At 70.1% G+C, this 55,186-nt stretch carries 54 protein-coding genes, 2 tRNA genes and 2 pseudogenes (1 of these 58 running past the window's edge); 30 read left to right on the top strand and 28 right to left on the bottom strand.

The window, feature by feature from the left end:
• Positions 1-224 carry the beginning of a PP2C family protein-serine/threonine phosphatase gene (locus ACLQ3B_RS05420; RefSeq protein ID WP_425777863.1) on the bottom strand. The gene continues 868 nt to the left of window position 1, outside the view, so 224 of the gene's 1,092 nt are visible here — the first part of the coding sequence; the start codon lies at positions 222-224; the stop codon falls past the left edge of the window.
• Positions 225-240: 16 nt separating this feature from the next.
• Positions 241-1,032: a potassium channel family protein gene (locus tag ACLQ3B_RS05415; protein WP_425777861.1), complete on the bottom strand. Its 792-nt coding sequence runs from the start codon at positions 1,030-1,032 to the stop codon at positions 241-243.
• A gap of 48 nt (positions 1,033-1,080) precedes the next feature.
• On the opposite strand from ACLQ3B_RS05415, the gene ACLQ3B_RS05410 reads away from it, so the two are divergent.
• The 3 genes from ACLQ3B_RS05410 (at position 1,081) to ACLQ3B_RS05400 (ending at position 2,872) form a co-directional block, all read left to right on the top strand.
• Positions 1,081-1,623: a MarR family winged helix-turn-helix transcriptional regulator gene (locus tag ACLQ3B_RS05410; RefSeq protein ID WP_425777859.1), complete on the top strand. Its 543-nt coding sequence runs from the start codon at positions 1,081-1,083 to the stop codon at positions 1,621-1,623.
• A gap of 75 nt (positions 1,624-1,698) precedes the next feature.
• On the top strand, positions 1,699-2,055 hold the full coding sequence (locus tag ACLQ3B_RS05405; RefSeq protein WP_425777858.1) for an STAS domain-containing protein: 357 nt from the start codon (positions 1,699-1,701) through the stop codon (positions 2,053-2,055).
• A gap of 16 nt (positions 2,056-2,071) precedes the next feature.
• Complete coding sequence (locus tag ACLQ3B_RS05400; protein WP_425777857.1) at positions 2,072-2,872, top strand: ATP-binding protein; 801 nt, start codon at positions 2,072-2,074, stop codon at positions 2,870-2,872.
• Here ACLQ3B_RS05400 and ACLQ3B_RS05395 read toward each other — a convergent pair.
• Positions 2,804-4,051 (bottom strand): cation:proton antiporter, encoded by a 1,248-nt coding sequence (locus ACLQ3B_RS05395; protein WP_425777856.1) that lies wholly within the window; start codon positions 4,049-4,051, stop codon positions 2,804-2,806. The two genes, ACLQ3B_RS05400 and ACLQ3B_RS05395, sit on opposite strands and share 69 nt — an antisense overlap.
• Before the next feature lie 137 nt (positions 4,052-4,188).
• Positions 4,189-4,539: a YetF domain-containing protein gene (locus tag ACLQ3B_RS05390; protein WP_425777855.1), complete on the bottom strand. Its 351-nt coding sequence runs from the start codon at positions 4,537-4,539 to the stop codon at positions 4,189-4,191.
• A gap of 414 nt (positions 4,540-4,953) precedes the next feature.
• On the opposite strand from ACLQ3B_RS05390, the gene ACLQ3B_RS05385 reads away from it, so the two are divergent.
• The gene (locus ACLQ3B_RS05385) at positions 4,954-5,382 is read left to right on the top strand and encodes a hypothetical protein (protein WP_425777853.1); all 429 of its coding nucleotides are present in this window, start codon (positions 4,954-4,956) and stop codon (positions 5,380-5,382) included.
• A gap of 172 nt (positions 5,383-5,554) precedes the next feature.
• On the top strand, positions 5,555-6,484 hold the full coding sequence (locus ACLQ3B_RS05380; protein ID WP_425777851.1) for a mechanosensitive ion channel family protein: 930 nt from the start codon (positions 5,555-5,557) through the stop codon (positions 6,482-6,484).
• 100 nt (positions 6,485-6,584) lie between these two features.
• On the opposite strand, the gene ACLQ3B_RS05375 is transcribed toward ACLQ3B_RS05380, so the two are convergent.
• A complete protein-coding gene (locus ACLQ3B_RS05375; RefSeq protein WP_425777849.1) occupies positions 6,585-6,710 on the bottom strand; it encodes a hypothetical protein in 126 nt (41 codons plus the stop codon).
• A 131-nt stretch (positions 6,711-6,841) separates the two neighbouring features.
• On the opposite strand from ACLQ3B_RS05375, the gene ACLQ3B_RS05370 reads away from it, so the two are divergent.
• On the top strand, positions 6,842-8,050 hold the full coding sequence (locus tag ACLQ3B_RS05370; RefSeq protein ID WP_425777847.1) for a DUF2254 domain-containing protein: 1,209 nt from the start codon (positions 6,842-6,844) through the stop codon (positions 8,048-8,050).
• Between the two features lie 56 nt (positions 8,051-8,106).
• Here the strand turns inward: ACLQ3B_RS05370 and ACLQ3B_RS05365 are convergent, their stop codons facing one another.
• The 4 genes from ACLQ3B_RS05365 to ACLQ3B_RS05350 all read right to left on the bottom strand — a co-directional run bounded on the left by ACLQ3B_RS05365 (position 8,107) and on the right by ACLQ3B_RS05350 (position 10,845).
• Complete coding sequence (locus ACLQ3B_RS05365; protein ID WP_425777845.1) at positions 8,107-8,538, bottom strand: hypothetical protein; 432 nt, start codon at positions 8,536-8,538, stop codon at positions 8,107-8,109.
• Positions 8,539-8,684: 146 nt separating this feature from the next.
• Positions 8,685-9,377 carry a class I SAM-dependent methyltransferase gene (locus ACLQ3B_RS05360; RefSeq protein WP_425777843.1) on the bottom strand — a complete coding sequence of 231 codons (693 nt, stop codon included), beginning with the start codon at positions 9,375-9,377 and terminating at the stop codon, positions 8,685-8,687.
• Positions 9,374-10,174, bottom strand: coding sequence for a TIGR04282 family arsenosugar biosynthesis glycosyltransferase (locus ACLQ3B_RS05355; RefSeq protein WP_425777842.1), 801 nt, complete (start codon positions 10,172-10,174; stop codon positions 9,374-9,376). Before ACLQ3B_RS05355 ends, ACLQ3B_RS05360 begins: the two co-directional genes overlap by 4 nt.
• A complete protein-coding gene (locus ACLQ3B_RS05350) occupies positions 10,171-10,845 on the bottom strand; it encodes a glycosyltransferase family 2 protein (protein WP_425777840.1) in 675 nt (224 codons plus the stop codon). The genes ACLQ3B_RS05355 and ACLQ3B_RS05350 overlap by 4 nt, the downstream gene beginning before the upstream one ends.
• 145 nt (positions 10,846-10,990) lie before the next feature.
• Here ACLQ3B_RS05350 and ACLQ3B_RS05345 point away from each other — a divergent pair, with 145 nt between their 5' ends.
• Positions 10,991-12,391, top strand: a complete 1,401-nt coding sequence (locus ACLQ3B_RS05345; RefSeq protein ID WP_425777838.1) for a hypothetical protein — start codon at positions 10,991-10,993, stop codon at positions 12,389-12,391.
• Between the two features lie 17 nt (positions 12,392-12,408).
• Here ACLQ3B_RS05345 and ACLQ3B_RS05340 read toward each other — a convergent pair whose 3' ends face one another.
• The gene (locus tag ACLQ3B_RS05340; protein ID WP_425777836.1) at positions 12,409-13,470 is read right to left on the bottom strand and encodes an NAD-dependent epimerase/dehydratase family protein; all 1,062 of its coding nucleotides are present in this window, start codon (positions 13,468-13,470) and stop codon (positions 12,409-12,411) included.
• A 117-nt stretch (positions 13,471-13,587) separates the two neighbouring features.
• Between ACLQ3B_RS05340 and ACLQ3B_RS05335 the strand changes: the two genes are divergently transcribed.
• From ACLQ3B_RS05335 to ACLQ3B_RS05320, 4 genes are all read left to right on the top strand, one after another.
• Positions 13,588-14,955, top strand: coding sequence for a molybdopterin-dependent oxidoreductase (locus ACLQ3B_RS05335; protein ID WP_425777834.1), 1,368 nt, complete (start codon positions 13,588-13,590; stop codon positions 14,953-14,955).
• Entirely contained in the window at positions 14,948-15,484 is a 537-nt protein-coding gene (locus tag ACLQ3B_RS05330) for a hypothetical protein (protein ID WP_425777832.1), read from the top strand. Before ACLQ3B_RS05335 ends, ACLQ3B_RS05330 begins: the two co-directional genes overlap by 8 nt.
• Before the next feature lie 40 nt (positions 15,485-15,524).
• Positions 15,525-16,346, top strand: coding sequence for an S-methyl-5'-thioadenosine phosphorylase (locus tag ACLQ3B_RS05325; RefSeq protein ID WP_425777830.1), 822 nt, complete (start codon positions 15,525-15,527; stop codon positions 16,344-16,346).
• A gap of 577 nt (positions 16,347-16,923) precedes the next feature.
• A complete protein-coding gene (locus ACLQ3B_RS05320; protein ID WP_425777828.1) occupies positions 16,924-17,223 on the top strand; it encodes a hypothetical protein in 300 nt (99 codons plus the stop codon).
• Between the two features lie 219 nt (positions 17,224-17,442).
• On the opposite strand, the gene ACLQ3B_RS05315 is transcribed toward ACLQ3B_RS05320, so the two are convergent.
• From ACLQ3B_RS05315 to ACLQ3B_RS05300, 4 genes are all read right to left on the bottom strand, one after another.
• The gene (locus tag ACLQ3B_RS05315; protein ID WP_425777827.1) at positions 17,443-18,738 is read right to left on the bottom strand and encodes an MFS transporter; all 1,296 of its coding nucleotides are present in this window, start codon (positions 18,736-18,738) and stop codon (positions 17,443-17,445) included.
• Between the two features lie 458 nt (positions 18,739-19,196).
• Positions 19,197-19,268, bottom strand: a tRNA-Pro gene (locus tag ACLQ3B_RS05310).
• A gap of 10 nt (positions 19,269-19,278) precedes the next feature.
• A tRNA-Asn gene (locus tag ACLQ3B_RS05305) sits at positions 19,279-19,349 on the bottom strand.
• Between the two features lie 20 nt (positions 19,350-19,369).
• Positions 19,370-20,848 (bottom strand): hypothetical protein, encoded by a 1,479-nt coding sequence (locus ACLQ3B_RS05300; protein WP_425777825.1) that lies wholly within the window; start codon positions 20,846-20,848, stop codon positions 19,370-19,372.
• A gap of 37 nt (positions 20,849-20,885) precedes the next feature.
• Between ACLQ3B_RS05300 and ACLQ3B_RS05295 the strand changes: the two genes are divergently transcribed.
• Positions 20,886-21,356 (top strand): CbrC family protein, encoded by a 471-nt coding sequence (locus tag ACLQ3B_RS05295; RefSeq protein ID WP_425777823.1) that lies wholly within the window; start codon positions 20,886-20,888, stop codon positions 21,354-21,356.
• Positions 21,357-21,381: 25 nt separating this feature from the next.
• On the opposite strand, the gene ACLQ3B_RS05290 is transcribed toward ACLQ3B_RS05295, so the two are convergent.
• Positions 21,382-21,741, bottom strand: a complete 360-nt coding sequence (locus ACLQ3B_RS05290) for a VOC family protein (RefSeq protein WP_357816434.1) — start codon at positions 21,739-21,741, stop codon at positions 21,382-21,384.
• A 65-nt stretch (positions 21,742-21,806) separates the two neighbouring features.
• On the opposite strand from ACLQ3B_RS05290, the pseudogene ACLQ3B_RS05285 reads away from it, so the two are divergent.
• The 3 genes and pseudogenes from ACLQ3B_RS05285 to ACLQ3B_RS05275 form a co-directional block, all read left to right on the top strand.
• Positions 21,807-22,076, top strand: a pseudogene (locus ACLQ3B_RS05285) (transposase); the annotation flags it as partial.
• A 34-nt stretch (positions 22,077-22,110) separates the two neighbouring features.
• Positions 22,111-22,263 (top strand): hypothetical protein, encoded by a 153-nt coding sequence (locus tag ACLQ3B_RS05280; RefSeq protein ID WP_425777821.1) that lies wholly within the window; start codon positions 22,111-22,113, stop codon positions 22,261-22,263.
• 23 nt (positions 22,264-22,286) lie between these two features.
• Positions 22,287-22,664 (top strand): Imm32 family immunity protein, encoded by a 378-nt coding sequence (locus ACLQ3B_RS05275; protein ID WP_425777819.1) that lies wholly within the window; start codon positions 22,287-22,289, stop codon positions 22,662-22,664.
• Positions 22,665-23,383: 719 nt separating this feature from the next.
• Here the strand turns inward: ACLQ3B_RS05275 and ACLQ3B_RS05270 are convergent.
• On the bottom strand, positions 23,384-24,541 hold the full coding sequence (locus ACLQ3B_RS05270) for a cellulose binding domain-containing protein (protein WP_425777817.1): 1,158 nt from the start codon (positions 24,539-24,541) through the stop codon (positions 23,384-23,386).
• Between the two features lie 211 nt (positions 24,542-24,752).
• Between ACLQ3B_RS05270 and ACLQ3B_RS05265 the strand changes: the two genes are divergently transcribed.
• From ACLQ3B_RS05265 to ACLQ3B_RS05250, 4 genes are all read left to right on the top strand, one after another.
• A complete protein-coding gene (locus ACLQ3B_RS05265) occupies positions 24,753-25,634 on the top strand; it encodes a GNAT family N-acetyltransferase (RefSeq protein WP_425777815.1) in 882 nt (293 codons plus the stop codon).
• An 844-nt stretch (positions 25,635-26,478) separates the two neighbouring features.
• Positions 26,479-27,285, top strand: a complete 807-nt coding sequence (locus ACLQ3B_RS05260) for a helix-turn-helix domain-containing protein (RefSeq protein ID WP_425777813.1) — start codon at positions 26,479-26,481, stop codon at positions 27,283-27,285.
• Positions 27,286-27,332: 47 nt separating this feature from the next.
• Complete coding sequence (locus tag ACLQ3B_RS05255; RefSeq protein WP_425777811.1) at positions 27,333-28,241, top strand: SDR family NAD(P)-dependent oxidoreductase; 909 nt, start codon at positions 27,333-27,335, stop codon at positions 28,239-28,241.
• Positions 28,175-29,059 carry an NAD(P)-dependent oxidoreductase gene (locus tag ACLQ3B_RS05250; RefSeq protein WP_425777809.1) on the top strand — a complete coding sequence of 295 codons (885 nt, stop codon included), beginning with the start codon at positions 28,175-28,177 and terminating at the stop codon, positions 29,057-29,059. The genes ACLQ3B_RS05255 and ACLQ3B_RS05250 overlap by 67 nt, the downstream gene beginning before the upstream one ends.
• Positions 29,060-29,395: 336 nt before the next feature.
• On the opposite strand, the gene ACLQ3B_RS05245 is transcribed toward ACLQ3B_RS05250, so the two are convergent.
• Positions 29,396-30,496, bottom strand: coding sequence for a PucR family transcriptional regulator (locus ACLQ3B_RS05245; RefSeq protein ID WP_425777807.1), 1,101 nt, complete (start codon positions 30,494-30,496; stop codon positions 29,396-29,398).
• A 38-nt stretch (positions 30,497-30,534) separates the two neighbouring features.
• Here ACLQ3B_RS05245 and ACLQ3B_RS05240 point away from each other — a divergent pair, with 38 nt between their 5' ends.
• On the top strand, positions 30,535-31,551 hold the full coding sequence (locus ACLQ3B_RS05240; protein WP_425777805.1) for a helix-turn-helix domain-containing protein: 1,017 nt from the start codon (positions 30,535-30,537) through the stop codon (positions 31,549-31,551).
• Between the two features lie 68 nt (positions 31,552-31,619).
• Here the strand turns inward: ACLQ3B_RS05240 and ACLQ3B_RS05235 are convergent, their stop codons facing one another.
• Complete coding sequence (locus ACLQ3B_RS05235) at positions 31,620-33,002, bottom strand: FAD-binding oxidoreductase (protein ID WP_425777803.1); 1,383 nt, start codon at positions 33,000-33,002, stop codon at positions 31,620-31,622.
• Positions 33,003-33,245: 243 nt separating this feature from the next.
• Here ACLQ3B_RS05235 and ACLQ3B_RS05230 point away from each other — a divergent pair, with 243 nt between their 5' ends.
• Positions 33,246-33,542 (top strand): putative quinol monooxygenase, encoded by a 297-nt coding sequence (locus ACLQ3B_RS05230; protein ID WP_425777801.1) that lies wholly within the window; start codon positions 33,246-33,248, stop codon positions 33,540-33,542.
• Positions 33,543-33,679: 137 nt separating this feature from the next.
• Here ACLQ3B_RS05230 and ACLQ3B_RS05225 read toward each other — a convergent pair whose 3' ends face one another.
• Complete coding sequence (locus ACLQ3B_RS05225) at positions 33,680-35,584, bottom strand: BTAD domain-containing putative transcriptional regulator (protein ID WP_425777799.1); 1,905 nt, start codon at positions 35,582-35,584, stop codon at positions 33,680-33,682.
• Between the two features lie 326 nt (positions 35,585-35,910).
• Here ACLQ3B_RS05225 and ACLQ3B_RS05220 point away from each other — a divergent pair, with 326 nt between their 5' ends.
• From ACLQ3B_RS05220 to ACLQ3B_RS05210, 3 genes are all read left to right on the top strand, one after another.
• The gene (locus tag ACLQ3B_RS05220) at positions 35,911-38,751 is read left to right on the top strand and encodes a BTAD domain-containing putative transcriptional regulator (protein ID WP_425777797.1); all 2,841 of its coding nucleotides are present in this window, start codon (positions 35,911-35,913) and stop codon (positions 38,749-38,751) included.
• Between the two features lie 405 nt (positions 38,752-39,156).
• Positions 39,157-39,507 carry a multicopper oxidase domain-containing protein gene (locus tag ACLQ3B_RS05215; protein ID WP_425777795.1) on the top strand — a complete coding sequence of 117 codons (351 nt, stop codon included), beginning with the start codon at positions 39,157-39,159 and terminating at the stop codon, positions 39,505-39,507.
• Positions 39,508-39,623: 116 nt separating this feature from the next.
• The gene (locus tag ACLQ3B_RS05210) at positions 39,624-40,721 is read left to right on the top strand and encodes a glycosyltransferase (protein ID WP_425777794.1); all 1,098 of its coding nucleotides are present in this window, start codon (positions 39,624-39,626) and stop codon (positions 40,719-40,721) included.
• A gap of 109 nt (positions 40,722-40,830) precedes the next feature.
• Here ACLQ3B_RS05210 and ACLQ3B_RS05205 read toward each other — a convergent pair.
• Together ACLQ3B_RS05205 and ACLQ3B_RS05200 are read right to left on the bottom strand one after the other, a co-directional pair.
• A pseudogene (locus tag ACLQ3B_RS05205) lies at positions 40,831-41,310 on the bottom strand (AMP-binding protein); the annotation flags it as partial.
• On the bottom strand, positions 41,250-41,471 hold the full coding sequence (locus ACLQ3B_RS05200) for a hypothetical protein (RefSeq protein ID WP_425777792.1): 222 nt from the start codon (positions 41,469-41,471) through the stop codon (positions 41,250-41,252). The gene ACLQ3B_RS05200 and the pseudogene ACLQ3B_RS05205, both read right to left, overlap by 61 nt.
• Before the next feature lie 366 nt (positions 41,472-41,837).
• On the opposite strand from ACLQ3B_RS05200, the gene ACLQ3B_RS05195 reads away from it, so the two are divergent.
• Positions 41,838-42,353, top strand: a complete 516-nt coding sequence (locus ACLQ3B_RS05195; RefSeq protein ID WP_425777790.1) for a sigma-70 family RNA polymerase sigma factor — start codon at positions 41,838-41,840, stop codon at positions 42,351-42,353.
• 662 nt (positions 42,354-43,015) lie between these two features.
• Here the strand turns inward: ACLQ3B_RS05195 and ACLQ3B_RS05190 are convergent.
• Positions 43,016-44,398 (bottom strand): FAD-binding oxidoreductase, encoded by a 1,383-nt coding sequence (locus tag ACLQ3B_RS05190; RefSeq protein WP_425777788.1) that lies wholly within the window; start codon positions 44,396-44,398, stop codon positions 43,016-43,018.
• A gap of 121 nt (positions 44,399-44,519) precedes the next feature.
• Between ACLQ3B_RS05190 and ACLQ3B_RS05185 the strand changes: the two genes are divergently transcribed.
• Entirely contained in the window at positions 44,520-45,263 is a 744-nt protein-coding gene (locus ACLQ3B_RS05185; protein ID WP_425777786.1) for a hypothetical protein, read from the top strand.
• A 96-nt stretch (positions 45,264-45,359) separates the two neighbouring features.
• Here the strand turns inward: ACLQ3B_RS05185 and ACLQ3B_RS05180 are convergent, their stop codons facing one another.
• From ACLQ3B_RS05180 to ACLQ3B_RS05165, 4 genes are all read right to left on the bottom strand, one after another.
• Entirely contained in the window at positions 45,360-46,178 is an 819-nt protein-coding gene (locus ACLQ3B_RS05180) for a helix-turn-helix domain-containing protein (protein ID WP_425777784.1), read from the bottom strand.
• Positions 46,179-46,302: 124 nt separating this feature from the next.
• On the bottom strand, positions 46,303-47,328 hold the full coding sequence (locus ACLQ3B_RS05175) for an SDR family oxidoreductase (protein ID WP_425777782.1): 1,026 nt from the start codon (positions 47,326-47,328) through the stop codon (positions 46,303-46,305).
• A 420-nt stretch (positions 47,329-47,748) separates the two neighbouring features.
• The gene (locus tag ACLQ3B_RS05170) at positions 47,749-48,261 is read right to left on the bottom strand and encodes a hypothetical protein (RefSeq protein ID WP_425777780.1); all 513 of its coding nucleotides are present in this window, start codon (positions 48,259-48,261) and stop codon (positions 47,749-47,751) included.
• A 215-nt stretch (positions 48,262-48,476) separates the two neighbouring features.
• Entirely contained in the window at positions 48,477-48,803 is a 327-nt protein-coding gene (locus ACLQ3B_RS05165) for a GNAT family N-acetyltransferase (protein ID WP_425777778.1), read from the bottom strand.
• Between the two features lie 69 nt (positions 48,804-48,872).
• Here ACLQ3B_RS05165 and ACLQ3B_RS05160 point away from each other — a divergent pair, with 69 nt between their 5' ends.
• Positions 48,873-49,430: an NADPH-dependent FMN reductase gene (locus ACLQ3B_RS05160; RefSeq protein ID WP_425777776.1), complete on the top strand. Its 558-nt coding sequence runs from the start codon at positions 48,873-48,875 to the stop codon at positions 49,428-49,430.
• A 323-nt stretch (positions 49,431-49,753) separates the two neighbouring features.
• Here ACLQ3B_RS05160 and ACLQ3B_RS05155 read toward each other — a convergent pair whose 3' ends face one another.
• The gene (locus ACLQ3B_RS05155; RefSeq protein ID WP_425777774.1) at positions 49,754-50,200 is read right to left on the bottom strand and encodes a cupin domain-containing protein; all 447 of its coding nucleotides are present in this window, start codon (positions 50,198-50,200) and stop codon (positions 49,754-49,756) included.
• A 684-nt stretch (positions 50,201-50,884) separates the two neighbouring features.
• The gene (locus ACLQ3B_RS05150; RefSeq protein WP_425777772.1) at positions 50,885-51,823 is read right to left on the bottom strand and encodes a 2-hydroxyacid dehydrogenase; all 939 of its coding nucleotides are present in this window, start codon (positions 51,821-51,823) and stop codon (positions 50,885-50,887) included.
• Between ACLQ3B_RS05150 and alr the strand changes: the two genes are divergently transcribed.
• The 3 genes from alr to ACLQ3B_RS05135 all read left to right on the top strand — a co-directional run bounded on the left by alr (position 51,822) and on the right by ACLQ3B_RS05135 (position 54,987).
• The gene (alr, locus tag ACLQ3B_RS05145) at positions 51,822-53,066 is read left to right on the top strand and encodes an alanine racemase (protein WP_425777770.1); all 1,245 of its coding nucleotides are present in this window, start codon (positions 51,822-51,824) and stop codon (positions 53,064-53,066) included. The two genes, ACLQ3B_RS05150 and alr, sit on opposite strands and share 2 nt — an antisense overlap.
• A complete protein-coding gene (locus ACLQ3B_RS05140) occupies positions 53,063-54,031 on the top strand; it encodes a D-alanine--D-alanine ligase family protein (protein WP_425777768.1) in 969 nt (322 codons plus the stop codon). Before alr ends, ACLQ3B_RS05140 begins: the two co-directional genes overlap by 4 nt.
• 491 nt (positions 54,032-54,522) lie before the next feature.
• On the top strand, positions 54,523-54,987 hold the full coding sequence (locus ACLQ3B_RS05135; protein ID WP_425777766.1) for a MarR family winged helix-turn-helix transcriptional regulator: 465 nt from the start codon (positions 54,523-54,525) through the stop codon (positions 54,985-54,987).
• The last annotated feature ends 199 nt before the right edge of the window (positions 54,988-55,186 follow it).

Raw genomic sequence — 55,186 nt, 5'->3', positions numbered from 1 at the left:
GCCGCAGTCGCGGCGGCCGACACAACGGCGGTGCGGCCAGGGCTTTCGACGGCGGCGGCGAACAGCGGGGCGAGGGCCAAAAAGCCGATGAGTACGGCATGGGTGCCCGCCGCTACGTCGATCAGCAGGACCACCGCGATGAATCCGATGGCCAGCCGCACCCCGAGCCAGCGGGTCCAGCGGCCCGGCTGCGCGTCAGCGGCGGAGGAACGGGCGGCCGGCATCCTGCCCTCGCCGCGCTCAGCCGGAGGGTTGGGCCGCATGGCTCCGCCGATCCGGATCGTCGCCGGCCGGCGATGTCTCCGGGGCGAGCTGTCGACGTAGCGCCGCGATCTCCGCGCGCAAGGCGGCGATGTCGTCGGCGGTCGCCGCGGCGGTGCCGCCCTTCTGGGAGACCCGATCCACGATCCAGGTTGCCAGTGAGCCGGTGACGAAACCGATCAGGCCGATGCCGCCGATCATGAGCCCCAACGCGACGAACCGACCCGTCCCCGTGACCGGAAAGTGATCACCGTAGCCGACAGTCGTGATGGTCACCGTCGCCCACCACAAGGCGTCATCGAACGACGTGATGTTGCTGCCGGCGGCGGACCGTTCCGCGTCCAGCACCGCCAGCGCGGATACCAGCACCAGCAGCATGGTGGTGGCGCCCACGTAGACGGCGAGCCGGCCACGTGCCCACGACTCCGCGCGTCTGCTCAGGCTCAGGACCACGGTGATCAGTCTCAGGGCGCGCAGCGGACGCAGGACGGGGAGCGCCAGAACCGCTAGGTCGAAGAGGTGACCCCGCAGGAAACGCCGCCGGGCTCTGGTCAGGCTCAGCCGCACCACGAAGTCGACCCAGAACGTCAGCCAGATCAGGATGGTCGTCGACTCGCACACCCGGAGCCAGGATTCCGCCAGGCCGGGTCGCAGGATCGGCGCCGCGTAGACCACGAGGAACAGGACCGACAGGCCGGTCAACGGGAGTGCCGTCAGCCGCTCCCACCGCGCGGCCCGATCGACCGGCAGCGCTTCAGTCCTCACCCGCATGAACGGCCCACCCGACGATTATGCGTGCACCCGTGCAATCATTTCTGGGTGAAACTGTACGGGGAAGGCGGCACCGCGTCGACCGCAGCCGAGGATCAGCTGGTCGACGGCCTGTCTGCGCTGGCCCGCACCCTGGTGGGGATCACCGCCCGAACGCTGGGGTCGGTGGACGCCGAGGTCACCCTGCCGCAGTACCGGACACTTGTCGTTCTCGCGTCCCGCGCTCCGCTGCGCACCGTGGATCTCGCGTCCCTGTTGGGGGTGCATCCGTCGACGGCGACGAGAACATGCAATCGCCTGGTACGGCGGGAATTGGTGGCCCGACGTCAGCAACCCGATGACCGGCGGGTCGCCTGGTTGAGCCTCACAGAGGGCGGTAAAACGCTCGTGGGCGATGTCATGCGACGCCGGACCGCCGAAATCCGACGCCTCCTGAGCGTCGCCGACGCCGAACGCCGACGGACACCCGCCGAGCTGATCAACTCTCTGGTGATCGCCGCCGGAGAGCCCACCGAAGAGCTGTGGTGGCAGCACTGGGAACAGTCAGCGTCGGCACCTGACGACGGGAGTCATCGAGCAGGTACCGTTTAGCCCTGAGGTTACCTGCAGCCATGCAGGTAACGTGGCGTGCCGTAGAGGCGTTGGCTCAGGAGGTGACGGAAGTCCGTGTTCAGCATCCGGTCCTCCGGTGCGGGGCTCGCGCCGAGGACCCTCCACCTCTCCGGAGAACTGGACATGGCCGTCTCAGGCCATCTGCGCGACGCGGTGGAGCGCACGCTCGCGGCGACCTCAACGCAGTGGCTGATCGTCGATCTTCAGGACACCACACTGATCGACTCCGGCGCGGTGAAGGAGTTTGTCGACGTCCACCGGTTCGCCGCCCGGCAGGGGCGGGTCCTCATCCTGCGCAACGCCAACGGAATCGTCGCCGAGGTGCTCCGGGTCACCGGGGTGGCGGCGACGCTCGGGCGTCCCGCCAACCGGCCGGCCGGCACGATCTACGGCTCGCCGACGGGCAGATGACCTTCCCGTGGCACGAATGAGATGGACCGTCCTTCGCGACTTCGAGAGTGGGAGCACCCGGATCACCCTCGCCGGCGGCCTCACCCCGGATGCGGAACCACACCTTGCCGCCCTGCTGCTCGCGGGTGCCCTGGACGCCCCGCTGACCCTCGTGGTCGACCTCGACGCGCTCACGACGGCGGACATCGTCCCGATCGGCGCGTTCCTCGCCCGGTGGGCCACCGACCACACCGACGGGCCGGAGCTGGCGGTGTCGGCCAATCCGCTGACTCCCCCGGGACGCCTGCTGCGCGCCACACTCGGTCAGCACGCGATCCTCGGGACAGCTCTGCTCGGACACCCCGCCGAACGTGCGCCGATCTCTGCGTACCGCGCGCACCTGCGACTGCCCGCCGACGCGCGGTCGCCCGCCGCTGCCCGCCGGCTCGTCGCCCGGCAGTGTGACGCCTGGGGCATGCAGGTGGTGGCCGACCGAGCGATGGTCATCGCCTCGGAGCTGGTCAGCAACGTCGTCCAACACGCCGGAACCGACCTGGACATCACCGTCGCCGACGTGGCAGGTTCGCTGAGGATCAGCGTCCGGGACCGCGACGGCGAGACACCCGACTCCACCACCCCGGCCCTCCCTCGTCAGGTCACCGAAGGTGGTCGCGGCCTGCCGATCATCGCCGCCCTCACCACCGACTGGGGCTTCTTCCCCTTCGGCGACGGCAAGACCGTCTGGGCCGCGATCGACAGCCCCAACGCATCACCCGTCGGCGGACGAGCTGTCCCGATCTCGCCGCCTCGGCCGCAACGGTCGGCGGACCCGGTGTAGCACGCCGAACCAGGCGGGCGCCTCCCGCGACTCGTCGAACGCCCGCGCGATCACCACGTCGGTCGACGAGTGCAACAAGATGGAAATCACGATTGTCAGGGCGACGAGGTGGAACACCTCGTCCCCGGCGGCGATGCCGGACTCCAGGACCAGCAGCCCGTAGACGACGGAGGCGAAGCCCTTCGGCCCGAACCACATCGCGGCGGCCTGCTCCCTGGCGCCGAGCCCGGAGCGTAGGAACGAGATCCACAACGCGACCGGGCGGGCCACGAAGATGGCCAGCACCGCAAACGCCCAGCCGGTCCATGAGATCTCGCCCAGGAACCGCACCGAGATCAGCGCGCCGAAGACCAGCAGCGCGGCGAGTTTCAACAGCTCGGCGATGTTCTCCCCGAAATGCTCGAACGCCGCCCGTTCTCTCGGCCCGAACGTGGCCACGGTGATCCCGGCGGCGAACGCCGCCAGGAACAGATTGCCGTGCGTGATCTTGCCCAACGCCAACACGAGCAGCCCGATCGCCACCCCGTTCAACGGCGCGTACGCAGCGGACGCCGCAAGCCAGCGGGTCCGCTCCAGGGCGATTGCCAGCAGTGGCACCAGCACACCGATGAGCAGGCCCACCGCCAGTTCGCTGGCGATCTTTCCGAGGTGCAGGTCGTCGGAACCTGCGGCGACAGCCAGGAGCACCACCACGAACGGGAGGGCCAGCCCGTCGTTGACGCCGGACTCCACGTTGAGCAGATGCCGCAGCCGGGCCGGCACCTTGTCATTGCCCACCAGCGCAGCCGCGAACACCGGGTCGGTGGGGGCCAGGACAGCGCCGATCAGCAGCGCCTCCGGCCAGCCCAGGCCAGCGACGAAGTGAGCCAGGAGCGCCGTGATCAGCAAGGTGAGCGGCAGGCCCCAACCCAGCGCCCGGCCGGGCAGCCGCCACGCCGAACGCAGGTCCGCCCACCCGACCCGCATCCCATCGGTGAACAGCACCGCGAACAGGGCAAGCTCCGCGAGTTGCGCCACAATCGGGGAATCGGAGTGCAGGTGCAGCAGCCCGGTGGTGTCCTCGCCAAGGATGAACCCGGCAACCAGGAACAGCGCCGCGGTGGACAGGATGGTGCGGTGGGCCAGCGCCGAGAGCAGCACCGCCACCAGAAGGACAACGGCGAACGACAACAACAGCATCGGTCACGCTCCACAGACGTGCGTCATCACGATGCCGGCCAGACCTCGCGGTGCCCACTGGTTCCGAATGATCATAGCGTCGGAGGTGCACGGCCCCGGCGGCCATCAGGAGCGGCGCCCAGCACCCGTGGGCTCATCTAGCCCGCAGGGTCGAGCACGTCGTCGAGGCTGCTGGCGTCACCAATTTTGTCGCGCCGAATGACGCTGAGGCTTCCGTCCGACTCCAGCACGACCGCGGCCAACTCGGTGAGTTCCCCGGCACCGTGGCTGCGGGCCGCCTGCCGGATCTCGCTCTCCGCGACCCGCGCCCGCCGCAGGGCGGCGTGCCGCACCTGCCCGTTGCGCACCAGCATCGTCGGACGCGCCTTGAGCAGCCGTTGCGACGGCGGCCGGCGTGGCCACTGCCGTCCGATCTCCCCGACGCCGTCAGATCCCTGGCGGATGCCGTCCGGCAACTGCGCCGCGAGACGCGGGCCGACAAACCCCACGACCAGACTCGACGACACGCCCTGTGGGCGGCGGAGGCAGCCGGGCGAGCCACCGCTTCGGGGCTGCGCGACTTCGGTGTCACCACGACAACACAGGTTCGCGCGACGGCTAGCGACCTGCCGCGGGCCACGGGCTGCTCGGTGGCCGAGGCGAACCGGCAGGTCCGACACACGGCGCGAAACGCTGCCTAGCTGGTCGGGCCTTCGGGCGATGACCGCCGCCGATGGGTCGGGCCATCCGATACGGTCCGGCCGTCCGCCAGCTCGCAGCGAGCCCGGCCTGTCGGCTCGGGCTCGCTGCGGCGATGCCCGTTGAGGTCGATCGTCACCAAAGCGTCACGGTTTCGGGGTGGTGCCGCCACATCCCAGGGAACTTTGGTGCTGAGGCGGTACGACGGAGCGGAGGAACCACCGATGGGCAGAAGGCATGGCCGGGTACGCCCAGCAGCGGCAACGCTCGCGGCGGTGGTCCTGCTCGTTGGGGGCTGCACCGGCGAGCCCGCGGCGCCGCGGCCCAGCCCCGTGCCGACGCCCACCACCGCACCGGGCACCGTCGCGCGGGCGAGAGTGGGCGACCAGCTCACCGTGACCGCGAGCGTCGAGCGGGTCATCACCGACGGCGCGTTCGTCGTCCGCGACGTCGACCTGACCGACGGGACCCTGCTCGTGTTGTCGACGGGCCGGTCGGCGCCTGCCGCGCCGCAGTTGGTGACCGTCGAGGGCACCGTGATCCGCTTCTCCCACCGCGACCTCACCGGCCGCTACCACCTCGGGCCGCCGGGACCGTACCGGGCCTTCGAGGGCGGGCGGGCGCTCGTCGCCCGGGAGCTGACGGTCTGGTGACGATCCCCCACGCGCCGCGGAGAGGTGCACGTCGGATCGTCGAGCCGGGCGCGTTCGGCCGACTCAGCCGCACCTGCCGTTTCCGAGAATCGCTGACAACGGCTGCCTATGGTGAAGCAGACGCGACAGCAACGCACCGACCGGTCGCCGCCGAGGACGATGGGCAAGCAACATGGAGCGGTTCCTGGAGGCACTCTGGGACACGAGCAGCGTGAGCGGTCGCCTCGTGACCAGCGTCGTCCTGATCGTGTTGGCCTTCGTCATCGCCGTCCTGGCCGGGCGCCTGTCCACCCTGCGGGTGAAGGACACCACCAACCGTTACTACCTGCGCAAGGCGACGCACTACCTGACCGTCGTGGTGTTGCTGTTCGCGCTGGCACTGCTGTGGAAGCCGTTCGCCGGCCGGATCGGCCTGGTCGTCGGACTGATCGGCGTCGGTCTCGCGCTGGCCCTGCAGGAGGTCATCGGCGCGTTCGCCGGATGGATCAGCATCATCACCGGCCGGCAGTTCCGCGTCGGTGACCGGATCCAGATGTGCGACGTGCGCGGTGACGTCCTCGAAATAACCCCCCTGCGCACCCGCATCCTGGAAAGTGGTTCGTCCACCGACCCGGAATCGTGGATCCGTGGCCGCCAGTACACCGGCCGGGTGGTCTCGCTGTCGAACCGCTTCGTGTTCTGCACACCCGTCTACAACAGCAGCATGGTCCTGGACCACCTGTGGGAGGAGCTGACCCTGCCCATCCCCTACGAGGCCGACTGGCACCTCGCGGAGAGCATCCTGTGCGAGGAGGCGCAGAACGTTTCCTCTACGGGCGAAGCGCGCAGCGCCATCGACGCGATGCGGCAGCGCTACCCGACTGCCGAGGCGGAGGTCGATCCCCGTGTGTTCGTCCGCGCCACCTCGAACTGGATCGAGCTGTCGGCACGGTTCGTGGTGCCGGTGCGCGGCGCCCGTCAGGTCAAGGACCAGGTCACCCGGCGGGTGCTGGATCGCTTCGCCGACAGCGGCATCCGGGTGGCCTCGGAGACCCAGGACATCACCAGCCACACACCCGACCCGATGAAACCAGCCGCCGTCACCTCGGCCGACCACCGGTAGCGGTCGCCGACGGTCCCTCGCTGTCATCGACCGGAGACCGATGACCGCCGCGCGTACCAGCGACGACCGGGCATGGCGGTAACGCCGTACACCACCGTGCTCACCGCCACCACCAGACTCCCGGCAGCCCACAACCAAGGATCGCCCGGCGAATGACGCTGCCCCAGAACGCCAGCAGCACCCCCAGGACCCCGACCAAGGCGTCACTGAGGTGCAGCGGATACATCCCACGCCGCTACCCGCTCATCCCCGCTTCACACCCTGCCGCACCTGCACACTCGTCGACATCGGCGGACAGCGGGCACGGCGTTCGGGCATCCGCCACGATGACCATGTGACGACGATGAACTGCGCGCCGTGAGCCGGCCCCGTACCGCCGCCGCGCGGCTGGCCGAGATACGGGAGAGCTTCTGGCTGGTGCCGGCGATCTTCTCCATCGGCGCGGTGGTGGCGGCGATCGGTCTGTCGGCGCTGGAGCTGCAGTTGGATCTTCCCTTCGGCGGGGTCGTGCCCAGCGGCCCCGCCGGCGCGCGGTCACTGTTGTCCTCGATCATCACGGCGATGATCTCCTTCACCGCGCTGGTCTTCTCCATCACGGTCGTGGCCCTGCAGCTGGCCAGCAGCCAGTACTCCCCCCGCGTCCTGCGGACCTTCCTGCAGGACCGGATCATCCAGGCGACGCTCGGTACGTTCGTCGCGACGTTCCTGTTCGCCATGGTGGTGCTGGCCGCGCTACCGGACCAGGCGAACCAGGGGCTGCCCGAGCTGTCCCTGGCGGTGTCGATAGCGCTCGTCCTGGTCAGCAGCGCCACGTTCATCTACTACCTGCACCACATCACCACGGTGATGCGGGTGTCCCACATCATCGGTTCCATCGGCGCGCAGACCCGACGGTCGATCGCCGGCCTACCTCCGCCCGACGAACCGCAGGTCGTTGTCCTCGGTGCGGTGACACAGACCGTGCCGGCCTCGGAACCCGGCATGGTCAGCAACGTCGATCTCCCCCTGCTCGCGCGGCTGGCCCGCGAGCACGACTGCGCCGTCACCGTCGTGCCCACGCCGGGTGACTTCGTCGTCGCGGGGGGACCGCTGCTGCGCATCCACCAGGCCGCCGGCGCCACGCCTCGCCCGGTGCCAGTCGAGGCGGCCGAACAGGGCGTGACCATCGGCGTGGAACGCACCCCGGGCCAAGACCTCGGTTTCGGCTTCCGCCAGCTCGCCGACATCGCCGAACGCGCGCTGTCCCCCGGCATCAACGATGTCACCACCGCCGTACGCGCGGTGCAGGAAGCACACGACCTCCTGCGCCGGCTCGCCACCCGCCCCGACCCGACCCACATCGTCCGCGACGACGACGGCACCGTCCGCGCCCAGATGAGAAGCATCTCGTACGACACCATCCTGGCAATGATCATCGATGACGTTCGACTCGTCTCCCGGCAGCAGCCCCGCGTCCAACGCCTGCTGGACTCCGTCGTTCGTGACGTGGCCGCTGTCGCGCTTCCCGTCCACCACGCCGCGATCCGACGTCGGCTACCAACGCCGGCCGCTGACCACCTGCCCTGACGACTCCGAAGCCAACCTCCGTGTGCAGCAGCGAGAGGTTCGACTCGGTCGACCGGTCAGGTGCGCAGCACGTTGGCGTAGATCAGCCAGGCCAGCGCGGACTTGGCCGCAAGGCTGAGCACGATGTACGAAACCTCGCCGTAACGGTAGTCGCGCCATCGACCGCGCTGGGTGTACTGCAGAGCCATGTTGACCGCGAAGCTCGCGAAGACGGACGGCCGCGTGGCCTCAGTGTCCAGCCGCGTGGCCGGGCCGCGGCCCGTAGATGTCCGGCACACTGTCCTGGTCCCGGTCGACCGTCTCCACCTCGCGCACCCGCCGCTAGAAAGGAGTGCAGGCGCGCAGGATGACCGTCGCGAGCAACGCGGACAGCACGAACCGGCGAGCACCGCCACCTTCACGTGGTCGTCACGCTCGCTGCCCAAGTCTGACCGTCGCCCGGCCGTCCTGCCGCACCGCCGGACCTCGGCTAGGTCACGGGCGGGCATGATGCTCCCCGGCGGACCGTGGTGATCACCGGCCGAGTTGTTGCTGGGTCACATCCTTCCCGCCCGCCCTGCGGGCTTCCCCACGGCTGGGCCTGCCGCTACGCCCGGCCAACGGACCGCCGAGCAGACGTTCGCCGGCACCGACCTCACTTCGTTGGGTTGACAGCGCCAGAGCTGTCCGTGTCCAACTCGCCGAACCAGCGACGATCGCGGCGGAACACCTCGCGGACAGTGAGCCCGGCGGCAGCGGCCACCCCTGTGACCGCCGTGGTGTCGAGCCGGGCCCACCGAAACGGCGGCCCGAGGCGCGAACTACCGCAGGCGGCCTGGATGGCCAGTTGGGCCTGGCCGCGCCACAATCCGGGACCCGGTGGTTCGAGTTCGACGAGCACTGTGCCGCCGGGGCGCAGCAGGTCGTGGCACCGGCCGAGGAGGGTGACGGGGTCACCGCCGATGCCGACGTTACCGTCGATCAGGAGCACGTGTGCCCAGCGCCCTTCGGCGGGCAGTGGGGCGAAGACGTCCCTCTGGAGGGCGATTGCGCCTCGGGCTCGGGTCAGGCGGACCGCGTGCGCGGAGATGTCGACTCCGACAGCTGTCAGTCCGGCCCGGGTGAGTGCCAGTGTGAGCCGGCCTGGACCGCAGCCCAGGTCGAGGGTCGGGCCGGTGCACCGGGCGACGAGTGCGGCCACCGCCGGTTCGGCAGGTCCGTGCCACCGACGTACCGGTAGGCGGCTGCGCCAACCGTTGTCGCCGTGTACCAGCCAGTGGTCGTCGGTGCGGTGCCGTAATGCGCTGCCGAATGCCTCGGTCGGTCTGGCCCGTAGGCGACGGCTCATCCTGGGAACCCGGCTGTCAGGCTGCGCTGGATCGCCGCGACCTGGCGCGCGAAGCGGCTGCCGGTAGCGTGCCGCGGCGAATGGGCGGCATCTTCGCCCCCGGACTGCCCGCGCATGACTGCCGCGGCCCGCCCAGGACGACCGTTGGCATTCACGTCGATCGACCATGCTGATGCATCGCCGGGAGTCGACGCGGCCACCGCCAGCACGTCGGGCCACTCGTCGACGTCGCGAAGGAGGGGTAGGGAATCGACGCGCAAGCCCTGCTTGCGCAGGGCCGCGATGGTGTGGTGTCCGGTCAGTGCGGTGGACATCGGCACGGCCGTCAGTACGGCGGCGTGCCGGGGGTTGTGCAGACCCAGGGCCCACCACCCGCCATCGACGGCGGGGCCGAGCACCGCGTCGGTCAGGGTGAGGCGGTGGACGGCGTCGTCGAGGTGCGCCGGCGTGAGCTGTGGCGTGTCCATGCCGATCTGGAGCACCGGTCGACCGGGATAGGCGTCCGCCACGTCGGCGTGGGCGTTGGCGAGACGCTCGCCGAGGTTGGTGCCGCGCTGCGGCAGGATCTGCCAGCCGTCGATCGCGGCGGTCAGGTCGGCGGCTTCTTCGGCGTCGGCCAGCCGACCGGAGAGAGCGAGGACGGGTGTGACGCCGGGTGTGGCGCGTACGGTGTCCAGACTGTCCAGCAATGCTGCGGCGGCGATCCGGGCCGCCTGGACGTGGCTGGCCGGTGGGCAGAGACGGGTCTTCACCGTCCCGGGCACGGGTGCCTTCGCCATCACCAGCAGGACGGTCACCGCGATCGCTCCACAGTGCGCAGGACCCCGGCGAAGTCCCGGGTCGCGCGGAGCGTGCCGCGTACCGAGCCGGAGACCTTCGACCGGGTGCCGGCGGCGCGGTGCGAGTACCGCACGTCGAGTTCGCGGATCCGCCAGCCCGCGGCGGCGGCGCGGATGAGCAGTTCCAACGGGTATCCGAACGCGCGGTCGGTGACTCCGAGGCCGAGCAGCGCTTCGCGGCGGGCCACCCGAATGGGGCTGAGGTCACGCAGCGGTATGCCCCGGTGCCGCAGCAGCGCCGCGACCAGCGCCGTCCCGGCTCGGGCATGCCACGGCCAGACGCCGGCGGCGACGGGCCGACGACGACCGACCACCAGATCGGCCGATCCGCTGGCCACCGGCGCGACAAGAGCCGGGAGTTCGGTGGGATCGAAGGAGCCGTCGGCGTCGAGCACACAAACAAGTGCGGTCTCGGCCGCCTCCAGCCCGCTGTGCACGGCCGCGCCGTAGCCCCGGCGCGCTTCGTGGACGACCCGGGCGCCGTGCCGGGCCGCGACCTCCGGTGAGCCGTCCCGGGAGCCGTTGTCCACCACGATCGCCCGGTAGCCGGGTGGCAGGGCGGTCAGGACGCCGGGTAGTGCTGCGGCTTCGTCGAGGCACGGCAGTACCACGTCGATCGGTGATGGCATAACGGAAACGCTAGGACGCCAAGCCGCCCGAGATAGGCGAAATCGGACCATCAGCATCCTCGCCAGCGTCACTCCCTCATCGAACGGTGGTGTCCTGCCCGTTCCCGCAGCACCGGGCCGGCGATGGCCGTACCGTCCGGTGGTCATGAAAGTGCTCGCGCCCCTGCGGCGGGGACCGGAGGTGCCCGCCCGACGCGTCGACGCCGACCTGGTGGTGCTCGGCGTCGAGGTCGCGTTGGTCGCCACCGCGGTGGCGGTGGGGCTGCTGCTCAACGCGCGCGGTGTCGGTCTGCACGCCGACGCCGCGCCGCTGTACGCCACCTGGCGTCCACACCTGGGTTGGGGCACCCCGGCCGCGCTTCTGGTCGCCGCCGGGGTGCTCGGCTGGGGCGTCCGATGGTCCCGCACCGCCGGGTGGGGACAGCTGCTGGTCGCGGCCTATCTCGTGACGGTCGCATGGACGATGTCGTTGGCGCTGGTGGACGGCTGGTCGGCCGGCTTCACCCGGCGACTCACCGCGCAGGCCGAATACCTGCACGAGGTGCCCCGGGTCACCGACATCACCACCATGCTGGCCGGCTTCAACGCCCGGATTCTCGACTTCCAGCCGGAGGCGTGGTCCACCCACACCGCCGGCCATCCACCGGGGGCGCTACTGGTCTTCGTCGGGTTGGACCGGATCGGCCTCGGCGGTCCCACCGTCGCTGCCCTCGCATGTGTGCTGGTGGGAGCGACGGTGACCGTGTCGGTGCCGGTGACGCTGCGGGCACTCGGCGCGGAGGAAGCAGCCCGCCGTGTGCTGCCGTTCCTGGTGCTGCTGCCCGGCGCGGTCTGGGTGGGAGTCTCGGCCGATGGCATCTTCACCGGGGTGGTCGCGGCGGGGCTGGCCCTGCTGGCGGTGCGCGGACTGGTCGCCGCCGCGGTCGGGGGCCTGTTGCTCGGCTTCGCCCTCTACCTGTCGTACGGCTTCGTGCTGGTCGGCGTTCTGGCCCTGGCGGTGGTGGCGCTGCGGCTGCGGGACCGGTGGCCGGCGTTGCTCGCGGCACTGGCCGGGCTCGGCACGGTGGTGGCCGCGTTCACCCTGGCCGGCTTCTGGTGGCTGGACGGCTACCACCTGGTGGTGGAGCGGTATCACCAGGGCTGGGCCGCGGATCGCCCGTACGGCTACTGGGTGTGGGCGAACCTGGCCGCGCTTCTGCTCTGCGCCGGCCCGGTGCTCGGGCCCGCGCTGCGCCGGACCGCGCTCGCGTCGGCCGGTCCGGCGCGGACCCTTGCGATGCGATGGCGCGGGCCGGACCGCGCCGGGATAATCGCCCTGCGGCAAGCTGGGCCCACGGTGCTGCTGCCGCTGGCCGCCGTGCTGGCGGTCGGCGCGGCTGACCTGTCCGGGCTGAGCAAGGCCGAGGTGGAACGGATCTGGCTACCGTTCGTGGTCTGGCTGCTGGTGGCCGCCGCCCACCTGCCACCGCCCGCCCAACGGCTCTGGCTGGCCGGGCAGGTGGTCACCGCCCTCGCGGTCAGCCACCTGCTGTGGACGGTCTCCTGATCCGCAGGGCGACGGCCTCAGGCGGCGAGGGCAGCCGGTTCCCGGAGCGGATCCGTGGCGAAGGCGGCCACACCCTCGTCGAACCCGACCCGGGCGGTGTAGCCGAGCAGCTCCGCCGCCCGTCGGGGGTCGGCGACCACGTGTCGGACGTCGGCCGCCCGGCCGCCGCCGGCGATCAGCGGCGCCGGCCCGGCCATCGCCTCGGCGAGGGCGACGGCCAGCTCACCGACCGTGTGCGGCTCGCCGGAGCAGACGTTGACCGGTACGAGGCCGCGCGGTGGCGCGGCGGTCAACGCCAGCAGGTTGGCCCGGGCGACGTCGGTGACGTGGACGAAGTCGCGTCGCTGCCGGCCGTCCTCCAGAACCCTCGGCGACAGACCCGCCGCCAGTGCGGACCGGAAAATCGAGGCCACTCCCGCGTACGGGGTGTCCCGGGGCATCCGGGGACCGTAGACGTTGTGATAACGCAGTGCCCAGACGCTCCCGCCGGTCTGCCGCGCCCACGCGGCAGCAAGGTGTTCCTGGGCAAGCTTGGTCGCCGCGTACGTGCTTCGCGGCTCGAGTAGCGCGTCCTCGGGCACCAGAGCTGGCGAGAGGGCTCCCAAGCAGTCTGGGCAGGTTGGTTCGTACCGTCCGGCGGCCAGGTCGGCGACGCTGCGAGCGGCGGGCCGAACGGTGCCGTGCGTCGCGCAGACGTACCGACCCTCGCCGTAGACGACCATCGAGCTGGCCAGCACCAGCCGGGTCACGCCGGCCCGGTGCATGGCGGCGAGCAGCACCGCTGTGGCGTAGTCGTTGTGGCTGACGAAGTCGGGTGCGTCGGACGGGTCCAGCCCGTGCCCCACCATCGCCGCCTGGTGACACACCGCGTCCACACCGGCCAGCAGCCGATCCAGCAGGCGGGCGTCCCGGACGTCACCGACCACCGGGTCGTGCCGCCGGAACCACTCGGGGAGTTCCCCGCCGTGCGCCTGCGGCAGCAACGCGTCGAGCGCCACCAGGTCGTGGCCCTCGGCGACGAGCAGGTCGGCGATCTGCGATCCGATGAAACCGGCCGCGCCGGTGAGCAGTACCCGCATCCCGGTGACCGTAGACCGCACTCGGCCGGGGCGCGGTCACTTCACCCGCCTTGCCAGGCGATCGGTATCGCCGGAATGCACCAGATCGGGCACCTGTGGCGTCTAGCGTCCCGGGGTATGGGTGTGACGGACCGGCCGACGGGTTTCCCGCAGCGGTGGTGGCGTGCCCTTGAACGGCACCCTCCACCGGTCCCCGGCCTGGCCGGGGACCGCTGGCGCAGCCCGCTGCGCGGTCCGTGGCTCACCGCCGTCTACGGTGCCGTGCTCCTCGTCGGGCTGCCGCTGGTGATCATCACCGGGCTGCTCGACTACGCCGCGTACGGCCCCCAGTTCGGCCAGGCCCTACCCCGCGAGGTGGGCTGGTTACGGCTGCCGCCGTTCGACTGGCCGACTCGGCCGTCCTGGCTGTTCCGGGTCACCCAGGGGCTGCACGTGACGCTCGGCATCATCCTGATCCCCGTGGTGCTGGGGAAGCTGTGGTCGGTGATCCCGAAGCTCTTCGTCTGGCCGCCGGCCCGCTCCCTGGCCCAGGTGCTGGAACGACTGTCCCTGCTGCTGTTGGTCGGCGGCATCCTGTTCGAGATCGCGACCGGCCTGCTCAACATCCAGTACGCGTACCTGTTCGGCTTCGACTTCTACACCGCGCACTACTTCGGAGCCTGGGTCTTCATCGCGGCGTTCGTGGCACACGTGACGCTGAAGCTGCCCCGGATGGTCAGCGCGCTCCGATCCCGGCCGGCCCTGCGGGACCGCAACCGACCCGGGCAGCACGAGCCCCTGCGAGCTGAGCTGCGTACCCCGCTGGCCGCGACCCGGCCCGAGCCACCCGATCCGGACGACCTGGTGGCCACCGCACCCGGCGCGCCGACGATGAGCCGACGCGGCGCGATAGCCCTGGTCGGTGGTCTGTCCCTGCTGCTCGGCGCCCTCACGATCGGGCAGAGCCTCGACGGTCGCTGGCGCCGCACCGCGCTGCTACTGCCCCGCGGACGTCAGCCCGGCACCGGACCGAACGGCTTCCCGATCAACCGCACCGCCGCGGCGGCAGGCATCCCCAAGGACGAGACCGGGCACCGCTGGCGGTTGACCGTGCGGAGCGGCGATCGCCTCGTCACCCTCGACCGTCCCCGCCTGCTCGCCATGGGCCAGCACACCGCCCGCCTGCCGATCGCCTGCGTGGAGGGGTGGTCGACCCGACAAACCTGGTCCGGTGTACGACTGCGCGACCTCGCCGCCCTGGTCGGTGTGCACGACCCGGCGTCGGCGCAGGTGCGGTCACTGGAGAAAGCCGGGCTGTTCAACCAGGCGATCCTCCAGGCCAACCAGGTGCTCGACGCCGACTCCCTACTCGCTCTACGGGTCAACGGCGCCGACCTCTCGGCCGACCACGGCTTCCCCGCCCGGGTGATCGTCCCCGCCCTGCCCGGCGTGCACTGCACGAAATGGGTCACCGAGATCACCTTCCGGGCCGGCGTCGATGGCTGAGCCTCTCCCCCGATTCCGAGCGGCCTACGGATCGTCCCTCCAGCACCTGGTCCTCCTGATCGTCTGCTTCACCCTCACCGGCTGGGTCGCGCTCCGAATCGCCGAAGAGGCCACGGCTGGCCGAATGCTGCTCTGGTTCGTCGGCGCGGCCGTCGCCCACGACCTCGTCCTCTTTCCGATCTACGCGTCGGCCGACCGGGTGCTGCGCGGCGTGCTCGGGCGTTCCGGCCCCGCCGGCCCGGATGGCCGATCGCCCGCCGCACACCACTCGGTACCGGGCCGCGCGGGGCAGCCGTCACCGTTGAACCACATCCGGGTGCCGGTGCTCGCCAGCGGGCTGCTGTTCCTGGTGTATCTCCCCGGCATCCTGCGGCAGGGCCAGGAAACCTATCTCGCCGCCACCGGTCAGAACCAGCATCCGTACCTGGCCCGCTGGCTGGTAGTCACCGCCGCGCTGTTCCTGGTCAGCGGCGTCTGGTACCTCGTGCGGCAGATCCGCTGGCGACGGGTCGGCGGGTCCGCGCGTTGAACGGGTGATCCCCCGCCGCTGTCCGCAGGAAGGCACGAGCATGACCAGGTACGCGGAACTGCCCCAGGCTGAGGTGGGGGTGATCGGTGGCAGTGGCCTCTACCACCTGGTAGCCGGCGGCACGCCGATCGAGGTCTCCACACCGTACGGCCGCCCGTCCGACCCGGTCACCGTCGGACACGTCGGCGGCCGCACGGTGGCGTTCCTGCCGCGGCACGGCGCCGACCACCGGTTGCCCCCGCACCGCATCAACTACCGGGCCAACCTCTGGGCACTGCGCGCGCTCGGGGTACGCCAGATCCTCGCACCCTGCGCCGTCGGATCCCTCACCACGGCACTGCCCCCCGGGACGCTCGTCCTCCCCGACCAGATGGTCGACCGGACCAGCGGACGTGCCTGCACCTACTTCGACGACGGTGCGGTGCACACGTCGTTCGCCGACCCGTACTGCCCGAACGGACGCACGACTGTCGCCGCCGCCGCCCGTCATGTCGGATACGAACCCGTCGTCGGCGCCACCATGGTGGTGGTGGAAGGCCCACGCTTCTCCACGCGAGCGGAGTCACAGTGGTACGCCCGCCAGGGCTGGCAGCTGATCAACATGACCGGGCACCCAGAAGCGATCCTCGCCCGTGAACTGGAGCTGTGCTACACCCCCATCGCCCTGGTCACCGACCTCGACGCCGGAGTCGACGCGGCCCACGCGGTCAGCCACGCCGAGGTGCTGCGCATCTTCGCCGCGAACGTCGAGCGACTACGTGAGGTGCTCTACCAGGCCATTCCGGCACTGCCGCCCGAACCGTCCACCTGCGCCTGCGGGCGAGGCCACGAGGGCGTCCCGCTCCCGATCACCCTGCCCTGACACACGGTGAAGGACGGGTGAAGGACAAAACAGCTCGCAGCCTGTCGCCAGCGCGGTGGCTGGCTAACGCGCCGAACGCGGGGAAAGGCTCGCACCACCGGCCCTTCCCCGCGCCGTTCGCAGCAGCTGTTCGCCCCCGGGAGCTGCCGTAGGTGCGTCGGGTGCCCGGGCTCGCCGCAGCGACCACAGCGGGAAGGTACTCGGCGACTGTCGGCACGGCAGGCCGGTTACTGCCGGTGAGGTCGGCCGCGGTGACGCCGAGATGCTCGAGCAGCGCTCGGGCGGTGGCAACACGATCGGGATCCGTGGTCATGAGGGCTCTGCGAGGATGCGGGCGTGCAGGTCGGCCAGGACCGCCGTGATGGTGTTTGAGGGGCGCACGAATTGCCCCACCGCCGATGACGCTCAGCACCACTCTGAAGCTCACCCAAGCCTAGCTGCGGTGCTGGCCTCTTCGGACCGCCGAAGAGGGCGAGGGTGGCCGACGATCGCAACCGGGTCAGCGGCCGGCGCGGATGTGGTCGGCGGTCCGTCCTGCGCATGGCCCGGCCCAGGTGGGGAATGGTGCGGCATCTTCGTGCTGGACGTCGCAGCCATCGGCACCCCCTGGATCGGCGGGCACTGCCGTGTGCTCGCCTCCGCCCGCGCCGATGCTCCCTGCAATCTGCGAATCGTCTATCCCAGCGGGCGCACCAGCCACGCGAGAGGACTGGGTGCGGCAACCGCTGATGCCCAGGGGCTGGTCAGGTGGCAGTGGCGCATCGGATCGAGCACCAGGCGCATGCCGGGCGTCAAGATGAGCGCCCATCTGACCCTGGACGGTGCGGAGCATCTCCTCTTCGCAGAGCTCGACGGCGCCACGGATCTGGCGGGATGAATTGGAAGGGCGCCAACCTGCACCCAATCTGCTCCCAGTTGCAAGGCCCCCATGCTTGGCGCCAGCGCTGGCTCCCGCAGCCGCATCGGTCGATGGGAAAGCACGTCCACGATCGCCGCGCCTTCTCAGCGGCGGAACAGTGAGCCGCGGTACATGGCGGTCGACTGATCCTGCTCTGCGAACTGGCGGTGTGGCTGGCCTCGAGGAAGTCCGCCGCCGTCAGGCGCGGGCGGCTGGTTCGGTGGGCTTGGTGGTGCGGCTGTCACTCGGTCCACCGTCGGCTGGCTCGGGCTGCGCTGCGTCGGCAGCGCGGGCGGGGGCCACCACCTGCAGTTGACGGACGTCTCGGCTCGCCAGCATGCCGAGGACGGCGAGCAGCACCAACGCTGCGAGAATCAGCAATGTGTCGCGGGTGCCGATCGCCGCGGAGAGCGGCCCGACCGCTACCTGGCCGAGCGGGATGGCGACCCAGGACCCCAACATGTCGTATGAGTAGACGCGGGCCAGCCGATCGGCCGGGATGTGCTGCGCGATCGATGTGTCCCAGGCCACCGCGTGCTGTTCCACGGCGATGCCGACCGTCGCCGAGGCCGCAACGAGTACGATCATGGTGGGCGCCAAGGCGAGCCCCAACAGTAGGAACGACTCGGCGAACATGCAGGCGACCCCGAGCAGCAGAAGTCGGCGTACCCGGATCCGCAGGGCGATCAGACCGCCCACCACCATTCCGGCGGCCTCCGCCGCCAGCACCACACCCCAGGCACTACGGCCAATCGTCTCGTCCGCGACGGCCGGACCGAGCACGTTCACGCCCCCGGCGAGCGCCGCGTTGAGGAGCATGAAGCCGAGCACCACCACCCAGACCCACGTTCGTCCAGTGAACTCGGTCCAGCCCTCCCGAAGGTCGGCGACTACGCTCCTGCGGGTACGTGTAACCGGCGGAGCGGCGATCCGGAGTCCAGCGAAGGCGGCAGCCGCAATGGCGAAGGTGAGCGAGTCGACGGCGAGTCCCCAGCCAGGCCCAACGGTGGCCACTAGGAGGCCACCGAGTGCAGCGCCGCCGATCATGCTCGCGTTGACGCCGAGCCGGATGATCGCGTTGGCCTGCTGGATCAGCTCCGACGGCACGGTCTGCGGTGTCGCGGCGGCCGAGGCTGGCTGGGCTAGGGCACTCACCATGCCGTTGACCACGCCGAGCGCCAGTATCAGCGGGACCGTCGCGGTGCCGGTCAGCACCAGGGCGGCGACTGCGGCCTGTGTCAGGGTACCCAGTACGTTGGAGCCGACGAGCACCAGCCGGCGCGGGAGACGGTCCGCCACTACGCCGCCGAAGAGCACGAACAGCACCGTTGCCAGCGACCGCACGCCGACCACCAGGCCCAGGTCGCGCACCGAGCCGGTCAGATCGAGTATGGCAAAGGCGAGCGCGATGGGAGCAACGCCGTTACCCAGCATGTTGACCGTCCGGCCAGCAGCCAGGTATCGGAACGCGCCATACCGCAGCGGAGCCAGCATCAGTCCTCCATCCGGAACAGGGCAACGATCAACATGGAGCAGATGCAGCTCGCCGAGGCGATCGGCACCCAGGCCACCCTCGTGGCTGGAGGTTCCATGCCCAGAAGGCAGGTGGTGGAAGGAACACCCGTAAATGATCGGCTCTCAGTGCGGTTCGATCGAGCCATTCTCTCAAGAGCAGAAAGGCGCTGCGGCAGACCCGTTGGCAGCCAACTTCGGCGCACTCATCTCGGCTATGAGCGGGCGCCGCTCGGCTGACGACCGGGACACTCATGGCTGACATCTTCGGGTCGCCGCGCCTGGTTAGCGCACAAGCGGATAGCAGGCGGCGCGTGGTGCAACGACCACGCGTGCGGCGGAGATTCACCGACTACTCGCGGAAGGAACCTGCCGCTCGACGCCGCGGTCGATGTCCGTTTCACGCTGCTCCCCGGTGCACCGGATGGTTGCGGCGGGAGATCCGGTGACCGGGCTCGAACCGGCGTCCTCCCGGTCCCTAGCCGGGTGCTCTACCACTGAGCTACAACGGATCTCCACGCGCACCGACGACTGGGCTCGAACCAGCGTCCACCCGGGTAATAGCCGGGCGCTCTACCACTGAGCTACGACGGACACCGATCATGCTGCCCGATCACCGGCTGGAGTGTCCACCCGGTTCGGGCAAGTCGCTGACCACGACATCCGCTGGAATCAGCGAGGACTCTAGACCGCCTTTGATTTTCCCTCCGGAGAACGCCCCGGCGGCACGCAGCATGGACGCCCACACCGGGTCCACGATCGAGACCCCGTGCACCAACTCGGGCGTCGGCCGGAACGCCCCGACGGCTGCTTGCGCCCTCGGCCCCGACCAACCCGACACGACCGGGTCGACGCCACCGTCGCCGCACGCCGCCTCCACGTCGGCACGGGTGCACGCGGCGGTGCCGTCGAGCACATCCCACGGCAGCGGCAGCCGCGCCCACACGCCGACATCGGGGTGCAGGCCACCGCCGGTCGACCGATGCCACACGGCCAGGTCCGCCGCGATCAACATCATCGACTTACCCGGACAGGAGGCATCCAGCAGCACGAGGCTGCCCGCGGCGTCGAGCGTCGCGATCCACGCCGCCCTCGCGGCGTTGTACGCGCCGCACAACAGGTTCCACGTGGACGAGTCGTTACCCCGCCGCACAATCATGGTCGCCTGGTCGAACTCGCTGGCCGACCACACCCGCTTGAGTAGGGTGGCGATCTGGCGCATCGTCGTCCACCACCGGCCCAGCAGCTCACCACGCTGGGCGTCGGTCAGCTGGGCCAGCACGGACGGCGTCGGATATGCCTGCGCGATCATCCACCAGTCCGTCCCCGAGTCGGCGACGCAGCGTTGGAAGAGCAGGTCTGCGATGTCGTCGTACGGGTTGTCCCGCCCCGCCAGCGTGAACTCTCGGCGCAGCTTGCGTTTGGCGGTCAGGTACGCCACGAAGCACCCGGCCCAGGGATCAGCCAGGAAGGCGCTCCGGTCGATGCTCGCCGAGAACCCGGCCCGCGCGACCATCGTCAATTGCCGCTTGGTCTGCTCGACCGCCAGCCGGTCGGCCTTCGCTGAGAGCCGCTGCGTCACCCGAAACCGCCTGTTGTACTGCCGCTTCGACAACTCGATCCCCACCGCGGCGCGGGCCTCACGGTTCAATCGATCCCGCAGAAAATCCAGCCGAACCGGATCGACCGCACCCAGCGATTCGCTCAGACGGGCCGAGAAATCGAGCAGCGAAGCCGGGTCCTCCGGGTCAACGCCGCCGTGCTGAAGCTCGAACAACCGCACTGCCGCGTCGACCTGACGAGCAGCACCGACCGGCCGCGCGAAGTCCGCCGACATGGAACTCCACCCGTTCCACCGAGCCGCGGCACGGGCCACCCGCCCCAACGCCATCCGCTCACGAAGCCCCAACTGGCCGCCGATGACCCGCAGCACCAGATGAGCGACCTCTTCCGGCCGACGCCGCTCATCCAGCGACCCGTGCAACGCGACCAGCGCATCCTCCGCGGACATCTCGGCGATTGACATGACGGGCATCCTGGCAGGCACGACAAGACCGAAGCAATCCGATTCACCACTGCGCCCTGGCACCACACCCGGGCGTGCCCAACGTCGTTGACATGACGGGCTGGTGACCGAACCGGTGTTTCGATACCACCCTGATCCCTTGGCCACCGGCTCGGCGGTGCGGACTCAGCACGAATGCAGCGTCTGCGGTCAACCTCGGCAAACTCGCTACCGGGGCCGATTTACGGCAGACAACCCGAAAGCCTTTGCCTGCACTGTATTTAACTCCGGGGCGGCTTCCACGGCACTCGGCGTCGTCGCGGCCGCTGCGGATGGCAGCGACATCCTGGACGTGCCTGCCGAGTTCAGCGACGCCGTCGACGTGCCTGACGGCGTCCCACATCACGTCATCGAGCAGATCACTCGCCGGACCCCGGGCTTCACCGGATGGCAGCAAGAGTCATGGCTCTATCGAGGGTGCGGCCCTACCGCCTGCGCGCGGGCGCCAGGGCTGACCGCTTCGAGCCCGCCCAAGACGTCACCACGGAGCAGGCGCTGGTCACCGTGGCGCTGGTGGGATCGGAGTCTCAGCTGAAGGGACCAGATCGCGAGCCAGGAGGTCACACGTCGGCTTCGAGAGCGAAGGTGTTGCCGTCCGGATCCTGGAACCACGCGATACGTCCACCTCCGGCCCGGGCGGTGATCCCCTTGGCGTCGTGCTCGAGCTGCTCGTAGCGAACGAACTCGACGCCGGACGAGGAGAGCTCCTCGACAATCTGGTCGATGTCGTCGACGTACCACGTCGCCAGCGTCGCCGGGGTCTTCCCGGCAGTGACCGACTGGTACACGTTCAACGCCGGCCCGCCACCGGAGCCATAGACGCGGCTTCCGTCGGCGATGGTGGCGCTGGGGCCGGACCGCAACGCCCGCAGGCCCAGCGCGCCTTCGTAAAAGGCCACGGCCTTCTGAATGTCGGACACGGCGACCGAGGTTCTGAGGTGGTACGCGCTCAAGGGCATGAACCACTCTGGCAGGTACCCCACGAATCGTGGCGCCGAACCGACGACCTGTTCCGGTGCCCTTCGATCCGCTGCTGCCACCTCGACCGCCTCGCCGGCACCGGTTCCCGGGCTGCAAGCCCCTCGACGATCGCAAGGTGTTGTGCGGGATCCTGTTTGTGCTCTACACCGCGATCCCGTGGCAGTACCTGCCCCAAGTACTCGGGTTCGGGTCGGGGATGACCTGCTGGCGCCGGTTGCGGGACTGGAACGACGCGGGCGTGTGGCAACGCCTGCACGAAGTCCCGCTCGGCAAGCACCGGACACGGCTCAGGCACCCGACGCTGGGTCGTGGAACAGACCATCGCCTTGCTGCGCTGGTTCCGCCGTCTGCGCGTCCGCTGGGAGATCCGCGACGACATCCACGAAGGCTTCCTCACCCTCGTCTGCGCCATCATCTGCTGGCGCCGACTTCAACACTCAAACCTGAAAGTTGCTAGATAGACGCGGGAGCCTACGGTTGCGGGGTGAAGCTTGACTACTACTCAGCAGCCGAAGGCGTCGACATTGCGGGTACCCGGGCGGACCTTTGTCACCTCGCTGACCTGGTAGCAAGCGGAGGCGAGCTCAGCCTTGCGCCGTCCGCTCACCCGCGGCACCTACGGGGTCTCGTCATCGAAGTGACGCAGGGCCCCGTCGCCATTGCTGTCGACGATCGCAGCTCTCTCACCATCCAGGGTGGCGCGGAAAGCCGGTCGCTCCTCGCCGACCTGCTACGCGAGGTAGCCACCATGGACGGCGGTGGCCACGTTCACCTGGAGTACTTCGAGGGTCATCATCTCCTGGCACCAGACAGCGTGCCGCTCATCGTGAACAGCCCGCATGGCGGAATGCCTCAGCGCTGATCAAGGGATGCCACGGACGAAACCACCCCACAACATCAACTCGTTAGGAGTTGTAAGCCGTCACGGGAGCTCTTGCCGTATTTGACCGAAGCCGAGACCATCGCGTACGCCACCATCGCTACCGCAGGCCTTACCTCGTTTCGCCGAATCGAACAAGAAGCCATCTCTCTCACCCACGCCGTTACTCAACTGCTACGGATCGTGGAGGGGCCGGGTTCAGATCCGTGGCACCCGGGTCCGCTGTCGTAATAGAAACAGTCGATTGGCGGACGTCCACGTCGACCTCCGATACCGTGGGCTACCCGGGGTCTCCCCGGCCTACCTGCCCTGCTCGAGATCGAGTGTGACCTAATCGCCAGTCCCGCTCTCACAACAGGATTCACGCCCGGGACCCAATTTCTAGGGTGATGGAGGGTCTGTCACGTCCACCCCAACCGGTCGATGCGCCGCGACCACTTCGGGTTCGCCGAAGTGGTCAGGGCACTGCCCGTGGGATCGGTGTCTCGAATGACGGAACTATGGCGGACTCCAGCAAGCTCACCCGCAACGCCAAAGCTCCAGCAAGCTGTTTGAGGCGACCGCCGCAGGTTCACCCACCACGGCGGTCACCGCCAACCCCGATGGCCTGGTCGAATTGACCCAGAGCGCCGTGCCGACTCGCAAACCTATCGACGGCCAGTGGAAGGACCTTGGTCAGCCCTTAACGGAGGGCCGAGGCGCTAACGGATGGTGAAGGTCAGCGGGTTCGAGATGCCGAGGCCGCCGTGGGAATCGTGGACCCGCACGGTGAAGGTGGACGACGTGCCGGCCGACAGGGCCGTCTGGAACTGGTAGCGCTGTCCGCTGTTGGCCGGCGTCACGGCCAGCCGGGTTGCGCCGAGGTAAAGCTCCACCCGGGTGACGAGGTCCCCGGGATCGGTGTCGGCGACGTCGGCGACCAGCGTGACGGTCGTCGGTTCGAGGAAGTAGGTCTGCCCGCCGGGGGTGCTCAGCGCCGCCGCCGGCGGGTGGTTGGTGCCGGTGGACGCCGGCGTCACCACCGTGACCAGCAGCGGCGGCGCAGCGCCAGGCAGCGACTGGTCGGTGCCGGCCGAGACGTACAGCACGAAGGTGGTGCTGGTGCCGGGCTCCCCGATCGGTGGTGTCCACAGCGCTTCGTACCGGTCACCGGTCGTCCTCACCCCCCGGGCCACCGTGACGCCGTCCACCCGGAACGACACCGAGGTGATGCTGTGTCCGCCTCCCACGGTCGCGGTCGCCGCCAGCGGGACGGTTCCCGGCGTGGTGTACACCGCGCCGGCGGTCGGGCTGAGCCAGGTGACGATCGCCGGGTAGTCAGCGACCGGCGGTGTGGTCGTCCGGGTCGGCGTCACGCTGGGCAGGACGCCGCCGGTGCACGTGACGCCGTTGAGCGTGAACGACGCCGGTATGGGGTTGCTGCCCGACCAGGCGCCAACGAAACCGATGTTCGCGGAGCCATTGGTGCCCAGGGTCGCGTTCCAGCCCAGATTGGTCGCGCTGACCTGCTGGCCCGCCTGGGCCCAGGTGGCGCTCCAGGTTTGCGTGAGCCGCTGGTCGACTGCAGGGAACGCGAACCGCAGGGTCCACCCGTTGACCAGATCACCCAAGTTGGTGACCGCGATGTCGGCGTGGAAGCCACCGGTCCACTGGCTGGTGACGACGTAGTTCACCCGACACCCGGCCGCCGCGTTCGCCGCACTGGCGTGTGAGATCGCGGCCATCATCGCGACCATGGCAACAGCGATGGCGGCCACAGCAGTCAGCGACTTCCGCATGGCACACCTCGCCGTAGATAGTTTGACGTCCATGAATATGTCGACTGTCCTGCTGCTCCGCCTTCCTGTCAAGGCACGCACGGCAGTCCTGCCGCCGGCAGGACAACGGACAGCCCGCCCATGGCTGATCCGTAGCGGCCACAGCGCCGAGCAGGCAGAAGAGTGGATAGCGCAGCTTCCCGCCTGAACCTCGACTGACTGCCAGGTCCTGGACGACTTCGCGTCAAAGAACGCAACGAAGTGGGCGGCCAAGTCCCGGCAGAAAACCGAGCGCCGGGTACGCGACCTCGCAATGTGGACCGGCGAGTGGGCAGATCACCAGACCGACGGCGATCAGTCAGCCCCGAGCCACAGCGCGGGGCGCCCTCGTGATGTGGGCGCCGGTGCCGCTCTCCCGCCATCGTGGAAGCTCGCCGACACCGGCGACCTCATGACGACGACCTACCGGGCCGATTCCGACACAGCTCCTCCATCGCCGTACACCGCACGGCTTCAGACCTCCGGCGATGTTGTCACCGCTATCGTTCTCGACCTTGAGGGGCAGGTCGCCGCATCCGGCAGGCTCACGACCGCCGACGCATTCGGGATCGTCGACCAGGTCGAAACCGCACCTGCACACCGGAGCCGCGGACTGGGCAACGTGGTCATGCGCTCGCTCGCGCCGCACGCCCTCCGACTCGGCGCGGACACCGGTGTCCTGGTCGCTACTGACGACGGTCACCGTCCTTATCGAGCTGATCTCGGCCCTCACCCCAACCCCGCGAAGGCCGCCGACGGCAAACACCTCCGCGGGCTCACCCCGGATGCCCAGACCTCCCCCATCGTCCGCCGGATCTTCGACGAGTTCCTCGCCGGCCACGGACTATTCGCCATCGCCGAAGGACTCACCGCCAACCACGTGCCCTGCCACTCGGCACACGACCGGGCCCGCAACAGACACCGCAGCGGCATCGCCTGGTCCAAAAGCGCCATCCGCGTCATCCTCACCAACCCCGCTAGCAGGTGCTCCGCGAGCGCGGTAAGCAGCGCGTCCCACCGTGGGTCTCCGGTTAGCCCGGGCTCATCTCTCAAAAGGTCGACCCTGGTTTCGGCGGGTCCCCAGCGGTACTCCTCCAGAAACTCCCTACGAGCTTCCAACGAGTCTGTTCGGTATCCGCGGATGCCAGCGTCGTGACGTTGCCCAGGGCCGCCACCCGGCACGGGTGGCCAACCTGGCCAGAGTCGTCGGTTCGTAGCTGGTACCCATCGGGCAAGCCTCACCTTCGAGCCGACGGCTTCATCCGTCGCAGACTATCGCGGCGCCGCCTGCGAACACCGCAGAGGCGAGGTGGCGACGGGCGCCCGATTAGCGAGGAACGCGTCACCCGGCGAGCAGGCCAGCGCGGCGCCACTCGACCCGCTCGCCGGTGTCGATCCACATTGCCTGTTGATCTGCCTCTGGGCTTCGGCCACGGCCAAGATGTCGTGCAACGGGACCAGTGTCAATCAAGTGCGGTGCCTGACATTCCATACTAATGGTTCTTGGTGGAATAGGAGCAGCGAGTGCTGCGGCGCAGCCTGCGAATTCCGGGATTGGCGAAACGCTGCATTTTGGCCGCGTATCACTGACACCCAGGTCATCGCTTGACAACGCATGAGAAGAGCAAATTTTTTTCATCGGCGCCGGCCTGGACGATTCAGACCAAGCCCTACCTAAGCGCAGTGCATTGCCATTCGGGCTTCTGCTTCGACACAGGTTTGCCGGCGGTGCCAGCTAGCGCGGTGCAGTCAGATAGGGATGCTCCAGCCGCTTGTGTTTGACTCATCTCGGCCAGCGCGCATTGTGCGGGCGCTGAGGCCTACCAGCCGAAACTCTGTGCCGTCTAGGAGGCACAACGCAGAGTAGGTCCGCACAAGCGGGGTTCGGCATCGCCATCAGCGCGAGCGCCCCGGCGGCACCGCAACCCAGCGTGCCGGCTGGGCTGGGCTGGGTCGGCGTGTCCGTACGAAACGGCTCGGTCATCGGTAGATTTGTTCCCGTGCCAGAGCCGACGCCCCTGGGTGACTTCCTCCGCGCGCGGCGCGCTGTCCTACGTCCCGTCGAACGCGACGGCAAGCTGCGGCGCGTCCGCGGGTTGCGCCGCGAGGAGGTGGCGAAGCTGGCCTCGATCAGCCCCGATTACTACGTACGTCTGGAGCAGGGCCGCAACGACAGCCCGTCCCCGCAGGTGGTCGATGCGCTCGCCCGTGCCCTGCAACTGGACGAGGACGGCGCGAGCTACCTGCGCAAGCTCGCCGACCAGCCCCGGACCACCCCCGCCTCCGACGATCGCGAGCAGCTGCCGGAGGGCATCGGCCTGTTGATCCAGGGGCTGCAGGAGGTGCCCGCCTTCGCCCACGGCAAATACCTGGACGTCCTGGCCGCCAACCCGCTCGCCAGGGCGCTGTTCCCGAGCCAGCCTGAAGGGGCCAACCTGCTGCGGGTGGCGTTCACCGACCCCACGGTCCGGGCACTGTACGACCAGTGGTCCACGGTGGTCGCCGAGGTCGTCGCCAACGCCCGACTCGTCCTCGGCGCGGACGCCGGCTCCGAGCAGCTCAAGGATCTGGTGGAGGAGCTGCGCACCACCGACGACGACTTCCGTGCCATCTGGGACCGGCAGGACGTGAGGGAGACCGCCGCCGGCGTTCGGACCCTGCACCACCCGGCCGTGGGTGACCTTGAGCTGATGTACGAGCGGCTGCACATCACCGGCACCGACGCCCAGTTCCTCGTCATCCATCACGCCCGCTCCGGCAGCGAGTCGGAGTCGAAACTGGCGAAACTGCGCGCGACGTTCCTATGAACGACAACCCCAGGTATGTCCGCCCGCACGGCCGTACCGTCGTTGACATGTCCAATCTGATTACCACCCCATTCGGGTTCGAGAGCACCGCCGACGAGGTTCTCGCCGGGGTCGACCTCACCGGCAAACGCGCCATCGTGACCGGCGGCGCCACCGGCATCGGGCGCGAGACGACCCGCGCCCTGGCCACGGCCGGCGCCGAGGTCACCATCGCGACCCGCGACGTGAACGCGGGCCGACAGGTCGCCGAGAGCACGCCGGGCGACATTCGGGTTGTCCCCCTCGACCTGGCCGACCTCGACTCGGTCGACGCCTTCACCCGCGCCTGGCAGGGCCCGCTGCACATCCTCGTCAACAACGCCGGCGTCATGGCCGTGCCCGACCGGCGGCTCACTGCCCAGGGCCACGAACTGCAGTTCGGCACCAACTACCTCGGCCACTTCGCGCTGACCGTCGGCCTGCACGACGACCTGGCTGCCGCCGGCGAAGCACGGATCGTGTCGGTTTCCTCCAACGCCCACTTCATGTCCGACATCACCTACGACGACATCGACTACGTCCACCGCGACTACAACCCCTGGACCGCCTACGGCCAGTCGAAGACCGGCGACGTCCTGCTCGCCGTCGAGGCCACTCGCCGGTGGAACGCCGAGGGCATCGTCGCCAACTCGCTCAACCCCGGAGCGATCGCCACCGGCCTGCAAAAGCACACCGGCGGCCTGCGCACGCCCGAACACCTGCGCAAGACCCCGCCACAGGGCGCGGCCACCTCGGTCCTGCTCGCCGCTTCCCCGCTGCTCGACGGCGTCGGCGGCCGCTACTTCGAGGACTGCAACGAGTCCCCGACCCTGACCGCCCCGCCAGAGATGTTCGGCAAGGGTGTCGCCGCGTGGGCCGTCGACGCCGACAACGCCGCTCAGCTGTGGGACGTTGCCAAAGGTCTGCTGAAGCGATGACCGTCGGTTTCATCGGCCTGGGCGACCAAGGCGCACCGATGGCGCGGGCGATCGCCGACAAGGGCTTCGATCTGTACGTGTGGGCCCGCCGACCCGATTCCTACCGCGCCCTGGACGGCAGCCCGCACACCGTCGCCGACAGCCCTGCCGACCTCGCCGCTCACGCCGAGATCATCGCCCTCTGCCTGCGCGACGACGCCGACATCTGGGCCCTGCTCGACGACCAAGGGCTGCTCGCCGCTCTCCGCCCCGGCACGGTCGTCGTCAACCACGGCACCGGCGATCCCCAGGAGAACCAGCGACTGGCAGAGCACGTCGCCACGGCCGGGGCCAGCTTCCTCGATGCACCGGTCAGCGGCGGGCGGCCGGGAGCCGAGGCCCGTATGCTCACCACCTTCGTCGGAGGAGACCCCGTCTCGTACGCCCGCCTGGAACCGATCGCGGCGGGCTTCTCCCGCACGGTCCGGCTGCTCGGCCCAGTCGGCTCCGGCCAGACCGTAAAACTGATCAACAACGCACTCAACTTCGCCAACCTCAAGAACGCCACCGACGCCATCGCCATCGCTCAGGCCCTGCGGATCGACCTGAGCGTGCTCGGCGAGGTACTCGCCACCAGCACCGGCAACAGCGCCTCCCTCCAGTACGCCCTGGCGATGCACAACCAGCCCGCCCCCGAACACCTCGGTACGCTCATGCGGAAGGATCTCGAGCACTTCGCCGAAGCGGTGGCACGCAACGGCGTCGACGTGACCTCGCTCTACCAGCGCGCGCGTCAGGGCATCGACTCGGCACTCGCAGCGGGACAGGCGCATGTCTGAGGAGCTGAAACGCGTAACCGGCGGATCGAGGTTCGTAAGGGGGGCGGCTTAACGGTCACGTAATGCCTGAGCACCAACTGGACGCTCAGGCATTACGGCTCCTCGCTGAGCCGAACGAGCGACCGACACGCGGATCGCGGCCGGCACGGCGACCCGGCACGACGTGGCGGCGGTCAGGCCGCCGAACGCTCGGCCACAGAGCGTCGGCGCCGGGTCTGGTCGATGACGTCGGCCGAGGTCGTGTTGGGTGGCCTGGCCGACGGCGCCCGGCTGGGCCCGGACACCCGCGCCGTTCGGAGCCAACACCACCGCGTCAGGGATCCGCGAACTGCTCGCCTAGCCCTCGGATCCGCGCCCGAGGACCGTGTTCAGGTTGTGGTGCAGCAGGGTCAGCTCCAGCTCGGTACGGCTGCGCGGGTCCCGGCCCGTCACCTCGCGCCAGCGATCGAGGCGGTACTTCAGCGTGTTGGGGTGGATGTGCAGCTTCCTGGCCGCCGCCGGAATCGAGAAGTCGCTGTAGACCCACATCACGACGGCCTCCTCGAGATGAGCGGGCGCCGCAACGTAATCGGTCACCAAGAGCTGCAGCCGGTCGGCGTCCAGCATCAGGATGATCGGCATCCACTCATCCTCGAACGACGCCGGACGGCCACGGGCCAGGCTCAGCCGCAGGGCCGCCTCCGCGTCGGTCAGGCTCTCGGCGGCGCCGGCGAGCCCCGCACGGGCCAGACCGAGACCGACCCCCGGACCGTACGCCGGGCCGAGCGCCGCTACGGCATCGCCTACCTCCACGCGTTGCAGCACCAGGACGGCCATGTCGGGGCGTACTGCCGAAGCCACCACCCCCGGCAGCGACCGCAACCGACCGTCCAGCACTTCCGCGGTCTCCGGCTCGGCGGCCGGACGGGCGCAGACGACCTGGAACGTCGCCTCCGGGTCGAAGCCCAGCCGCCGTGCCTGCTCGACCGAGATCTCCCCCTCGGCCCGCCCGGTGAACAGCGCCTCTACCAGGCGAGCGGCCAGAGTGAGCCGGGACGGCGGATCCTCCCGGCCCTGCACCGCCGCCGCCGACAACGCATCGATCCACGCCCAGCACAGGTTGGCCCGGCTGAGCAGCTCACGGGCCACACCGGCGGCCCGTGCCCGCGCACTGAGATCGGCCCACGCGTGACGCCCGGCGACGTGGTAGGCGTGGACCACACCCGGCACCAGAACGCCCCGCCCGGCCAGGGTGCGGCCCCAGCGCCGGTGAAACGCGAGTTCCTCCGGGCCGGGCAGCCGGCGCCGGGCGACACCGTCGAATACCCCTGCCAGAGCGACACCCCACTCCTCTCCCCCGGCCGGCGACAGGTCATCCCCGATCCGCGCGACCAGGGCGTCGGCGTTGGCGGCGGCAGCGGCGCAGAGCTCGGCCATCACGTCCTTCGCGTCGACCATCACAGATCACCTTCCCGCTCCAATGCGATGGTAGAGGGATGAACGATCCGGTCGGAACGGCGATCAGCCAGGTCCGCGCCCTCGCCGACGAGATCGCGCAGGCTCCCGTACGGCCAGATTCGGTCCTGGCGGTTCTCGCCGGGCTGGCCGAGCGACGTCTCCCGACCGACGCCGAGATCGACGCTGAGCGGCGGTTCGGCCAAGCCGGTGCCGTCCGCGGCATCCCGGCCGAGAGCGTGGTGAGCGCCTACCACCAGGCTTTCCGCCGGATCTGGGAGAAGCTCGTCGAGTACGCCGGACCGCCCCGCCCGTACGGCCTGCTCGACCTGGCCGACCTGCTGTGGTCATGGCTGCCGGTCCTCACCGCAGCGGCCACCGACGGCTATGAGGAAGCGTGGCGCCGGCAACGGGACGACCAGCGGCGCGACACCGCTGAGCTGATCCGCCTGCTCGCCACCGGACAGGCCGGCACCGAGGTCTGCCGGGCGCTGGCCCACACGCTCGACTTCGACCCGGACGGCGACTTCCAGGTCGTGAGCGCTCTGGATTCGCAGGTCGCGCCCGAGGCGGCCCACTGGGTCGTCCGGAACGGACGGATCGTGGTGATCACTCAGGACGTAGGCGCGGTGGACCTGTTCGCCGCTCCCGCCGTCGGCGTCAGCCTGGTCAGGCCCGGACTGGCCGGCGCGGCGGCCGCCCTGCTCGACGCCGACAGTGCGCTCGACCTCGCCGTCGCCCTGCACCGGCCGGTCGACTTCCGGACCGACTGGCTGTGGATCACCATGCTGCGGCATCTCCACCGGTTGCGTCCGCTGCTCGGGGCCGGCCGCCCGGCCGATCAGCCACAGTTCGGCCAGGCCGCGCGCGCCTACGGTGATGGCGGCTGGTCGATCGCCGGCGCCGCCGAGAACCTCGGCCTGCACCCGAACACCGTCCGCTATCGCCTCGAACGCCTGGGGCAGCTTGCCAACCTGGACCCGCGGTCGATCGCCGGCCAGCGCCTGTCCGTCCTGCAGGATCTGGTCAACGAGGTCGACGCCCGACGCGCCGATTGATTCCGGGCCGGTCCAAACCGCGCCCGCTCTCCGTGCCGACGGAGACCAGCGGGCCGGATGGAGGGGGATCAGCTCCGGACGAAGTTGTGGTTCACCCGGAACAGGTTGGCCGGGTCGTACTTCTCCTTGACCGCCACGATCCGGTCGTAGAGATCCGGGCCGTAGGTGTCGCGCAGCTCCTGCGGCGTGTGGGCAGCCTCCGGCGAGATGAAGTTCGGCATCTGACGCGGGTCGGCCCACGGCCGCATCCCACCGATCACCTTCCTCAGCCAGCTGATCATGAACTCGGCCTGGTCAGGGCCGCCGACGGCGAACCCGGTGAACTGGTAGGCAAGGCCGCGGGTGGGCAGCGCGTCCGGCGCCGCCGGCTCCCGGTCAAGCGCCGCGCCGAGCAACCGGACCTCGACGTTCACGAGCGGGCAGCCCGAGTCCGGCCCGGTCAGCTCGACCAGCCTGACGAGCGCCTCGTCGGGCAGCTCACGCAAACCAGTGCCGCGGTCGAAGTACGGCAGCGGAGCGGGCGGATCGTTGTGAATGGTCCCCGACGCCGAGAACGGGATCTCCGCGACCGTGTCGAACACCGGGGTGCCGAGCTTGCGAAACGGCTCCAGCAGGGCCTCCCCCTCGGCGGCCGCGCCGACGTACGAGTACCGCAGGTGCACTACCGACGCACCACGCAGCGGGTCCGGAACCCCCGGCAGGTCGGGCAGCCGCTGGATACCGACCGAGGTGCCGGCCTGCTCAGGCAGGGTCGCCGCCCAGTCGCGCCACAGCGGCAGGAACTCGGCGAGCTTGTCGATGGCGAACCACAGGCCACCGCCATAGACGGTGCTGATCGGGAAGACCCCGAACTCGACAGCGGTAACCACACCGACGTTGCCCTTCGAGCCTCGCAACGCGAAGAACAGATCAGCGTTCTCCGTCGCGGTCGCCGTGCGCAACTCACCGTCGCCGGTGACAACGTCAATGGCGGTGATGTGGTCGGAGGCGAAGCCCTCAGAGCGCGACAATACCGGGCTCAGACCCCCGCCGAGCAGGTAGCCGACCACACCCACGTTCGGTGACGAACCGTTCATGCCAGCCAGACCGTGTTCGGCGAGCGGATCCATGAGCTGCCCCCACCGCGGCGCACCGGTAACCCGGACCGACGCCCGCGAGGCGTCGATCCTCCACGACGTCATCCGGTCCAGCGTCAGCAGGAGCTGCCCGGCGCCGGAGCGCGGGACGAGGTGACCACCGCCACGGGTGGCGACCGCCAAGCCGTTGCCCGCGGCGAACCGAATCGCGGCCTGAACGTCACCGACGGTGGCCGCTCCCACCACAATCGCCGGGATCAGCGGAGTGTTCAAGTTGAACGTGGCCCGTTCCTCGTCATAACCAGGATCGCCGGGCAGAAACATGGGACCGGTCAGCTGGCTCTTCAGCGCGGCCACGTCAAGTTGTGCGGTCATGACTTCCCTCCGAGGTGAATGGCTATCCGGTACAGGTTCGGTTGCCAGGAACGAAGCTAGGAGGCGCCAGTGATGTGGAAGTGCTGTGGAAATGACGAAGGCGTACGGGACTTGTCATTTCTGCGGCAACGTGGTCAGCACGGTTCCGGCGTGCGGCGACGTCGGCAGAGGCGCCGGGTTCACCACGGTGGCGATGTAGACGTTTCCTTGTCCACTCCGAATCGGTGAGCGAGGCTGAAGCACATGTCAACCGAAGTCGCTTTTTTCACCGTCAAGGCCGGAACCGAGGAGGATTTTCTCAAGGTTTTCCGTGACAAGGTCGTCGACCTGTTCCGCCGCGGCGGCGCGGAGAAGATCAGGGTCTACCGCAGCCTGGTTTCCCCGAATCAGTTCGTCAAGACCGGCGAGTGGAGATCCCGCGAGGCGCGGCTGACCGACTTCGTCGGCTCGCCGCTGTATCAGGAATTCCTCGCGCTGATGGGGCCGTTCCTGGACGCGCCGCCCAGCCTCGACGACTACGACACCGTCTACAGGGACTGAGAGGCTGGCCGGTCACGCGGTTCGGGTGGCCGGCCCGGTGGCGCTCCGGCCGCGGCTCGGCACCCGGCCGTTCAGATCGTGGGTGACGACAAACGTGGGCTGGGACGTCGCCGCGCCCCGGCGACGAGTCACCCCGGTCAACCGGCGGCCATGCCGGCATATCGCAGGTCGTCGCTGGTAGCGGCACGCACCAGGTGCAGCCGGCGCCGTTTCACGGTCTGGGCCGCCAGCTCGGCGGCGTACGCCCGGACCAGCGGGTGCATCGCGTACCGGGAGAAACCGGACCGGATCAGCAGCCCCGCTCGGACCAGCTCGGACAGCAGCGTCGTGGCACTCGAACGGGTCACGCCAACCAGCTCGGCGGCGACGTCCGGGGCGACCTCGGCGTCGGCACCGCTCAGCCTGCGCAACATCCGGCCCGCCTCGGGAGAGAGCCGGCGGTACGACCGATCGAGCACCGTCCGCATGTCGCTGTCGGCGTCGTCACCGACGAACCCGTCCAGCCCGTGCTTCTCGGCCATGCAGCCGGCCAGGTCGCGAAGCGGACGCGGCGCGTACTCCGACATGCGCGCCGCGATGATCGCCAAGGCCAGCGGGAGGCGCCCGGCCCGGTCGAGCACGGTGTCGAGGGTCGCCTCGTCTTCCCGCCCGGCCGGCGACGGCAGGGTGAGCCGGGCCAGCAGCATCTCGCGGGCGTCAGCGGCCGGCGGCACCTCGAGCCCGAGCAGCAGCGCCCCATCGGCGGCGGCCAGACTGGTGAGCCGACCGCGGCTGGTGACCAGCACGAGGCTGCCGGACGACGCCGGGATCAGGGGGCGCACCTGGTCGGCGTCGCGCACGTCGTCAAGCAGGATCAGTAGCTTGCGGCCGGCGGTCAGGGTGCGGAACTGCGCCACCCGCGCCTCGACGGTCGGGGGCAGTTCGTCGTAGGTCATGCCGAGACCACTCAGCAGCTGAGCCAGCGCCTCGGCAGTCGACATCGGCTCGCCGTCGCCGAACTCCCGCAGGTTGAGGAAGAGCTGCCCGTCGGTGAACCGGTCGGCCACCCGGTGGGCCCAGTACGCCGCCAGCGTGGTCTTGCCGACCCCGAGCATGCCGTCGAGGGCGAGGACAGCCGCCCCGTGCTGCTGGCCGACCCCCTCCTCCAACATCCGGTCCAGCTCCGCCAGCTCGTTCCGGCGGCCGGTGAACAACGCCAGACCGGGCGGGAGCTGGGCGGGTGCCGAGGACCGGACGGGCGGGGCGGGGACGGGCACGGCCGGAACCGGCGCGACAGCTCGGACCGGGTCGGTGTCCTGGGGCTCGCGCAGGACACGCTCGAACGCGGCGACCAGCTCCCGCCCCGGGCCCATCCCGAAGTCGGCGACCAGACGTTCGCGAAAACGGTGGTAGCGCCCGATGGCCTCACCGGGCCGTCCGGCCGCCCCCAGCAGCAGAAGAAGCCGGGCTTCGAGGGCTTCGTCGAACGGTTCGGCCGCGGCGGCCGCGTGCAGCGCCGGAAGCAGCGAGGCGGCCCTGGGGGTGTTCAGGGCGGCGTCCGCGGCCGCGCAGGCGATCACCGCCCGTTCCCGGTTGACCGCGACGGACAGCGGGTGGGTGTCGACGCCGAGGCCCTCGCCGAACCGGCCGTGCCACAGAGCCAAGGCCTCCTGGTACGCGTCGATCGCCTGGTCGGTGCGGCCGACGGTCAGCTCCGCCGCGCCGTAGGCGGCCTTCTCCCGGAACAACAGCAGGTCGACGGAGTCGGACGGTACGGAGATCCGGTACCCGCCAGCCGAGCGGACCAGCCAGTCTCCCTCGGCCCGGCGGGCCAGGCCCGGTTCGATCACCCGCCGGATCGCGCCGATGTGGCGGTGCACCACGTTGACCGCGGTGGGCGGCGGGTCCGCTCCCCAGAGCAGGTCCACCAGCTCCGACACCGCCACCTGCTGACCGGCCCGGGCCAGCAGCATGGCGGCCATCAGCCGAGGCTGCCGGGCACCGAGGTCCACCTCGTCCTCACCGCGCCAGGCCCGCACCCCGCCCAGAATGGTAAAACGCATCGGAATTAGCACGGCGGCCCCTCCTCGACAATTCGGTCATTTCTGAACTCTGAACCATTGTCTCTTCCGCTCGCAGGCAATCGCTTCGTGAGCTTCGAGAATGACGGGCCCTCGTTCGGTGGAAACCACAAACCCGCTACGTCGGATACACCGCGTATCAGCAGGTGGTCGTCGAGCTGGATTGGGCCTCGGTGGTCGGCTCCCACCGAATGGCTACCGGCGCGAGGTCCGTACCAGCCTGCGGGCTGGCGCGTACCCCGTGCCGTTTGTGGGACATCAGCCTCCGCCGTCTCGTACCCGGCTTGTGGCGATCTAGAGTGATTCCCATGATCAGGTTGGCCGCGCTCGGGGCGGTTCAGGTGTTCCGCGACGGCGTGGAGGTCGACCTTGACCGCCGTCCGCAGCTCATGCTCGCGTTGCTGCTGGCCCGGGCCGGGCAGACGGTCGGCGTCAATGAGCTGATCGACCTGCTGTGGGGCACCGATCCGCCGGTCAACGCGGTGAACATGGTGCGGCGGCACGTCGGCGTGATCCGCCGGGCGTTCGAGCCCGGACTGCCGTTCCGGGCCGCCGGGTCGTGGCTGGCCGGGGTGCCTGGCGGCTACCGCCTACGAGCCGGCCCGGACACCGCCGACGTGCTGGAGTTCCGGGCGCTGGCCGAGCGGGCGAGCACGGCCCCGACCCCGGCGCTGGCCGTCCCGGACTGGGTCGCCGCCCTGTCCCTGTGGCGCGGCCGCTATGCCCAGGGACTGGCCCGCTCGGGCTCCCTCCCCGCCGCGTTCGCGGCCGTGGACGAGGAACGGGCGGCCGCCGCCCTGGCCGCCGCCCAGGCGGCGCTACGGGCCGGTGCGGCGACCGCCGTCCTGCCCCTGGTCCGCGCGGTCGCCGAGGCGAATCCGCTCGACGAGTCGCTGGCGGCCGGGGTCATCCAGCTGCTGACCGCGGACGGGCGGGTGACTGCGGTGGCCGACTGGTACCGGCGTACGCGCGACGCGCTCGACGAGCACCTCGGCGTCCCGCCCGGACCGGCCCTGGCCGCCGCCTACCAGCAGGTCACCGAGGCGCTGGAACCGGCGGCCCCGGTCGCAGTGCCGCCCTCCGCGACGCCGCCGGAGCAACTCCCGGCCGACCTGCGGCTGTTCGGCGGGCGGCGGGTGGAGATGGCGGCCCTGACCGCCGCCCTGTCCCAATTCGCCGGCACCGCCGGGGTGATCGCGATCGACGGCATCCCCGGGGTCGGAAAGTCCACGCTCGCCGTGCATTGGGCCCACTCGGTCGAGGATCGGTTCCCGGACGGCCGACTCTTCGCCAACCTGCGCGGATACGCCCCGACCGGCGAACCCGCCGACCCGCACGACGTGCTGGCCGGGTTTCTCGACGCGCTCGGGGTGCCGCCGGCCGCCGTACCCCCGGACACCCCGTCGCGGGCGGCCCTGTTCCGCCAGATGGCCGCCGGCTGCCGGCTGCTGGTCGTGCTCGACAACGCCCGCGATATCGAGCAGGTGCGCCCGCTGATGCCCGGGTCGGTCGGCTCGCTGGTGCTGATCACCAGCCGGACCCGGTTCGGTGGCCTGTCCACCCGCGAGGGAGCCATGCTGCTCGCCCTCGACCTGCCCGGCATCGACGACGCGCGCGAGGACCTGCGCCGGCGCGCCGGAACTCAGGGCGGCTACAGCGACCAGGACCTCGACCGGATCGTCGCCTACTGCGGCCGGCTGCCACTCGCCGTCGCGGTCGTGGCTGCCCGGGCCCGCGGCCGCGTCGGCGGCATCGCGGGACTGCTGGCGGAGCTGGAGGGGTCCCGCGACAGCCTCGACGCGTTCGACGATGATGCACTCGGCGGGGTTCGCGCGGTCTTCTCCTGGTCCTACCGCCGACTGAGCCCGCAGGCGGCCCGGTTGTTCCGGCTGCTCCCCCTGCAGACCGGATCCGACAGCGCTCCCCCGCTACTGGCCAGCCTGGCCGCCGAGCCCCGGTCCGCGATCGACCCGCTGATCCGGGAGCTGCTGCGGACCCGGCTGATCTCTGAACCGCGGCCCGGCCGTTTCGGCCAGCACGACCTACTCGCCGTCTACGCCGCCGAACTGTCGGCCGAGATCGACACCGCAGCCGAGCGGGAACAGGCGGCAGATCGGGTCCTCGACCACTACACCCAGGCCCTGAACACGATGAACATGCGCCACCTGGACCCGGTGGTGCGGACCATCGACACGCTCCCGATGCCTGGCGTCGAGCCCCTCGACTTCCCCGATTCCCGCTCCGCGCTGGACTGGCTGCGCGGTGAGCTGGAGAACCTAAGCGGGGCCTGGGCCGACCAGTTCGCCCGAGGACGCAGTCCATGGTGGACCATCGCCGATGCCTTCCCGGCGTACAACCGGCTGCGGGTCGCTGTCGACCTGGAGAGACCGGCCGAGATGGCGCTTGCGGCCGCCCGGCGGACCGGCGACCGCATGGCGGAGGGGCACCTGCGCATCGAACTGGCCTGGCTCGCCGGACAGGACCAGCGCGACGACGAGATGCGGACCGGACTCGAGGCCGCCCTGGCCATCTTCGAGGAATTGGGCGCCGGGGTGGAACAAGCCCTCGCCCAGCTCCAACTCGCGATGTCACACGCGCTCGCCGAGCCGCCCGACTACGCCGGCGCCACCCCGTTCTACGAACGCGCCTTACGGCTGTTCCGCGACCACAACCATGAGGCCGGGATCACCGCCGCCCTGGTCGGCCTCGGCCGCTGCCAGCTGGAACTCGGCCGGACCGAACAGGGCGTCACTACGCTGACCGAAGCGCTGGAGCGCAACCTCGGCCGCAGGCGGCTGTACCACGCGGCGGCCGAATTCTGGCACATCGGCACGGCCGGGCACCGGGCCGACGCGATCGACTTCCTGCTCATGGCCCGCCGGTTGTACGCCGACGGCGGGAGCGTCTTCTGGGAGATGAAGACCGGGTTGGCGCTCGCCGAGGCGTACTTCGAGGCGGACCGCCGGTGGGACGCGCTGGCCGCCTGGCGCCAGGCCAATGACCGCTTCCGCGTGGTGGCCGAGGGCGGGGAGACGCCGACCGGCCTTCGAGAACAGTTCGCCCGCCTCGGCGAACGACTGCGGCCGACGGCAGCCGCCGTCGAATCGGGCGTCGAGTTCAACTCCGGAGGCAAGGCCGACGCCCCCTGAACCCGCGACCGGTTCCGCGCGTCGTGGCCAGTGCGGCGGCCATCAGCCACGCCGCCGGCAATGGGGGGAAACAGATGGAACCAAAGAGCAGGCGCGCGCTTTCCTGGGCATGACCGGGGCCGCCGCGGCGGGCGTCAGCCTCTACGGGGTCGGCACGATGGCGGCACACAGCGCGACCATTCCCGAGGCCCAGGTCATGACCGGCCTCGTTCCGGCGGCTGACCCTGGATGCCGTTCCGCGGAACACGCCGGAACGGTTCGCGCTGACCACGGCCGTGTCCGGTATGCCGGTGATGTGGGAGCTCAAGGAGGTGCCCGACGACTCCCAGCTCGGCAACGGCATCGTGCAAATCAGGATGCCGACGGAGCTGCGCACGTTGCGGAACCGCCGGACCACCGCCCCCGATGCACATCCACCAGATGAACTTCCAGATCGTCGACCGGCGGTCGGTCGACGCCTCCGGCCTCGACCTGACGATCGGCGGCACCCGCACGCCGATCACGGTGGGAGCCCCGCTGCCGGTCGCTCCGGAGGAGACGGGCTGGAAGGACACCATCACGGTCGCCCCCAACTCGCTGGTCACCGTGGCCGGTAGGTACGGCGACTTCGCGGGCCGGTTCATGTACCACTGCCACCTGCTCGACCACGAGGACGAGGGCACGATGCGGCCGCTAGTCATCCTGCCCCAGTCCGCACTGGAGCTGCACCACCGGATGGCGGGGATGCACGCCGGCATGACAGGCCATCAGCACTGAGGAACGCCCGGGGTCGGGGCCCGTCGAGGCGGGCCCCGAGACGGGCCCTTTCCCACCGTCCGCCGGGTGAACCCAGGCCCGTCGCCCTCGTCTACGGCAGCGACGGATGGAGAATCATGAGGATCCTTTTCTCGACGACGGCGAACACCGGCCATTTCCGGCCACTGCTCCCGTTCGCCAATGCCAGTGCCACGGCGGGTCACGACGTGGCTTTCGCGGCGCCCCGCTCGTTCGCCGAGCAGATCGTCGCGGCCGGGTTCCGGCATCAGCCGTTCGACGACATCCCGCCGGAGGACCTGGCCCTGCTGGACCAGCCGGCCGAGACCGACCCCGAGGTCGTCGACAGCCGGGGCGTACGCGTGTTCGGCGAGTTCGGCCCGCGAGCGGCGATGCCGGGCCTGCGGAAGGCCGTCGAGGGCTTCCGGCCGACGCTGATCGTGCGGGATCTCGCCGAGATGGCGTCCCTGGTCACCGCCCAGGAGTACGGCATACCCGAGATCCCGGTCAACATGACCGTGCACGGCTTCGCCCGCGCGATGCAGCAGCAGGTCTTGCCGCTGCTCGAACCGCTGGGCTTGCGGCCCGGACCACCCGAACAGAGCTGGATCTCGCCGTTCCCCGCGTCCTTCGATCCTGCCGGCGGGCCGCCGTCGGTCCACCGGTTCCGTCACGGACCCGCGCCGGCCCGGCGACCGAGCGCGCGCCGCGTGGTCTACCTGTCCTACGGCACGGTCCTGCCCGGTGGCGAGGACGGGGCGAGGATGCTGCGGGCGAGCGCCGAGGCGCTGAGCGAACTGCCGGTGGAGCTGATCGTCAGCACCGGCCGGTCGGACCCCGACCTCTGGCGCGACCTGCCCGGCAACGTGCACACCCAGGCTTGGGTCGACGAGGATCCGGTGCTGGCCCGGGCCGCGCTGGTCGTCGGTCACGGAGGCGGCGGCACCACGCTGGCCGCGCTGCGAGCGGGGCTGCCGATCCTGGCCGTTCCGCAGTTCGGCGACCAACCGGCAATGGCCGACGCCGTCGAACGGGCCGGCGCCGGTCTGCGGCTCGGCGTGGGCGGCGCGCCCGAGCCAGGCCACCTGCGCGACGCGGCTGAGCGAATCCTCGCCGACCCGCGGTTCGGCGAGCGCGCGGCGGCACTGGCCGAGGAGATCGCCGCGTTGCCACCGGTACAGGAGGCCGTCCTACTCTTCGAACAGCTCGCCGCTTGATACACCGACTTCGCCCACGGCCCGAGGACACCGCCGGTCCCGGCCGATCGATGCGGGCCTCCCACACCGGCCCGGGGAACCCCACCGAGTCGGGCCGTGTCTGCGCGAAGTCGTCGGTGAGGAACAGCAACGGGCCTGAGGTCTCGGTCATCCCGTACGCGTAGGTGAGGCGGGCGCCCGGGAATGCGCGCCGGATCCCGCCGATGATCTCCGGAGTCGCCGCGGCCCCACCGAAGCCCACCGATTGCACAGACCAGATGTCCACCTCGTTCAGGCGCGGATGCGCGACGGCCAGCGCGAAGACGGTGGGAACGCCGATCAGCGACTGGATCCGCTCCCGCTCGATGATGTCCAGGAAGGCGGTGACGTCGAAGGCCGGCATGATGAACAGCGTCCCACCGGCAGTCAGTGTGTTCAGCAGTTGTGCGCTGAGCGCGGTCACGTGGAACAGCGGATCGACGACGAGGTCTCGCTGGAACTCCGGCAGCCGGTGGTGCGCGGCGATCCGGCGCATCGAGGTGACCGCGCTCAGCAGGCTGCGGTGACTGAGCCGAACACCCTTCGGCCGACCGGTGGTGCCGCTGTCCACAGCTCGTCGTACGTCAGGCGAGGTCCGCCGACCTCGGCCACCGCCTCGCGGCGGCCGTTGCCGGCGACCGCGTTCGACAGCATGCGCACCAGATTTTCCGGCTGATCGTGATAGCTCATCGTGCCGTCCGCGGCGCGGACGAGTCCGTCGCTGCCGAACATCTGCGGGGCGGTGGCCCGGGCGAGAGATGTCGCCGTAGTTGATGTCATGCCGGTCAGGACGTAGCCCTTCGGACCGAGTTCGATCACCTCGCCGACTCAGGGATCAGCACGGCGCGGCACCGGCTATCCGCAGCGGCCGGTCCGACGACGGCTTGATCCATCCCCGCGGTGAACCCAGACCGTCCCGGATCGTCTTCGCATCCGTCGGACCTGCGCCGATGCGCTCCAGCGAGGCAGGTCACTTCCTCGGCACTTCCGGTCACTAGCGCATCATTTCGGACTTCTAGCGTCGATCTCACGCCCGGGCTGGACGAGCCTCACGCCCGAGGGACCCGCCTACCGGACCTGATCACGCCAGAGGACACGATGACCACCACCACGCTTTCGCCCAGCGACCGCATTCGCACCCTGCACGAAACCCACGGGCCGAGCGTCCTCCGGCATCTCATCAAGATGACCCGCGGCGACAAGCAGACCGCGGAGGACCTTCTGCAGGAGACGATGCTGCGCGCCTGGCGTCACGTCGACACCCTGCCCGAGCAGGAGCTCAACCAGCGTCGCTGGCTGTTCACGGTGGCCCGCCGGATCTTCATCGACACCGTACGGTCGAAAATGATCCGGCCCAGCGAGACGCCCGTCTTCGATCTCGAGTGGGTCACCCGCTCCGAGGACACCACCGACGCCGCACTGGCCGGCGAGGCCATGGTGCGAGCCTTCAAACAGCTCAGCCCGGCCCACCGGCAGGTGCTGACCGACCTGCACTTGCGCGGCCGGTCCATCGAGGACGTGGCACGCGAGCTTGACCTCCCGCCCGGCACGGTGAAGTCCCGCGCCCACTACGCGATCCGTGCGCTGCGCCAGGCGATGGACCCGAAGGACTAATGGCCCCCAGGGTGGCCAGGGTCAGCGGCCCGTCCACAGCTACCGGCCCTGGAACACGATCCGGAGCGAAACCATCCGCACCGAGGACGAGTTCCGCGCCGTTGTGGCCCTCGGTGTGCATCGACCACACCCGGCACCAGCCGGTTTGTAGAGGCACAGATTGCCGTCACCCTGCATCACCAGCTCGGAACCACGGCCGGCCGTCCCGATCCGCCAGACCACCTTGCCCTGGTCGGCCAGTGCGACGTCGCCGTTGCCGCCCACGGTGAGGCATAGCCGGTGGGCGAGGACGACTGTCCCCGCTTCTGATCCGTGGTGCCCCCGACCCGCCTCGTATGCCAGACCGACGGATTGGTCTTGGGCGCCTTCGTCGACGGCGCCTTCGGCGTGGTCCGCGGCGCCGGCTTCGTGCGCGGCACCGACAACCGGGCCGCCGTGACCGAAGTAACCGAAAAGCAGCCGCCGGATCAGCCTCGTCGCCCTGTTGGCGGTAGTGCTCCTGCTCGGCTGCTGTTGACTGCCATCGTGACCCTCGCCGGCACGTTTGGGCGCGATCGGCCGGAACCGGCGGCGGAGCAGACCGCCGCGCCGCCGGTTCCGAGCTGTCCCAGGTTCACCGGCGGCCGCGGTTTCCTCCGTCCCCAGCGGCGTAGGAACCCCGATCAGGCGCGGACGATGTTGTGGTTGTTCCGGAAGACGTTGTCCGGGTCGTACTTCTCCTTGACCGCGACGATCCGGTCGTACAGCTCAGCGCCGTACACCTCACGCAGGCTCCTCGGCGTGAGCGCCTCCTCCGGCGAGACGAAGTTGACCATCCGGCGGGGGAAGGCCCAGGGGGACAGCACGTCGACGCACCGCGCCAGGTAGCCCTGCATGAGCTGGGCCTCGTCGGGGCCGCCGACCCCGAACGCGAAGAACTGGAAGGGCAGGCCCCGGGACGGCACCGCGTCGGGCGCGGCCGGCGGCCGGTCGAGGGCACCGCCCAGGGCGCGGATCTCCGCACTGACCAGCGGGCAGTCGGAACCGGGTCCGGTCAGCTCGACCAGCGCGGCCAGGGTGCCGTCGGACAACTCACGCAGGCCCAGGCTCCGGTCGAAGTACGGCAGCGGCAGGTCCGGGTCGTGGTGGATGGTTCCGGAGTCCGCGTACGGCAGGTCCGTGATCGTGTCGAGGACGACCGGGCCCAGGACCCGCATCGGAGCGAGCAGCCTTTCCCCCTCGGCGGCCGGCCCGACGTACGCGTACCTCACGTGCAGGACGAACGCCGCGCGCAACGGTTCCGGCAGCTCGGGCGCGGCGGGCAGCCGTTGGACGGCGATCGAGGTGGTGGCCGCGTCGGGCAGCGCCGCCGCGAAATCCCGCCAGACCGGCAGGATCTCGGCCAGTCGCTCCCCCGCGAACCAGAGACCACCGCCGTAGACGGTGCGGACCGGCTGCAGCGCCAGGTCGACCGCGGTGACCACACCGAGGTTGCCCTTCGAGCCGCGCAGCGCGAAGAACAGGTCCGGGTCACTGGTCCCGGTCACCTGCCGCAGCTCGCCGTCCGCGGTGACCACGTCGATCGACAGGATGTGGTCGGAGGCGTACCCGAAGGGCCGGCCGAGCACCGGGCTCATCCCGCCGCCGAGCAGGTAGCCGATCGCGCCGACGGTGGGTGAGGAGCCGTTCATCGCGGCCAGCCCGTGCTCGCTGGCGGCCGACGTCACCTGACTCCAGCGCGGGGTGCCCGTGATCCGGGCGGTGGCGCGAACGGGGTCGATCCGGACCGAGTTCATCCGATCCAGGGTGAGCAGGAGCTGGCCCACGCCGCTGCGCGGCTGCAGGTGGCCCCCGCCGCGAACGGCGACCGCCAGGCCGTTGATCGCGGCGAAACGAACGGCGTTCCGTACGTCGTCCGGCGTGGCCGCCCCGACAGCGATCGCCGGCGCCAGCGGCGTGTTCAGGTTGAAGGTGGCGCACTCGTCGTCGTACCCGGGATCGCCAGGGAGGAACAGCGGACCGGTGAGCTGGTCGCGCAACACGTTCACATCAGGTAGGTCATTCATCACTCAATCTCCGCTCGATGTCCGGTCGAGGGGGAGACGCCCGGGCGGAGGCCGGGTTCAACCGACCTGGTGGTGATGCCGGTCGCAGGGCAGTCACGCCCCGAGCGCGATGGTCACGAGCGTGGTGCGGACGAAGAGCCCGGTCAGTTGGGTCGCCGTCACGTCGGCGGTCGTGGCCCCGCCGCCCGCGGTGATGGTGGTGTCCGCGATCGGCGCCGCGGTCCTGAACCGGGGTCTGGGTGCGGTCTTCCGCGACCGGACGTTCATCTTCCTGGCGTTCCTCAACTTCGTGCTTCTACTGGTCGCCTCCCAGAACGCCACCACGCTGCCGATCGCCATGACCGCGGACGGCAACGGGCCGGCGGTCTACGGCTGGATGATCGTGCTCAACGGTGTGCTGCTGCTCGGCGGCCAGTTGTTCGTGCCGAAAATGATCGCGGGCAGGCCGGACGCCCACGTCCTGGCGCTGGCCGCTGCCCTGGCTGGCGTAGGTTTCGGCCTCAACGCGTTCGCCGACGGCGCCTGGTTCTATGCGCTCACGGTGGTCATCTGGACTCTCGGCGAGATGGTGCACTTCCCGGCCACCTCGACGACCGTCGCCTCGCCCGCCCCGGTCTTGATGCGCGGCCGGTACCAGGCAGTGCTTTCCCTGTTCATCTCCGCGGCCTGGGCGGTCGGCCCGGTCACCGGCGGTTTCGTTCAGGGCGGCCTCGGGACCGCGGTGCTGTGGCTGGGCTGCGGCGGGCTGTGCGCGCTGGTGGTCGTCGGTCAGCTGGCGGCCGGTCCATCCCGCCAGCGGCGGATCGAGGAGCTGCGGCTCGCCGAGGCCGAAGCCCCCGAAGTCCCAGTCGCCACCGGATCTTGACGTGCCGCGCGGTGGATCCCGTGTCCGCAGGTCGTCCCGGTGGACGGACGATCATCCCGAGAGGAGGCCGCTATGCGCGGCCCGGGGCCGCCTCGGTCAGTGGGTGCCGGCGGCGAGGGCGGCGAGTATGCGGAAGGGGTCCTCGGAGGGACTGCCCGGTTCAGCGTGGTACGTAACGAGGAGCTGGCCGGACTCGGGGAGCACGAACTTCTGGAACCGCAGATCAAGCGGCCCGACGTGCGGATGGACGAACGTGGTGGGGCCGTCGTCGCGGACCTTCACGTCGTGCCGCGCCCACAACGTCCGGAAGCGTTCGGAGCGCAGACTGAGCTCTCCGATCAGAGCCGCCACCTCGGGTTCGCCCTCATGCCCGGCGACGACGGATCGCATGAAGGGGACGGTCCTGGCGGTCATCTCGTCCCAGTCCCGATAGAGGGTGTGCATGTCGGGTGCGAGGAACGCGGCCCTGATCGGACTCGCGCCGAGGGCGAAATGGCGGGTAAGCGCGACCGCGAGTGGGTTGGCAGCGAGGACAGTGAATCGGCGGCCTTGAACGTAGGCAGCGGTGGTGGGCCAGCCGTCGATGAGGGCCTGCATGTGCGGGCTCACCTTCTCGGCGAGTGCCTTCCTCGACGCGGATCGCGTGGGGCGGGCAATGGCCTCCAGGTAGGCGGTTCCGTCGGCGTCGAGGCGCAGGGCCCCGGCGAGGGAGGCGAGCACCTGGTCGCTGGGGTGCTGGTCGCGGCCTTGTTCGAGCCGCAGGTAGTACTCGGGACTGATGCCGGCGAGCAGCGCGACCTCTTCACGACGCAGTCCCTCGACCCGGCGGCGGGTGCCGGCGGGCAGACCGACGTCCTCGGGCCGCAACTGGGCGCGCCGCGCTCGCAGATACTCGCCCAGGCTCGTGGTGCCCACGTCCGAGATCATAGCCGTGCAGCACCCTCTGCCCGCCGGGCCCTCGGCCCGTCAGGCGCCTCGGCGTTCCAGTCGTAACGCCGGACCGGCCCGGGCGGGCAGCTGACGTGGGCCGCGGCGACGCTCAGATCGCGGCCTTCGCTTTGAGAGCGATGAGGCTGCGAGCGGTGTCGAGGATGGTGTCCGTCGTCGGCCGGGTCTTCCAGCCCAGTGTGCGGACGCCCTTTCCCAGCGCCGGTTCGCGCCGCACGCCCGCGTCCGCGGAGAGTTCGCGTAGTGGTTTCACTCCCACCGCCAGGGTCTTCAGCAGCCAGGTGGGGATGCGGCGGGTCGGGACCTTCTCCGCCTCGGGGCCCATACCGTCGCGGAGAACACGGGCGATATCGGCGAAGGAGGAGTATCCCCCGGCTGCGATGAACCGTTCTCCGGCCGCCCGGGAGTCGGTCATCGCGAGGATGTGGAGAGCGGCGACGTCGCGTACGTCCGCGACTCCGAATCGGGTGTCGGGCAGAAACGGGAGGCGTCCATCCAGCATCGCCTCAACCAGGCCGAGCGATCCGGAGTAGTCGGGGCCGAGAGCGGGCCCGAAGATCCCGGTCGGGTTGATCACGACCAGCTCCATCCCGTTGCCCTCCCGCTGCACGAAGTCCCATGCGGCCTGCTCAGCAATCGTCTTCGACTTGATGTACGGCCGGATCGGGGCGTCAGTGTCCGTCCATACCGTCTCGTCGAATGGGCCCTCGTCTGGGTGCCCGTAGCCGATCGCCGCGAACGAGGAGGTCAGAACGACCCTTCTGACATTCGCGTCACGGGCAGCCCGAAGCACCCGCAGTGTCCCGTCTCGGGCGGGAATGATCAGTTCGTCCTCATTCTTCGGTGCCTGCGCGGGGAAGGGTGACGCCACGTGCAGCACGTGGTCGACGCCGTCGACCGCAGCCGTCCATCCGGCATCGGCGCCGAGGTCGGCCTCCACCAACGTCAGCCGGTCACCGGCTTCGGCTCCGCCGGCCGCGACCATCGCACGTACATCGGCCTCACGCTTCAACGACCGCACTGTGGTCCGCACCGTGTATCCCTGCTCGAGCAGCTGCACGATCGCGTGTGCGCCCAGGAACCCGGACCCGCCGGTGACCAGAACCGTCTCACTCATAAATCACAACCTGCTCTTGTCGGAAATTGCTCGCTTCTCATGGTGCCGGGAGGCCGAGGGCGCAACCAGGCCCGGCTTTTCCTGGTGTTCCCAGGGACACTCTCACCGCACCTCGATCTCGTACCGCGAGTTGCCGTAATGGCTGTTACGTTTCGTGCCGAACATCCGGACGTAGCGGCCAGTCGCACCTGTGGGCCGCGCAGGAGACAATGCCGCCGATCCCGGAAGTGGTCCGGGTGGACCGGCGTCCAGTCGACGTCGTCGGTCGAGACCTCCACGCGCTATCTCACCCCATACGCCTGCTGGGTTCCGCCTCGTCGAGGTGGCGTGCATGCAAAGCCACCTCGACGCCGGCCCGACCTACCGGACGCGTCGACCAGCGGCACCCCGATCTGGCACGGGTGCCGCACGACGCCCGGTTCATCCCGGGAAGGAGGTCGGGGCCGGTTCGGGGGACATGGCTGCCGCCCACGCCGTCTGCACACCGAGCAGCACCAGCACGCAGAAAAGCACACCCTCGAGCTGCGCGCGGGTAAGGCCGGTGCCGCCGGGGGCCGCGCCGATCCCCGGTGCCGCGGCAACCACGACGATCAGCAGGTACAAAGGCACACCGATCCACCGCAGCAGCGACAGGGCCCGCTGCCGGCCGGATCCCCGCAGCAGCGGCGCCATGAACAGGATGCCGACCGCTCCCGCGACACCTCCGATCACGAACGCCGACCGCCACAGCATCGGCACCGCCGGGGCGACCTGGCTCAGCAGAGCGGCGGTCCCGGGCAGCGCGAACTGCAGCGATACCAGATACGCCATCCGGCTCGCCCCCAACTCGGAACGCCGCAGGTCGGCAATCTCCTGCACGGCCACCCACCACAGGCCGAGCAGGGTGAAACAGACGCCCGAGACGACGGCGTAGAAGGCGGTCAGGTCCTTCATCGAGCAGCCACCTCGGAATCTCGAGCGTCGTACTGAACATTGGTCATGCCCACTGCGACGGATACAACCGGCCCGGGTTCAGTGCGCGGTGCCGCGACTGTCCACTCAGGCGGCGCCGTCGGACTCGGCTGGCCACGTCAGTCGCTTCGGGCTGCTGAGCGGGTAAACGGTCACACTGGAAAGGCGGCCTACCGCGGTGCCGGTTCATTCGCCCTTCACCCGGGCACAGTCACGCCGATGAACAGCGGCACCGATTCCACCACGAATCCGAGCGCCTGGTAGAGCCGGATCGCGCCGTGGTTGTTCTCCCGCACGTGCAGGAACGCGTCGTCACCGCGGCCGTGGATCCGGGTGGTGAGCGTACGGACCAGCGCGCCGGCCAAGCCTCGCCGCCGGTACGCCGGATCCGTACAGACCGCGCTGATCTCCGTCCAACCCGCGGCCCTGCACCGTTCGCCGGCCATCGCGACCAGCGCGCCGTCGCCCTCGAAATCGCCGAGCGTTGAACCGGCGGCCCGTTCGACCGTCCTGACGGGTGCCACGGAAATGGTGGCGCCCCCGGACCGCCGCTTCCGTGGCGATTCCGCCCACACGACCGGAGATGCAACTCGATGCTCAAGATCGCCATCGTCATCGGCAGCACGCGCCCCCACCGCAACGGCGAGCAGGTCGGACAATGGGTCCACCAGGTCGCCACCAAGCGCACCGACGCCGAATACACCCTCGTCGACCTGGTCGACTACCCGCTGCCGCTGCTGGACGAGGCGATGCCACCGTCCTTCGGGCAGTACGCGAACGAGCACACCCGCGAATGGGCGGCGACGATCGGCCAGTACGACGGCTACGTCTTCGTCACCCCGGAGTACAACCACTCGATCCCGGCCGGGCTCAAGAACGCGATCGACTTCCTGTTCGCCGAGTGGCACAACAAGGCGGCCGGCTTCGTCAGCTACGGCGTGGCCGGTGGCGTCCGCGCGGTCGAGCACCTGCGCGGCACGCTCGCCGAGGTCAAGGTGGCCACGGTCCGCACTCAGCTGGTCCTGGGCCTGCACGCCGACTTTGAGAACTATCGGACCTTCAAGCCCACGGCCCACCACGAGGAGGTCCTCGGCACCGTCTTGGACGACGTCGTCTCCTGGAGCACCGCCCTGGCCACCATCCGCAATTAGACCTCCCCGCAGGAAGTACCGGCGGCCGTTCGCCCCGAGCGAACGGCCGCCGGTTCACATCCGGAGGCGGCACCGCGAGCATGCCGCGCCGGCTGCCGGTCACATTTCCTTCGAGAACACGAGGGAGTCGCAGGCGGTGGCCAGGTGGGGGTTGATCGCTGACGCCCTTTTCCCGGCGGGCCACCACGGCCCGGCCGTCGACAGTGGTGTGGATGACCGCCGAGCATTCGCCACGATCGTGGACCGTGAGCGAACCACGCCGGCCAAGCGCCCGTCCTCAACCGCCGCTTGGGCCGGCGCCCGACGGACGCCGGCCCAACCGCTTACTGGAAAGAGCAGCCGGGGTTGGGCGCGTCCTCCGCGAACGGCGAGCCGTGCGGCAGCACGTACAGCACCTCAAGGACCACGGGGACCTTCCCGCGGTTGACACCGATGTGCACATGGCGCGGGCCGCTCGGCTCCTGGATGAAGGAGCCGAGCGGGTAGATCCCGTCTACGGCGCAGGTCGAGTCGAAGTGGCTCAGCGTGCCCTGCTTGACCCAGCCGTAGAGGTTGCCGTCGTGGTAGTGCCATCCGGTCGACTGACCGGTCGGGATCGTGATCTCGCGAAGGGTGTAGTCCGTCCCGTTGGCGGTCCATTGCGAGATGACGGTGCCGACGACGCCCGGTCCGGACGGGGTTGCCTGGGCCGGGGCGCCAATCGCCAGCGTGGCCCCGGCAGCGAGGGTGGCGGCGATGCCGCCGACCATGGCCCTGCTCTTGTTACTCATACTCGTTTCCTCAGATCTAGGGTCGGGGAACGGGGTGGCGACGCGGTACCGGAGACGAGGAGACAGCACCGTTGCTGCCGGATCCCCATTCCCAGTCCCCGTCGGAACCCCGTGCTGTACCGCGTGGGCCCGTGAGTCTCGCCTCACGAAGAGCCGGGCCAACACCTGCTATGACGTCGCGACTGCCGATGAGTTCAGCGCCGGGCCGACCAGAGCACCCGCCCGGGGATCTTGATCTTCAGGCTCCCGAGTGCTTTCGGTGTGGTGCGGTTTCCGGGAAGGGCCGGGGGCCGTCGCTGGCGTGTGCGCCTTGGACGGTTCCGCGGCGGGGCGCGGGCGCTTGCGCGACGACCGAAGTTCAGCGTGCCGGCTCCCCTGGTTGGCGGGGAGCCGGCACGCCGGATGGAGGGGGATCAGCCCCGGGCCGTAGGTGTCGCGCAACTCCTGCGGCGTGTGGGCAGCCTCCGGCGAGATGACGCGGGTCGGCCCACGGCCGCATCCCACCGATCACCTTCGCCAGCCAGCCGAGCGCCTCGTCGGGCAGCTCACGCAAACCAGTGCCGCTCCAAAGTACGGCAGCGGAGCAGGCGGATCGTTGTGAGTGGTCCCCGACACCCGGGCAGGCCGGGCCGCCGCTGGATACTGATCGAGTTCCCGGCCTGCTCAGGCAGGGTCGCCGCCCAGTCAGCGCTTCGCCACGATGTCCGCCGATCGATGAAGTTCATCGACTCGGTGCAACAGTTCCCGGCCGGACAGGTAGCGATCAAGCTGGTCGGCGACCAGGCGGTAGATCCTGTCCCGCATACCGGTGGTCCAGGCGCCGACATGCGGGGTCACCAACACGTTAGCCATCTTCCACAAAACGTCCTCGGCGGGAAGCGGATCGTGGTCGACGACATCCAGCGCCGCCGACAGCCGACCGCTGCGCAGCTCCTCCCGCAGGGCCTGTTCGTCGACGACCGGTCCCCGGGCCGCGTTGACGACCAGCGCACCGTCCGGCAGGGCGGCCAATTCACGACGGCCGATCAGGCCGCGCGTCCCGGCGGTGAGCGGCACCAGCAGGATCACGACGTCGGCCGCCGGCAGCAGCAGGAGCAACTCGCCGACGCCGTGGACGCCTTCGGCGGGGCGGGGGGTGCGGGCCACCCTGGTCACGGTCACGCCGAACGGCGCGAGCCGGTCGGCCACCGCCGTGCCAATCGCACCGGCCCCGACGATCAGGACCCGCTTGCCGAACAGCTCACCTCCCGGCAGCGGCGCCCAGCGGCGGGCCCGGACGAACTCGGGAAACCGGCGTAGGCTCGCGAGCACCGCGCCGATCGCCCACTCGGCGGTGCTCGCCTCGTGGACACCGCGGGCGGTGGCGACGGCGACGCCGTCCCGGACGCGATTCAGCCAGCCGTCAGCGCCGACGCTCGGCAGTTGCAGGACCCGCAGATCGGGCAGGCTCCCGGCCAGTGGCAGCATCGAGGGCTGGTCGAGGAAGGTCGGAACCCAGAATTCGACACCATTTACCTCGGATGGCAGCCGGGCCGGGTCGTCCGCCACCTCGACGAGCACATCGGCCGGCAGGCCGTGCAGGAACGCGAACCCGGACTTGTGTGGGATCCAAACTTTGCGCATGTCAGAAGCCGACGTGCACCCGGATGGCGAATTCATCCGGGTGACCGGACTCACCGGGATGAACCCCGGCGCGGGCCGCCCGTCCAGTTCAGTCGTGACAGAAAGATTTCCATTGCCGACGCGGGCCGGCACGACCCAGCCGCTGCTGACGGTGGACCTTGGTGCGGTCGCGGACAACGTGCACACCGTTTGGTCGCGCACGACCGCTGCGGTGATGGCGGTGGTCAAGGCCAACGGGCTCGGGCACGGCGCGGCCGAGGTGGCAAGCACCGCGCTGCGATCCGGCGCGACCTGGTTGGGGGTGGCCGGCCTCGACGAGGCGTTCGCCCTGCGCCGGGCGGGCTTCAGCGTGCCGATCCTGAGCTGGCTCAACGCCCCGCGCGTCGACCTCGCCGGTGCGGCTGAGGCCAGTATCCACGTGGCGGTGCCCCACCGCGCGATGCTGGACGAGGTGGGTGGCATCGGTCGGGGCATCGACGTTCACCTGCACGTCGACACCGGGATGACCCGATGCGGGGCCTCGCTCGAGGAGTGGGCCGACCTGTGTGCCGCCGCCCGCGAGGCCGAGTTGGCCGGCCGGATCCGGGTGGTTGGGGTGATGAGCCACCTCGGCCGAGCAGACGAGCCGGACGCCGTCGACAACGCCGTCAGCGAGGCTCGCTTCCGGGAGAGCGTCGCCGTCGCGCATAGGGCAGGGGCCCGGCCGGCCGTACGGCACCTAGCCACCACCGCCGCGACGCTGACCAACCCGTCGGTCCACTTCGATCTGGTCCGGATCGGCGCCGGGCTGGTCGGTATCGATCCGTCCGGCAGCACCCGTCTCAGCGGCGCGATGACGCTCACCGCCCCGCTGATCCACGTACGGCCGGTCCCGGGGGGCACCCCGGTCGGTTATCGGCACACCTGGACCGCCCCCGCCGACACCACGCTCGGCCTGCTGCCCCTCGGGTACGCCGACGGACTGCCTCGGGCGCCGTCCAACCGGGCCGAGGTGCTCGTCGACGGCCGCCGCTGCCCGGTGGTTGGCCTGATCTCGATGGACCAGACCATCATCGACCTCGGTGGCGTCACAGCCGAGGCCGGCGCCACGGTCACGGTCTTCGGACCCGGCGACCACGGCGAGCCGACCGTCGCGGAATGGGCCGGCTGGGCCTCGACCATCGAGCACGAGATCGTCACTCGGATCGGCCGGCGCGTCCAGCGCCAGGTTGTCGATAACGACTGGAAAGAGGAACTGGCTTGAGCGCCGAGATTCGGGTCGCCGTGATCGGCGGCGGCCGCAGCGACGAGCACGACGTCTCGCTGAGTTCGGCCGCCTCGGCGGTGCGCGCCTTGCGGGGCACGGGCCGCCACGAGGTGGTTCCGCTTACGGTACGGCGAGACGGCACCTGGACCGACACGCAGGGCCTGCCGATGGACGCGGCTGAGGCGGTCACGGTGCTGCGCGGCTGCGAGGTCGCCCTCCCGCTGATGCACGGCCCCCACGGCGAGGACGGCACCCTGGCCGGGTTCCTCGAGCTCGCAGGCGTCCAGTACGTCGGTTCCGGGGTCGGAGCCGGCGCCATCGCCATGGACAAATGGGTGACCAAGTTGGTGGCCGAGGCGCTCGGGATCGCCACCGCACCAGGCACGCTCGTCACCGAACGCACGGCGGCCGGCTACCGCTGGACCGAACCGGTGGTGGTCAAACCGGTCACGGCCGGGTCGAGCATCGGCGCGTCGATGGTCGGCAGGCCGGAGGAGCTCGGGCCGGCCCTGCGTAAGGCGCTGGGCCACGGCGGCCGAACGCTGGTCGAGCGGGTGGTCTCCGGACGCGAGGTGGACGTGGCGGTGCTTGGTCGGCCGGACGGCAGCCACCTTGTCGCTCCCCCGCTGGAAATCGTCTCCACCGGCTTCTTCGACTACGCCACCAAGTACGGCGACCAAGCCCCGTTCCGCATTCCGGCGCCGCTGGACGACGTCCAGCACAAGGCGCTGACCATCGCCGCGACCGAGATGTACGACGCGCTGCAGTGCCGCGGGGTGGCCCGGGTCGACTTCTTCGTCACGGCGGCCGGGGTGGTGCTCAACGAGGTGAACACCACCCCCGGCCTCACCGAGAGTTCCCAAGTTCCCAGGATGTTCGCGTCCGACGGCATTGCCTACCCCGACCTGTTGTCCATCCTCATCGACGACGCCCTTCTCCAACCGGCGACCACGTCGGCGTAGCGAAGGTCGTCGGCGGTGCTGCTGCTGCGCACGGGGCGGCATCCGGCCAGGGCGCGGGGCCTATTCGGACATGCGGGCGGCGACGATCGCCAGGGCAAGGGGCAGGCGTCCGGCCCGGTCGAGCACGGTGTCAAGGGCCGCCTCGTCCTCGCGGCCCGCCGCTAACGGCAGGGTCGGCCGGGCCAGCCGAAGGGCAACCCCTACGAGCCGGCCCGGACACCGCCGACGTGCGGGAGTTCCGGGCGCTGGCCGAGCGGGCGAGCACGGCCCCGACCCCGGCGCTGGCCGTCCCGGACTGGGTCGCCGCCCTGTCCCTGTGGCGCGGCGACCGACTGGTGCCGGCGTACGGGCCGCGTCTGGGACGCGCTGGCCGCCTGGCGCCCAAGCCGAGGACTGCTTCTGGGTGGTGGCCGAGACACGACCTACACCGGCGGGTATCCGCGGGCGGTTGACTTGGCTGAACTTCCTCCCTCGGGAAACGTCTTCCAGGCATGGAAGAGGTGAAACTCACCGACGACAACCTGGCCGACCTGACTCGTAATCTCCACGGCGCGAACCGGGTGCTGAACCGGGCCCTCACCGACGCGCTGTCCCAGCACCGGCTGCTGCCGAGCGAATTCGAGGTGTTGCGGACCCTGGCCGCCAGCCCGCACGGCACCCTACGGATCGGCAAGCTGGTCAGCCCGTCCACCACCCAGATCAGCGGGATGAGTCGCCTGATCGAACGGATGATCAAGCAACGGCTGGTAACCCGCGAGAACAGCCCCGACGATCGCCGGGTGCAGAAGGTCAGCATCACGCCTTCCGGCCGCGACCGTCTGCGCCTGGCCCTGGCCGCCCACGATGCGGCGGTCTACCAGATCCTCGACGAGACCGGCCTAAACGTCGAGGAGTCCGGCACCCTCACCGCCCTGCTCGCGCACCTGACCCGGTCGGCCCACGCCGCCCAGTGCTGACCTGCGGGAACTCACACGCACCGGCCGGCAAAGTCGCTGCCTGTTCGGGAGGTACGGATGAACTCGCCCGGCCGCATCCCGTTGAGACAGGCGTGAGCACCGGCCCCGGTCTGTCGAGCTGTCCGTTCACCGCGAACGCAGCCGCCAGGCGGCCGGGTTCGGTCTGCCGATCGACGCCAGCACGCTGATCCCCCGCCGC

The sequence above is a fragment of the Micromonospora sp. DT53 genome, from assembly GCF_049841535.1.
GTDB lineage: Bacteria > Actinomycetota > Actinomycetes > Mycobacteriales > Micromonosporaceae > Micromonospora.
This window is presented reverse-complemented; position numbering and strand designations above follow the sequence as displayed.

What these genes read in the sequence shown, in the direction of transcription:
- ACLQ3B_RS05190 (WP_425777788.1), bottom strand. Translation starts at nt 44,398, where the DNA reads ATGAATGACCTACCTGATGTGAACGTGTTGCGCGACCAGCTCACCGGT.
- ACLQ3B_RS05345 (WP_425777838.1), top strand. Translation starts at nt 10,991, where the DNA reads ATGAAAGTGCTCGCGCCCCTGCGGCGGGGACCGGAGGTGCCCGCCCGA.
- ACLQ3B_RS05335 (WP_425777834.1), top strand. Translation starts at nt 13,588, where the DNA reads ATGGGTGTGACGGACCGGCCGACGGGTTTCCCGCAGCGGTGGTGGCGT.
- ACLQ3B_RS05230 (WP_425777801.1), top strand. Translation starts at nt 33,246, where the DNA reads ATGTCAACCGAAGTCGCTTTTTTCACCGTCAAGGCCGGAACCGAGGAG.
- ACLQ3B_RS05175 (WP_425777782.1), bottom strand. Translation starts at nt 47,328, where the DNA reads ATGAGTGAGACGGTTCTGGTCACCGGCGGGTCCGGGTTCCTGGGCGCA.
- ACLQ3B_RS05415 (WP_425777861.1), bottom strand. Translation starts at nt 1,032, where the DNA reads ATGCGGGTGAGGACTGAAGCGCTGCCGGTCGATCGGGCCGCGCGGTGG.
- ACLQ3B_RS05375 (WP_425777849.1), bottom strand. Translation starts at nt 6,710, where the DNA reads ATGTATCCGCTGCACCTCAGTGACGCCTTGGTCGGGGTCCTGGGGGTG.
- ACLQ3B_RS05195 (WP_425777790.1), top strand. Translation starts at nt 41,838, where the DNA reads ATGACCACCACCACGCTTTCGCCCAGCGACCGCATTCGCACCCTGCAC.
- ACLQ3B_RS05225 (WP_425777799.1), bottom strand. Translation starts at nt 35,584, where the DNA reads ATGCGTTTTACCATTCTGGGCGGGGTGCGGGCCTGGCGCGGTGAGGAC.
- ACLQ3B_RS05155 (WP_425777774.1), bottom strand. Translation starts at nt 50,200, where the DNA reads ATGAGTAACAAGAGCAGGGCCATGGTCGGCGGCATCGCCGCCACCCTC.
- alr (WP_425777770.1), top strand. Translation starts at nt 51,822, where the DNA reads ATGTCAGAAGCCGACGTGCACCCGGATGGCGAATTCATCCGGGTGACC.
- ACLQ3B_RS05235 (WP_425777803.1), bottom strand. Translation starts at nt 33,002, where the DNA reads ATGACCGCACAACTTGACGTGGCCGCGCTGAAGAGCCAGCTGACCGGT.
- ACLQ3B_RS05150 (WP_425777772.1), bottom strand. Translation starts at nt 51,823, where the DNA reads ATGCGCAAAGTTTGGATCCCACACAAGTCCGGGTTCGCGTTCCTGCAC.
- ACLQ3B_RS05210 (WP_425777794.1), top strand. Translation starts at nt 39,624, where the DNA reads ATGAGGATCCTTTTCTCGACGACGGCGAACACCGGCCATTTCCGGCCA.
- ACLQ3B_RS05265 (WP_425777815.1), top strand. Translation starts at nt 24,753, where the DNA reads ATGTGGACCGGCGAGTGGGCAGATCACCAGACCGACGGCGATCAGTCA.
- ACLQ3B_RS05395 (WP_425777856.1), bottom strand. Translation starts at nt 4,051, where the DNA reads ATGCTGTTGTTGTCGTTCGCCGTTGTCCTTCTGGTGGCGGTGCTGCTC.
- ACLQ3B_RS05215 (WP_425777795.1), top strand. Translation starts at nt 39,157, where the DNA reads ATGCACATCCACCAGATGAACTTCCAGATCGTCGACCGGCGGTCGGTC.
- ACLQ3B_RS05315 (WP_425777827.1), bottom strand. Translation starts at nt 18,738, where the DNA reads ATGCTGGCTCCGCTGCGGTATGGCGCGTTCCGATACCTGGCTGCTGGC.
- ACLQ3B_RS05160 (WP_425777776.1), top strand. Translation starts at nt 48,873, where the DNA reads ATGCTCAAGATCGCCATCGTCATCGGCAGCACGCGCCCCCACCGCAAC.
- ACLQ3B_RS05330 (WP_425777832.1), top strand. Translation starts at nt 14,948, where the DNA reads ATGGCTGAGCCTCTCCCCCGATTCCGAGCGGCCTACGGATCGTCCCTC.
- ACLQ3B_RS05170 (WP_425777780.1), bottom strand. Translation starts at nt 48,261, where the DNA reads ATGAAGGACCTGACCGCCTTCTACGCCGTCGTCTCGGGCGTCTGTTTC.
- ACLQ3B_RS05350 (WP_425777840.1), bottom strand. Translation starts at nt 10,845, where the DNA reads ATGCCATCACCGATCGACGTGGTACTGCCGTGCCTCGACGAAGCCGCA.
- ACLQ3B_RS05340 (WP_425777836.1), bottom strand. Translation starts at nt 13,470, where the DNA reads ATGCGGGTACTGCTCACCGGCGCGGCCGGTTTCATCGGATCGCAGATC.
- ACLQ3B_RS05245 (WP_425777807.1), bottom strand. Translation starts at nt 30,496, where the DNA reads ATGGTCGACGCGAAGGACGTGATGGCCGAGCTCTGCGCCGCTGCCGCC.
- ACLQ3B_RS05135 (WP_425777766.1), top strand. Translation starts at nt 54,523, where the DNA reads ATGGAAGAGGTGAAACTCACCGACGACAACCTGGCCGACCTGACTCGT.
- ACLQ3B_RS05365 (WP_425777845.1), bottom strand. Translation starts at nt 8,538, where the DNA reads ATGCCCGCCCGTGACCTAGCCGAGGTCCGGCGGTGCGGCAGGACGGCC.
- ACLQ3B_RS05400 (WP_425777857.1), top strand. Translation starts at nt 2,072, where the DNA reads ATGAGATGGACCGTCCTTCGCGACTTCGAGAGTGGGAGCACCCGGATC.
- ACLQ3B_RS05200 (WP_425777792.1), bottom strand. Translation starts at nt 41,471, where the DNA reads ATGTTCGGCAGCGACGGACTCGTCCGCGCCGCGGACGGCACGATGAGC.
- ACLQ3B_RS05380 (WP_425777851.1), top strand. Translation starts at nt 5,555, where the DNA reads ATGGAGCGGTTCCTGGAGGCACTCTGGGACACGAGCAGCGTGAGCGGT.
- ACLQ3B_RS05325 (WP_425777830.1), top strand. Translation starts at nt 15,525, where the DNA reads ATGACCAGGTACGCGGAACTGCCCCAGGCTGAGGTGGGGGTGATCGGT.
- ACLQ3B_RS05255 (WP_425777811.1), top strand. Translation starts at nt 27,333, where the DNA reads ATGTCCAATCTGATTACCACCCCATTCGGGTTCGAGAGCACCGCCGAC.
- ACLQ3B_RS05240 (WP_425777805.1), top strand. Translation starts at nt 30,535, where the DNA reads ATGAACGATCCGGTCGGAACGGCGATCAGCCAGGTCCGCGCCCTCGCC.
- ACLQ3B_RS05220 (WP_425777797.1), top strand. Translation starts at nt 35,911, where the DNA reads ATGATCAGGTTGGCCGCGCTCGGGGCGGTTCAGGTGTTCCGCGACGGC.
- ACLQ3B_RS05385 (WP_425777853.1), top strand. Translation starts at nt 4,954, where the DNA reads ATGGGCAGAAGGCATGGCCGGGTACGCCCAGCAGCGGCAACGCTCGCG.
- ACLQ3B_RS05360 (WP_425777843.1), bottom strand. Translation starts at nt 9,377, where the DNA reads ATGAGCCGTCGCCTACGGGCCAGACCGACCGAGGCATTCGGCAGCGCA.